Raw genomic sequence first — 57,089 nt, forward strand, 5'->3', positions numbered from 1 at the left:
TCGCGGTGCGACGCCGTCGTCGTGGGAGGTGGCCCCGCGGGGATGGTGCTCGGACTGCTCCTCGCCCGCAGCGGCGTCGACGTCGTGGTCCTCGAGAAGCACGCCGACTTCTTCCGCGACTTCCGGGGGGACACCGTCCACCCCTCCACGCTGCGGCTGCTCGACGACGTCGGGCTGGCCGGGGCGTTCCTCGCGCTCCCGCACCAGGAGGTCGAGCGGCTCGGCGTCACGACCGACGACGGCGAGTTCACCCTCGCCGACTTCCGCCGCCTCCCGGGACCGTTCCGGTTCCTCACCTTCGTGCCGCAGTGGGACTTCCTCACCTTCCTCGCCGGGCAGGCGTCCCGGTACCCGCACTTCCGGCTGCTCCTGGGCGCCGAGGCGGTGGCCCTGCTCCGGCAGGACGGCAGGGTCGTCGGCGTCCGCCACACCACCGCGGACGGCGGCACGGGCGAGCTCCGGGCCACCCTGACCGTGGCGGCCGACGGGCGGGACTCGCGCCTGCGCGCCGACGCCGGCCTGGCGGTCCGGGAGTTCGGCGCCCCGATGGACGTGCTCTGGTTCCGGTTGCCCCGGGGAGCCGGCTCGGCGAGGCCGCCCTTCGGTGGCGTCGGGCGGCTCGCGCGCGGGCGGCTGCTGGTCCTCATCGACCGGGGGGACTACTGGCAGTGCGCCTACCTGGTGCGCAAGGGCAGCGTCGAGGAGGTCCGCGCGGCCGGCCTCGACGCGTTCCGCGCCGACCTGCTGCGCCTGCTGCCCGGCACGGAGGGGTCCGTCGCCGCCCTGCGGTCCTGGGACGAGGTGAAGGTGCTGTCGGTGCGGCTGGACCGGCTGTCCCGCTGGCACCGGCCGGGACTGCTGCTGATCGGGGACGCCGCGCACGCGATGTCCCCGATCGGCGGGGTCGGCGTGAACCTCGCCGTCCAGGACGCCGCGGCCGCCGCCCGCATCCTGGCGCCGTGGTTGCGCCGGGGCAGGGCCCCCTCCCCCGTCCTGGCCCGCGTCCGGCTCCGGCGGGTGCTCCCCACCGTGGTGACGCAACGGGTGCAGCGGCTCGTCCAGCAGCGCTTCGTCGACCGCCTGCTCACCGGGGACCGGCCGGCCGGGACCCCCGTCGTCCTCCGGCTGCTGCAGCGCTGGCCCGTCCTGCAGGGCCTCCCGGCCCGCGTCGTCGGCGTCGGTCTCCTCCCCGAGCGCGTGCGGTCCGCACCGCTGTCCGCGCCCCGGGAGGCAGCACGGGCCGGGCCGGGGCCCACCTGAGCCGGGCGGTCCCCGCGCGCGCCGGCACCGGACGAGGATGGCCGCCGGCACGAGGAGAGGGAGGGGCCATGGCGATCGAGGACGGCGTCCGCGCCATCGAGGAGGGGATGGCGACCGACTTCCGCGACCGGATGGACTACGGCAGCTACCTGGACCTCGACGTGCTGCTGTCGGCGCAGCACCCGATCAGCGACCACCACGACGAGCCGCTGTTCATCATCCAGCACCAGACCACCGAGCTGTGGCTGAAGCTCGCGCTGCACGAGCTGCGAGCCGTCCGCTCCTACCTGGACGCCGACGACGTCCGCCGCGCCCGCAAGGGCCTGGCCCGGGTCAAGCACGTCTTCCACACGATCACCGACCAGTGGTCGGTGCTGGCGACCCTGACCCCCAGCGAGTACACCGAGTTCCGCGGCGTCCTGGGCAACGCGTCGGGCTTCCAGTCCCACCAGTACCGCGCCGTCGAGTTCGTCCTCGGCAACAAGAACGAGCGCGTCCTGAGGGTGTTCGAGTCCCGGCCGCACGCGCACGAGCTGCTGGCCGCCGAGCTGGCGGCGCCGACGGTCTACGACGCCTTCCTGCGCCACCTGGCGCGGGCCGGCCACCCCGTCCCACAGCACGTGCTGCACCGCGACGTCCGCCGGCCCTGGGTGGAGGAGGCGGCGCTGGTCCCGGTGTACAAGGCGATCTACGAGGACACCACGACGCACTGGGCGGAGTACGCGACCTGCGAGGACCTCGTCGACCTCGAGGACGCCGTCCAGCTGTGGCGCTTCCGCCACCTGCGGACCGTGCAGCGGACCATCGGCTTCAAGCCCGGCACCGGCGGGAGCTCGGGTGTCGGCTTCCTCCGCCGGGCGCTCGACCTCAGCTTCTTCCCGGAGCTCTACACGGTGCGGACGCACATCGGCAGCTGAGCACCGCGCGGGCTCAGTGGCCGCGGAAGGCCTCCTCCAGCCACCACGACGGCCGCCCGCGCGCCACCTTGGCGTCGACGAGCAGCGGAGCGCGGCGCGGGCCGGCGACCCAGGACGCCACGGCGGCGACGTCCGCGGCGCTGCGCACGGTGACGGCCTCGAAGCCGTAGCCGCGGCCGATGGCGGCGAAGTCCGTCTCGGGGAAGCGGACGGTGTCCAGCACGTGCCCGTCCGGGCCGAAGTGGTGCACCTCGGCGCCGTACGCCGCGTCGTCGTAGACCACGACCACCATGGGCAGGCCCAGCCGGACGACCGTCTCCAGCTCGGCGGCGCCCATCAGCGCGCCCCCGTCGCCGAGCGCGGCGACCGGCAGCCGGTCGGGCCGGGCCAGCGCCGCGCCGATCGCCGTCGCCAGGCCCAGCCCCACCGACTGGAACGCCTGGGTGAAGCAGAACCCGGACTCGTCGGGGACGTCGAGGAACACGCTCGGGTGGCCCATGAAGTTGCCGGAGTCGACGGCGACCACGCGCTCGGCCGGCAGCACGTCGTCCAGCGCGGTGGTCAGCGTCCGCGGGTCGACCCGGCCCTCCTCCTGCGCCTCCTCGTACGGCTCGTCGCGCCACCGGCCGCGCCGGGCGATCCCGTCGCGCACCTCCGGTGTGCGGTACCCGGTCGCCGGCTCGCCGAGGTGGGCGGCCACCGCCCCGGCGACCGCCCGGACGTCGCCCACGACACCGAGGGCGACGTCGCGGTGGGCACCGATCGCGTCGCCGTCCAGGTCGACCTGGACGACGACGGCGTCGTCGGCGAGCAGCCGCCCGTGCCGCGTGGTCCACATGTTGAGGGCGCAGCCCCAGCCGACGACGAGGTCGGCCCCGGAGACCAGCTCCGCGGCCAGCGGGGTGGCGAAGCCGCCGGACACGCCGAGGTCCCAGGGGCTGCCCCGGAACAGGCCCCGGGCGACCGCCGAGGTGGCCAGCAGGGCGCCGCAGCGCTCGGCCAGCTCCTCCAGCGCGGCGCGGCACCCCGGCCCCCGGGACCCGCGGCCGGCCACGAACACCGGGCGGCGCGCGGCCCGCAGCGCCCCGGCCAGCCGCTGCACCGCGGCCGGGTCGGGCGGGGGCGGCTCGGCGGCCGGGGTGGCCGGCGGCTCCCCGGCGGGGGCCGGGAGGGCCTGCACGTCCAGCGGCAGGTTGAGGACGACGACCCGCCGCTCGCCGCGGGCGGTGGCGACGGCCGCGGCGGCCTGCGCGACGGCGCCGTCGGCCGCGGTGACCCGCACCGGCACCGCCCCGACCGCCTCGGCGAGCGCTGCCTGGTCGACGGCGAAGTTCGACCGCGGCGACGTCGCCTCGGCGACGACGACGACCAGCGGCGTGCGGCTCTTGGCCGCCTCGGTGATCCCGGTCAGCGCGTTGGTGAGCCCGCAGCCCTGGTGCAGGCTCACCGCGGTCACCGTCCCGCTGGTCCGGGCGTGGGCGTCGGCCATGGTGGCGGCGCCGGCCTCGTGCCGGGCGGCGGTGTAGCGGGCGCCGGCGGCGACCATCGCGTTGGTCACCGCGAAGTTGCCCGAGCCCACGACGCCGAACACGGCCCTGATCCCGCACCGCACCAGGGCGGCGCCGACGGCCTCGGCGACGGTGCCGCCGGCCGCGCTCACCCGCGCTCGACCAGCGCCAGCACCCGCGCCGGGGACCCGGAGCCGGAGACGATCGGCAGCGGGGCGGCGAGGACCAGCGCGCCGGTGGGCGGGAGCGCGGCCAGGTTCTGCAGCTGGGTCAGCCCGTACCGCCCGCTGCCCATGAGCGCCGCGTGGCACGGGAAGGGCGGGTCGAAGGAGTGCGCCGCGCCGGCGTCGGTGCCCACCGTCTCCACGCCCAGGCCGAGGACCGGTGACTCCTCGGCGATCCACCGCGCGCACGCCGGGGAGACGCCGGGGGTGTGCGGCCCCGTGTCGTCGGCGTTGAGGAAGTCCTGCTGGGAGGCCGAGCGGGCGTCCCAGCCGGTGCGGTAGAGCAGCCACCCGCCCTCGGGCAGCGGGCCGTGCTGCTCCTCCCACTGCCGCACGTGCTCGACCTCCAGCAGGAAGTCGGGGTCGGCGGCGGCCTGCGCGGAGAAGTCGAGCACCGCGGCCGGGGCGAGCAGCCGCCGCGCCGGCACCGACGCCACGTCGTCGCCGTCCCGCCCGGTGACCCAGTGGTTGGGCGCGTCGAAGTGCGTGCCGGTGTGCTCACCGGTCCGGAAGTTGTTCCAGTACCAGGCCGGGCCGCGGTCGTCGTAGCGGCTGAGCTCCTCGAGCTCGAACCGCGCGGTCTGGGCGAACGGCGGCGGCAGCTGGATGACCGGCGTGTCCGCCGACAGCGGTGCGGTGAGGTCGACGACCTCGATGCGGCCGGTGCTCAGGGCCTCGGCCAGCGTGGACAGGATCGACATCGGCGTCCCTCGGGCGTCGGGGGCGGGAACCGGCCCAGCCAAGCAGACGACCGGCCGCCACGGCGACGGACCGGCGACGGGCGGGCGTCAGACCAGCTGCTGGGCCTCGGTCAGCGTGTGCCGCAGCACCTGCTCCATCTCGTCGAACTCCGCCTGCCCGCAGATCAGCGGCGGCGCGACCTGCACGACGACGTCCCCGCGGTCGTCGGGGCGGCAGTACAGGCCGTTGTCGAAGAGCGCGCCGGGCAGGAAGCCGCGGACCAGCCGGTCGCGCTCCGCGGCGTCGAAGGTCTCCCGGGTGGCCTTGTCCTTCACCAGCTCGATGGCCCAGAAGTACCCGTCGCCGCGGACGTCGCCGACGATCGGCAGGTCCAGCAGCCGGCGCAGCGTCGCGCCGAGCGCCTCCTCGTGGTCGAGCACCCGTTGGTTGAGCCCCTCGCGCTCCATGAGGTCGAGGTTGGCCAGGGACACCGCGGCGGAGACGGGGTGGCCGCCGAAGGTGTAGCCGTGCGGGAAGGCCACGCCGGGGCGCAGGAACGGCTCGACCACCTTCTCCGAGGCGATCATCGCGCCGATCGGGCCGTAGCCGGAGCTCATGCCCTTCGCGCAGGTGATCAGGTCGGGCGTGTAGCCGAACTTCTCGCAGGCGAACGTCGTCCCGTGCCGGCCGAAGGCGCAGATCACCTCGTCGGAGACGAGCAGGACGTCGTACTGGTCGCAGATCTCGCGGACCCGGTCGAAGTAGCCCGGCGGCGGCGTGAAGCAGCCGCCGGAGTTCTGCACGGGCTCGAGGAACACCGCCGCGACCGTGTCGGCGCCCTCGAAGAGGATGGCCTCCTCGATCCGGTCGGCGGCCCAGCGGCCGAAGGCCTTGGGGTCGTCGGCGAACTCCGGGTGCCGGTAGAGGTTGGTGTTGGGCACCCGGAACCCGCCCGGGGTCAGCGGCTCGAAGTCCTTCTTCATGGCGGGCAGGCCGGTGATGGCCAGCGCGCCGTGCGGGGTGCCGTGGTAGGCCACCGCCCGGCTGATCACCTTGTGCTTCTGCGGCTTGCCGACGAGCTTGAAGTACTGCTTGGCGGCCTTCCACGCCGACTCCACGGCCTCTCCCCCGCCGGTGGTGAAGAAGACGCGGTTCAGGTCGCCGGGTGCCAGGTCGGCGACCCGCTCGGCCAGCTCGGCCTGCACCGGGGTCGTGTAGCCCCACACCGGGAAGTACGCCAGCTCGGCGGCCTGCTTCGCGGCCGCCTCGGCCAGCTCGCGGCGCCCGTGCCCCACCTGGACGACGAAGAGCCCGGACAGGCCGTCGAGGACCCGGCGCCCCCGGTTGTCCCAGAGGTAGGCGCCCTCCCCGCGGGTGACCACCGGGACCGGCGTCTCCGGGTGGCGGCCCTGGCGGGCGAAGTGCATCCAGAGGTGGTCCGCGGCGCGGGCGGCCGTCGCGTCCGGCGCACCGGTGGGCGGCTGCTCGATCGAGGTGGTCATGACGCTCCTCGGGCTCGGGGGATGGCGGGCGCTCCCCCGAGTCTGCGACCACCCGCCCCCTGCCGTCACCCGGTGCCCGGGGGACCGTGCTCCGCCAGCCAGGCGACCATCGCCGTCCGGGTGGCGCCGGAGAGCCGGTGCCAGTCGGCCAGCGGCACGCGCGGCACGCCGGCCGCCCGGCAGGCGGCGGCCACCGCGCCGGGCGGCGCCTCGGGGTCCCACGCCGGGTCGAGCACCAGCGCGGGGCGGCCGGCCGTCGCGGCGAGCAGGTCGGCCAGCGTGTAGTCCGGCCGGGCCCGCAGCAGCGGCTCGCCGCAGGTGGGGGCGGCGAGGACCGCGCCGGCCAGCGGCACCTGCCCGAGGGCGGACACGTGCAGCGCCACCAGCGCGCCGGTGCCGTAGGCGGCCACCCAGGCCCGCTCGTGCCCGGTGGCGGCCACCGCGACGGCGGCCACCGCGGCCGCGTCGGCGGTCATCCGGCCCAGCGGTGAGGAGCCGGGACCCGGGCGCTCGCCGTGCCGGGTGCCGCTGCCGACCGCGTCGTGGCAGGCGACCGCCCAGCCGGCCGCGGCCAGCAGCGCCGGCAGCGGCTCGGCCTGCTCGTAGCCCGCCCGCCAACCGGTCGCGGCGCACGGCGGGCCGAGCCAGAGCACCAGCCCGCGGCCGTCGCCACCGCCCGGCGGCCGCAGCAGGGTGACCGCCACGCCGTCCGGCGTCCGCAGGCCCTCCCCCGCCACCGGCGGACCGCCGTCGCTGCCACCCAGCGCGGCGCGGACGGCGGCGCGCAGCTGCGCACCGCGGACCGGCGCCGGGCCCGGCCGCACGCGGTCGGCCGGCCACGGGACCGGCGCCGGCGCCCCCCGCACGGGCCCGCGGCGGCGGGGCGGGCCGCCGAGCACCGACTGCGCCCAGTCCAGCTGCGCGGCCACCGCGGACCCGTCGGCCCGGTGGCCGCCGGGCCGCAGCGCCAGCTCCAGCGCGTCGGGCCGGCCGAGCAGGGCGAAGGCGTCGCGCGCGGCGTCGACCGCGGCGCGGGCGGCCGGGACGCGCTCGACCGGGTCCTCGACGGCCACCGACACCAGCACCGGCCGGGGCGCGGCCAGCGCGAGCAGCTCGTGGGCGTCGGTGGGCAGCCGGTGCTCCCGCCCGGCGAACCAGCGCAGCCGCGGGTGGTACCAGCCGGGGTAGTGCCGGGTGAGCAGCTCCACCCCCTCGCCGAAGTGCCGGTCGGTGCACAGCCGGGCGGGGATGGCGCCGAGCACGCCGCTGGAGCTGGACACGACGCCGGCGAAGCGGTCGTCGAAGGCGGCGGCCAGCAGCGCGGTCTTGCCGTTGCGGCTGTGCCCGCCGACCAGCACCCGGCGGGCGTCCACCCCGGGCTGGCCGGCCAGGGCGTCGAGGACCCGGGACAGCGCCCAGGCCCGCCAGGCCAGCCGGCCGGCGACGACGGAGGGGTGCGCCCGCTCGGCGGCCTCGGTGTCGTCGTCGCCGTCCGCGGCCGACACGAGGCAGGCGCCCCAGCCGCGGGCCAGCGCCGCCTCCGCCCAGGCCCCGTGGCTGGACTGCAGGAGGTAGACGGGCACGTCGCGGCGCACGCCGGCCGCGGGCACCGGCAGCAGCAGCCGCGCGCGCACCGACCAGCCGTCGCCGACGACGAGGTCCCGCGCCTCGACGCCGCCGTCGGTCCGCACCTGCCGCACCTGCACGGCCGTGCGGCGCGGGGCGGGCGGCAGGTCCCCGGTCAGCCAGCGCCGCCAGCGGGCGCGCAGCACCGCACGGCGCGCCGGCCACGCGCCGGGGCCGGCGGGTCCGGCGGGGAGGCCCTCGACCGGCGACCACAGGCCGGTGCGCGCCGGCAGGCGGGCGAAGTCCGGCGCCGGCTCCCCGCCGGCGGCCAGCCACGCCGCGAAGGGCGCGCTCGGCGGCAGGGCCCCGGCCAGCTCGGCGGTGTAGCGCCGCCGCCGCGCGGCGGCCGAGCGCCCGGTCCGCTCGGGGAGGACCTGCGTCATGCGCCCGCACGGTAGGGCGATCGGCGGCGCCGTGGGTGTCACGCGTGTTGCGTCCGGGCACTGCTGCGCCGTGCGCGTGCTGCTGGTGATCACCGACGAGGACTGGTACGAGGACGCCGGCTACGCGGCCGCCTGGGTGCGGGCGCTGGAGGAGCAGGGCGCCGACGTCGAGCGGCTGGCCCGGGTGCCGGCCGACTGGCCGGTCAGCGGCCCGCCCCCGGGGCACTACGACCTGGCGATCGCGCACGTGCTGGTCGAGGAGGTGGTGGCCTACGCGCCGACCTTCGCCCTGGCCACCCTGCTCGAGGCGTCCGGCGTGCCCCTGCTCAACCCCGTCACCTCGCTGGTCGCCTCCGCCGACAAGCTGGTGACCCACGCCGTGTGGGCGGCCGCCGGCGTGCCGCAGCCGGCCGCGTGGGACCTCGCCCGGCTCGCGGAGTGGCCGCTGCCCGGCCGGCGGATGGTGCTCAAGCCCTCGCTCGGCGACGGCGCCCGCTACGTCGAGCTGGTCGGCGACCTGGACGCCGCCCGCCGGGTCGAGGAGTCCTGGCGGGCCGACGAGGCGGCCGGCGGCCACCGGCGCGGCACCTCGCTGCTGCAGGAGTGGATCGCCGAGCCGGCGTGCGCGCGCGTGTTCGCCACGCCCACCAGCACCTCCCTGGTCTACGAGAAGTCCCGGGAGGAGGGGGCGCTGGTCACCCACGGCACGGTCTACCCGCGGGTGTACGAGGCGCCGCCGGACCTGGCGCAGCTGGCCCAGCGCAGCGTCGCCGCGCTCGGTGGCGGGCTGATGGGGGTCGACGTGCTCGTCGGGCAGGACGGCCGGCTGGTGGCGCTGGAGGCCAACGCGCCCTTCGGCTTCGACGTCACCGACCCCGAGCAGGGGCGGTGGGTGGCCCGCGCCGCCCTGGCCGCCGCGGAGCGCGCGGCGGCCCGGCGCGCGGCGGCCGCCGCGTGAGCGCCGGGGAGAGCCTGGACGAGGCGCTGCTGCCCGACGGCGGCGACCGGCCGCACGCGGCCGCGGCGCTGGCCGCCGTCCGCGCGTACGGCCCGGCCCGGCTGGCCGCGGACGTGGCCCGCGACGTCGCGGACCTCGGCCTGGAGCACGGTCCCGCGGGCGAGGCGCACCCGTTCACGGTCGACCCGGTGCCCCGGGTGCTGGAGCGGGCGGAGTGGGCGGAGGTCGCCGCCGGGCTGGACCAGCGGCTGCGGGCGCTGGAGGCCTTCGTCGCCGACGCGCACGGTCGGCGCGAGGCGGTCCGCGCCGGCGTGCTCCCGGCCGAGGTGCTCGACAGCAACCGCCACCTCACCCCGGGGCTGCCCGCGCCGAGGCGCTGGATCGGCATGGCCGGGCCCGACCTCGTGCGCGGCGCCGACGGGCGGCTCGTCGTCCTGGAGGACAACGTGCGCACCCCCACGCTGCTGGCCTACGCCCTGGCCGCCCGCGACCTCGTGGCCCCGCGGCTCGGCGTGCAGCCGTCACCGGCGCCGGTGCACGAGGCCACCCGGGACGCGGCGCGGCGCATGCTCGCCGACGCCACCGACCTCCCCGACCCGGTCGTGGCGGTGCTCGGCGACGGGCCGCGCAGCGCGGTGGCCTGGGAGATCGACCGGCTCGGGGAGGTGGTCGGCGCGCCGGTCGTGCTGCCGGAGCAGCTCACCGCGCGCGGGGACGACCTGCTGCTGCCCGACGGGCGCCGGGTGGACCTGCTGTGGCGGCGCACCAGCGAGGAACGGCTGACCGGTGACGACGGCCGCCCGAACGAGCTGGGCGAGCTGCTGCTGGCGCCGCTGCGCGCCGGCACGGTCACCGTCGTCAACGCCTTCGGCACCGGCGTCGCCGACGACAAGCGCACCTTCCCCTACGTGGAGGACCTGGTCCGCTTCTTCCTCGGCGAGGAGCCGCGGTTGCGCTCCCAGCCGGCCTACGACCTCGGTGACCCCGCGCAGTGCCGCGCCGCGCTCGACCGGCTGCCGGAGCTGGTGCTCAAGCCGCGGTCCGGCTCCGGCGGCCACGGGGTCCTCATCGGGCCGCGGGCGGACACCGGGCAGCTCGAGCGCGCCCGCGCCGCCGTGCTGGCCGCCCCCGGGGAGTGGATCGCCCAGGAGCCGGTGGCGCTCTCGACGCACCCCACCGTGGTCGACGGCGCGCTCGTGCCGCGGCACGTGGACTACCGGCCCTACGCCTTCTGCGCCGACGACGGGACGACCGTGCTGCCGGGCGGGTTCACCCGGGTGTCGCTGGCCGAGGGCGACCTGGTGGTCAACGCCTCGCAGGGCGGCGGCGGGAAGGACACCTGGGTGGTCGGCTGAGCGGACGACGGCGACGGGGGGCCCGCGCCGCCGGCCTGCCGGTGCGGGACGTCGCCCCGGGCTCCGACCTCCGGCGGGTGTTCGTGCCGACGGCGCTCAGGCCGCCGGCGCGCAGGCGCGCACGACCAGCCCCTCGAGCGTCCCCCGCACCCCGCCCACCGCCCCGGCACTCGACGCGTCGAACCGCAGGCGGTAGGCCGCGACCACCTCGGCACCGGCCAGGCGCGGTTCGCCGGCCCGCACGAGCCGGCCGCAGAGCCGACCCTCCATGACCCCCGTGTCACCGCACCGCTGGCAGGCGTCGAACGCCGGCGCGCGGTGCGTGCCCTGGTTGGTCAGCCCGCTCAGCGTGCCGTGGACGACGCCGGCCCGGGAGCGCCAGGTGAACGTCGCGGTGTGCACGCCCCGGCGGTTCCCGTCGCCGTCGGTGTAGACGGTCACCAGGTCGACGCTGCCCAGCCGGCCGTCGAGGAGACGCCCCACCTCCGAGGCGCAGTCGTGGGAGCGCAGCTCCAGCTCCAGGTCCTGCTCGGTGGTGAGCGTCCGGCAGCCGTCCTCCGGACACTGGTGCTCCTGGCCCTCCGGGCGCGACAGCCGGCCCGCGACGTCCACGGACAGCTCGGACAGGCACACCTCGGCCGCGAGCAGCCCGGCGGGCCCGGCGTCGCACAGGTCGTGGCGGTCGCAGCAGGTCACGGTCCCTCCCCGGGTCGGTGCTCGGGCAGAGGAGGGCGGAGCCGCCGGCGGTGATACACGGCAGCTCACCGCCGGGCGAGGTCCGGTGCTCCGGTCAGACCGCCGCGAGGTCCCCGGGCCCGGCCGCCTCGCGCAGCGCGTCGGTGAGCAGCGCGACGAGCACCTCGACCTGCACGTCGTTCGGCGCGCCGGCCGGCTCGTCGGACCCGTCGAGCGCCCGGGCGGCGAGCCCGGCCTTGCTGTCGACCAGCTCGGCGACCCGGGCGTCGATCGTCTGCGCGGCGATGATCCGCCAGGCGGTGACCGGCTCGGTCTGCCCGATGCGGTGGCTGCGGTCGATGGCCTGGGTCTGCTCGGCGTCGGTCCAGGACAGCTCGGCCAGTACCACGTTGGAGGCGACCTGCAGGTTCAGGCCGACACCGGCCGCGGTCAGCGAGCACACCGCGACGGCGACCTCCGGGTCGGTGGTGAACGCGTCGACGCTGGCCTGCCGCGCCCGCGGCGTCTGGTCACCGCGGATTGAGGCGTACCGCACGCCCTGCCGGGCGAGGGCCTCCTCGGCGGCGTCCATCACGTCGACGTGCTTGGCGAAGAAGACGACCTTGCCGGCGCTGCGCGCGAGCTGCGCGGCGTAGTCCGCGGCCAGCCCGGCCTTCGCCCGGCCGATGCGCCGCATCGTGGCGAACACGTTCTCGCCGGTCCCGGTGGCCGCGTCCTTCAGCTCCGAGCGGGCCACCCGGCGCACCAGCTCGGCATCGACCTCCCCGGCGGCGGTGCCGGACGACCGGGCCGCCAGCGCCGTCTCGTACTGCGCCACCATCCGGCGCACGAGGTCGCGCTCGGCCGCGCGGATCGAGCGACCCACCGGCCCGTCGAGCTCGACGGGGAGGTCGGCGATGCGGCGGGCGGGGATGTCGGCGGCGACGTCGGCCTTGCGGCGGCGCACGATGCCGAGGTCGATCACGCACTGCCGGGCCGCGGCGGAGAAGCCGCGGTCGGCGGGCGTGAGGCCGGTGTCCTCGAGCGCGTCGAGCAGCTCGCCGAGGGGCGCGTCGTCGTCGATCCAGCCGAGGAACTGCCAGATCGCCCGGAAGTCGTCGACGTCGTTGATCAGCGGGGTGCCGGTCAGCGCCATGAGCAGGGGCGTGCGGCCGAGGGACCGCAGCCGCGCGGACAGCTCGAGGACGTGCCGCGAGCGCTGCGAGCCCTTGTTCTTGATGAAGTGCGCCTCGTCGACCACGATCCCGCGGAACCCGAAGTCGCCGAGCCAGCCCACGTGCCGGTCGAGCACCTCGTAGTTGACGACGACGACGTCGGCGAACCCGTCGACCGTCTCGCCGTCGCCCTGCACCACGGTGGCCCGGCGGTGCGGCGTCCAGCGGGCCGCCTCCCGCGCCCAGTTGGTCTTCACCACGTTGGGCACGACGACCAGCAGCGGGTGGGCGCCGGCCGCCTCGGCGGCGAGCAGCGCCTGCGCGGTCTTGCCCAGCCCCGGCTCGTCGGCGAGCAGGAAGGTGCGGTGCCCGCCCGCGGCCGCGGCGACCACCTGTCCCTGGTGCGGCATGAGCTCCAGCCCGGCGGGGGTGAAGCGGGACGTCGGGACGGGCAGGTCCATGCAGGCCGGGGCGCCGGCGCCGGCCCGCTCGAAGGAGGTGAACAGCGGGCCGAGCAGCTCCCAGCCGGCCAGCCGGCGGGGCCGCGCCGGCCGCTGCGGGAGGGCGGAGAAGTCGGGGGCCAGGAAGGGGTTGGCCAGCTGCCGGGAGACCACCGACTGCGGCACCACCCGCCGGTCGGGGCCGGCCGGGACGGCCTCGGCCGGCGCCGGCGCGGGCTCCTCGGGCGCGGGCTCCACGCCCAGGTCGCGCAGGATCTCCCGCCGCAGCGACCGGGCGGCGTCGGTGACGACGGCGTCCTCGCCGAGCAGCGCGAGCAGCCCGGCGTCGCGGACGGCGGTGGTCGCCAGGACCGTGGCCACGCCGTCGAGGCGCTTGAGCTGCTCGGCGCGGGAGCCGTCGCTGCCGGGCGCCGCCTGGACGCGGGCCCGCTCCTCGCGCAGCAGCAGGGCGACGGCCTGGAACCGGGTGCGCACCGACGGCGTGACGCGCCCGCGCGCGGCGGCCGCCTCGACCTCGCGCGCGGTCCGGGCGAGCACCGCGACGAGGTCGCCGTCGTGGCGCACCCGCCGGTCGCGCCGCGGGGTGGTGCGGCGGGCGCCCGTCTGGCGCCGGCCTGGTCGAGCCACGAAGTCCTCCTCTGCGGTGCCGGGCAGGACCGCCGCGGCAGCGTGCTGCACACCCGCGGGCGGGACGGGGCCGTCCCGGCGTGGGGTGCGTGGTGCTCCGGACGCGGGACCGGCCCGCGGATCCGCAGGGATCGACGCTGCCGGCCCGGTCGGCACTCCCCTGTGACAACGCGTCCGCGGGTGCACCATTCCCCGTGCGGGGCCTCCTCGAACCGAGGGGGCCCACGTGCAGGGTAGGGCGCCGGTGGGCACGGACGCGGGCAGGCCCGCCCGCCGTCGCGCCGGGAGGGGCACCCACCGCCCGGCGGGGCCCGGGCGGGATCAGCCGAGGAGGGTCACCAGGGGCTGCCCGGCCTCCACGAGGTAGGTGGAGAGCATCTCCCCGGTGCCGGGGCCCACGTCGCGCGCGTCGTGCGGCGTGCCCGGCGGGATCAGGAACCCGTCGCCGGCGTGGAGGGTCAGCGTCTCCCGGCCCCGGATCGCCATCGTCACCGTCCCGGCGAGGATGTAGCCGACCTCCTCACCGGGGTGCGTGTGCCAGCCCGACGAGACCCCGACCGGGATCCGGGTGAGCACCTGGACGATCTCCCGCCCGGGGACGGACGAGGGGGCGCGCTGGACCTCGGTCCGCTCGAGGGTCCCGGCGAACGCGTCGGCCGGGGACGGGGCACTCCTCGCGGCTCCGGACACCATGACCGGACCTCCTCCGACGGTTCGCTGCACCGGCCGTCCCATCCTCCGGTGCGGGCCGGGCGGGCGCACCGGTCGGACGACTCCCCGACGCGCCCGGGCGGTGCCGGGGAGGATGCACGCGTGTGCACCGTGGTCGTCCGCTGGTCGACAGGACAGCCCGTGCGGGTCCTCGCCCTGCGCGACGAGCTCACCACCCGCCCCTTCGACGATCCCGGCCGCTGGTGGCCCGACCAGCCCGACGTCGTCGCCGGCCGCGACCGGCTCGCCGGGGGCACGTGGTGCGCGAGCCGCGTCGCCACCGGGACGACGGCGCTGGTGCTCAACCGGGCGCGCGAGCGCGTGGCGGCCCCCGGCGCGGCCAGCCGAGGCGTGCTGCCGCTGCTCGGCGTGGCACACGGCACCGGCTGGCGCGACCACGTCGACCTCACGGGGATGGCCGGTTTCCTGCTGGTCCTGGCCGCGCCCGACCGGCTCCTCACCTGGGACTTCGACGGCGAGCGGCTGCGGGAGACCGAGCACCCGGAGGGCACCGTGATGGTGACCTCCGGGGGGCCCGAGGACCGCAAGACCGAGCGCCACCTCGACGCCTTCCGGGCGGCCGACCCTCCCGAGGGGTGGCGGGACCTGGTCCGGCAGGCGCCGCCGAGGGACGACCCCGGCGCCCTCGTCGTGCGCCACGAGGAGGACGGGCGGGTGTTCGCGACGGTGTTCGGCCAGCTGGTCGAGGCCGAGCCGGGGAGGCTGCGCCTGGACCACAGCAGGGAGCCCTGGACCGCCCGGCCCTGGCACACCCTCGCCGTGGAGCCGGGTGCGCCACGGGTCGTCTGACGCACGCCGCCCGGGCACACCCCGGACCGTCACCCGGGCCGGTCGCCCTCGCCGGCGTCCTCCCGGGTGGCGACGACGTGCACGGCGGCCTCCTCCGCGGAGGCCGCCGCCGAGTCGATCCCCGCGTCGAGGGCGTACAGCTCGGGCTCGACGTCCTCCCCCGCGTCCCCGCCGGCCGCGACGAGCCGGCCGGCCCGGACGTCGCCGACCTCGTCGTCGCGCAGCTCCCCGTCGGTGTCCGACACGTCGCCGAGGCCGTCGCCGTCGTCGGTCCAGCGGAGGTCGGGGAGCTCGCGGGCCAGCCGCCCGTCGAGGCCCTCGCCGGTGGCCTCCTCCCGCTCCGTCGTCCCCCAGTCGTCGACCGCCCAGGCCCGCTCGGCCGGGGACCAGCCCACGTCCAGGACGTCGCGGACGCCGAGCTGCTCGAGGGTGTCCTCCGGCTCGAGGACCCCGGTGGCCTCCTCGGGGTCGGTTCCGTCCGTGCCGTACCGCCCTGGGTCCACGGCGTCCGCCCTCCTCCCGTGCGGCGGGTCCCGCGCCGACAGGCTAGGGAGCGGCGCGGCCCTCGTCTCGGGTCATCCGACCCGATCCCGCGGCGGGTGGTGGTCCGAGGGCGTCGCGGAGCGCCGCCCGGGTGGAGACCCCGAGCTTCGGGAACACGCGGTACAGGTGACCGGACACCGTGCGGGGCGAGAGGTGCAGCCGGGTCCCGATCTGCTTGTTGGACAGCCCCGACGCCGCGAGCGAGGCGATCTCGCGCTCCTGCGCGGTCAGCGTCGTCCAGCTGCGGTCCCGGACCGGCCGTCCGCCGTGCCCACCGGCGTGCAGCTCCTGCGCGGCGCGGGCCGCCCACGGCCGCGCACCGAGGTGCTCGAACGTCTCCAGGGCCGCGGTCAGCTCGACCCGGGCGGCGTGCGCGGCGCGGGTCCGGCGCAGGTGCTCGCCGTGGGAGAGCTGCACCCGGGCGCGCTCGAACGGGAAGCGGGCGGCTCCCGGGAGGGCCAGGGCCTCCCGGTGGAGGGCACCGGCCTCCTCCCCGGAGGCGGTGAGCGCCGCGGCACCCGCGGCGAGCAGCGCGAGGCGGGGGCTGCGGGAGACGACCGCCGTGCGCTGCACCGCGGCCACGTGCGCCGCGGCCTCCTCGGGGTGCCCGGAGCGCGCCGCGGCCTCGACCAGGTCCCGGGCCGTCCACAGGGCGACGGGGACGTGCCGCGCGAGCCGGCCCGGAGGGCTGATGGCGGCGCCGAGGCGCAGGGCCTCGTCGTAGTCGCCCCGGCCGAGCGCGGCCAGCGCCCGCGCCCGGCCGGCGAAGTGCTCGAGCATCGTCACCCCGCGGGGCGCGGCCCAGGCCACCATCTCGCCGGTCAGCGACCGGGTGGCCTCCTCGTCCCCGCGGGCGGCCGCGAGCAGGGCCAGGCAGTACAGGCCGGGCAGGGCGACGAGCCGGTACCCGAGCCGTTCGCCCCAGGCGACGCCCTCCTCCGCCGCGCGGGCGGCCTCGTCCCACCGCCCCTCGCGGTAGGCGTCGTGGCACAGCATCATCAGCGCGCTGACGGCGGAGGTCGCCGCGCCGCCGTCGCGCCCGTCCCGCACCACCCGCCAGAGCGCCCGCCGGCAGCCGGCGAGCCGGTCGACGTAGAAGGCGGCGATCGCCACCCGCACGATCCGGACGGGGTCGACCTCCTCGTCGACCGTGGCGACGAGCGCGTCCAGCCGCTCGAGGTCGGCCGGCGTGGCACCGGCCGGGTCGCCGTAGACCCGGCCCGACACCGCGAGCAGCGGGGGGACGCCGGGGCCGAGCCGGTCCAGGGCGCCCTCGAAGGCGCGCCACGGCTCCGGCCGGCCGCTGAAGTGGCACACCGCCATCAGCGTGTGCAGGGCCTCCTCCACCGGAGCCCCGCTCCGCCCGTGCGCGAGGGCACCGTCGATCCCCCGGACCAGCACCAGGTGCGCGGTGTCCACGTCGCCCTCACCGTTGAGCAGGTGGTGGGCGGCGGCCACCGCGGCGTGCAGCGACCCCTCGGTGCCCGGGTCCGCCCGCCGCGCCTCGCCCAGCAGGTCCGGGACGCTGTGCAGCCGACCCGCCACGTCGGCACCGACGTACGCGGCCTCGGCCAGCCGGCGGGCGCGGTCGGCACCGCGCGGGCTCAGGTCCGCGGCGCGCAGCAGCGCGCGGACGGCGCGGACGGCGTCGCCCTTGTGCACCGCGAGGTGCGCGGCGACCTCCAGCAGCGCCGCGGCCGGCTCGTCGGGGCCGACGACGGCCTCGGCCAGGTGCCACGCGCGCCGTTCGGGGTCCTCGGGGAGCAGGCCGGCCAGGACGGCGTGCGCGCGCCGCCGCTCCCCGCTGGTCGCCAGCTCCACGACCGCGGCGCCGGTGAGCGGGTGCCGGAAGGCGATCCGCCCGGCGTCCGGGTCCACGCGGACCACCCCGGCCCGCTCGGCCGGGGCCAGGCCGTCGAGCCAGCCGTCGCCGGACGAGGCCGCGCGCAGCGGACCGAGGTCCCCCGTCCCGTCGAGGGCGGCGAGCAGCAGCAGCCGGCGCGTGTCCGCCGGCAGCCCGCGGACCCGCTCGGCGAACAGCTCCTGCAGCGGCGCGCTCAGCGTCAGCGACCGGGGCAGCGGCTCGGCCGCCCGCCGCTGCCCCTCGGTCATCGTCAGCGGCAGCTCCAGCAGCGCCAGCGGGTTGCCCTGGGCGGCCGACACCACCCGCCGGTGCACCGCCGGGGCCAGCCCGGGGAACCGGCTCCCCAGCAGGTCGGCGGCGGCCGCCGCGTCCAGCGGCGGCACCTCGTGCCGGGGCAGGCCGGCGCGCAGGAGGAACGACCCGGGATCGGTCCGGACCGCGCCCAGGAACCCGATGCCGCTGCCCTCGAGGCGGCGGGCGACGAACCCGAGCACCCGGGCGCTGGCGTGGTCGAGCCACTGCAGGTCGTCGACGGCGACCAGGACCGGGCCGTCCGCGGCGGCCGCCCGCAGGAGCGCGAGCGCGGCGGCCGAGACGACGAGCCGGCCGGCGTCGGGCCCGGAGCCCACGCCGAGGGCCACGGCCAGCGCGCGCCGGTGCAGGGCGGGGAGGCCGCCGAGCCGGTCGTGCAGCGGCAGCAGCAGCTGGTTGAGCCCCGCGAAGCTCACCTTCGCCTCGAACTGCACCCCGGAGGCCCGCAGCAGGCGCACCCCCGACGCGGCCGCCGTCCGGCACGCCTCCTGCAGCAGGACGCTCTTGCCCACCCCGGGGTCGCCGGTGAGCAGGAGCGCGCCGCCGGCGTCGGCCGGCCGGGTGAGGAAGGACCCGACGACGTCGAGGTCCGCCGTCCGGCCGACCAGGTCGGGCCCCGGCGCGCGGCTCCGGGGTCGGACGTCGTCCATCGGTTGTCCCCTCGGATGGGCTCGGCGGTCAGGTTCCCACCGCGGACAGCGACCCGGCCAGCCCCCTCGGCCCCGTGCCGGTCATCTGACGCGTGCGCCCGGCCCGCGGTCCGGCGATCCTGCTGCCCTGCCGCTGCGGCTGTCCCACGTCCCCGTCGGGGAGGTCTCGCTCCGCGTCCGCGTGGGCGGTTCCGGCCCCCCGCTGCTGCTCCTGCACGGGTACCCGGAGACCCACCTGGCGTGGGCGCCGGTGGCCGGGGACCTGGCCGAGGACTCCACCGTGGTGGCCCCGGACCTCCGGGGCTACGGCGACAGCACCGCGCCACCCGCGACGCCCGGTCACGGGAACGCCGGCAAGCGCGCCATGGCCCGCGACTGCGTCGCCCTGATGGGCCTGCTCGGCTTCGACCGCTTCGACGTCGCCGGGCACGACCGGGGCGGCCGGGTCGCCTACCGGATGGCGCTGGACTCCCCCGCGGCGGTGCGCCGCCTGACCGTGCTCGACGTCGTCCCGACCGGGGAGGTCTGGGCCCGCGGCGACGCCCGCTTCGCCCTCGCCTACTGGCACGGGGGGCTGCTCGCCCAGCCGCACCCCCTGCCGGAGCGGCTCATCGCGGCCGACCCCGAGTACTTCCTGTTCGACGCCGAGTTCGGCGGCGCGATCCGCGGCTTCCCGCCGGCGGCGGTGGCCGACTACGCCCGCTGCGCCCGCGACCCGGCGACCGTCGAGGCCGTGTGCGAGGACTACCGCGCCGGGGCCACCTGCGACCGCCGCGACGACGACGAGGACCGTGCCGCGGGCCGGCGGATCACCTGCCCGACGCAGGACCTGTGCGCCGGGCGGGGCGGCCCCTCCCGGGTCACTTGACCGTTGCCGCTCCCCCCGGCCCGCGACGAGCGTCTCGCGCACCCCGGGCGGCCGGCCACGACGGCGCCCCGCCCGGTCCGCACCCCACGGAGGAGACCACCATGACCGAGGCACCGTCCGCGTCCCGCCCCACCGTCGCCCTCGTCCACGGCGCCTTCGCCGACAGCTCCGGGTGGAACGACGTCGTCGCCCGGCTGCTCGCCGCCGGGGTGACCGTCGAGGCCGTCCCCAACCCCCTGCGCGGCATCACCCTCGACGCGGCGTACGTCGCCAGCGCGCTCGCGCAGATCCCCGGACCGGTGCTGGCCGTGGGCCACTCCTACGGGGGCGCCGTCATCACCAACGCCGCGCCCCGCGCCGGCAACGTCGTCGGGCTGGTGTACGTCGCCGCGTTCGCCCCGGACGAGGGCGAGGTCCTGCAGGACATCGAGGCCGACTCGAAGGACAGCGTGCTGAACTCGGTCCTCGTCCCCCGGCGCTACCCGACGGGCAACGGCGAGGACAGCGAGGTGGAGTTCTCCATCGACCCGGAGCACTTCCACGACGCCTTCGCCGCCGACGTCAGCGAGGAGACCGCCCGGGTGATGGCGGCGACGCAGCGCCCGGTCTCCGCCCTGGCCTTCAGCGAGAAGAACGGGACGCCGGGCTGGCGGAGCCTGCCGTCGTGGGCCGTGGTGGCCACCGGCGACAAGGCCGCCGGGACCGACGTCGTCCGGCGGATGGCCGAGCGGGCCGGGGCGACCGTGACCGAGGCCGAGGCGTCCCACGTGGTCATGGTGTCGCGACCGGACGTCGTGGCCGACGTCGTCCAGCAGGCGCTGGCCGCGGTCTCCGGGTGACGGTGGGCCGACCCCGGCCCGGCGCCCGGGTCAGTCCGCGGCGGGCGCCGCCGGGACGGCGCGGGCGGCGCCGCGCCGGGGCAGGGTGGCCGACGCGAGGGCGGCGGCGAGCGCCGCGCCGGCGGCGACCAGGAACGCCACCGTGAAACTGCCGGTGCGCTCGGCGATCCAGCCGCCCAGCTGCGGGCCGACCAGCTGGGCCAGCCCGAAGACGAGGGTGACCGCGCCGAAGGCCGCCGCGAACCGGCGCGGGTCGAGGCTGTCGGCGAGGTGGGCGGCGAGCACGGCCGGCGCCCCGGACAGCGCGAGGCCGAAGACCACCGCCGACAGCACCGCCCACGGCTCGGCGCCGACCGGCACCAGGAGGACGGCGCCGGTCATGCCGACGTAGGTCCAGGTCATCGCCGCCCGCCGGCCCACGCTGTCCGACCAGCGGCCCACCAGCACCCCGCCGGCGACGATGCACACGCCGACCAGCGCGAACACCGCCGAGGCGTGGCCGGCGGCGAAGCCGGCGTCGTGCTGGTAGGCGGTGACGAGGAACGTCATGTAGACGGCGATCGCCAGGCCGTACCCGCCGTAGGAGAGCATCGAGCCGACCCAGCCCGGCACCGCGCGCAGCGCCGAGATCCGGACCCGCCCGGCGACGGGGGTCGGCGGCGGCCGCAGCCACCGCAGCGCCGCGAGCGCCACCAGCGCGGCCAGCACCGCCTCGATGCCCCACACCGCGCGCCACTCGCTGGGTCCGGCGACGGCGTGCACCAGCGCGGTCAGCGCGCTGCTCGCCACCACGCCCACCCCGACGCCGCTGCCGGTGATCCCGATGGCCAGGCCGCGGCGGGAGGCGGGCACCGCGGCCCCCGCGATGCCGGGGGCCGGCACCCAGATGAGGGCCCCGCCGAAGCCGGCCAGCACCATGCCCGCCACGAGCACCGGCACCGACGGCGCCAGCGCGAGCACCGCCACCCCCGCCGTGGAGCACAGGAGGCCCGCCCGCACCGAGGTCGCCGGCGCGAGCCGCTCCGCGGTGAGGCTGACCACCAGCGTCCCGGCCAGGTACGCGGTGAGGTTCAGCGTGCCGAGCAGCCCGGCCACGGCGTAGGAGTGCACCAGGTCGGCGTTCACCGCGGGCAGCAGCAGCGCGTAGCCGAAGCGCCCGAACCCCTGCGCCACGGCGGCGGACAGCACCAGGAGCGGGATGAGGACCCGGGGCCCGGCCGGCGGGCGCCCCTCCCCCGGCCTGCGGGCACGGAGGGGACGCACCGGCGCAGCCTAGGCCGCCGGGACGGGGACCGGGCACCGGACGGGGTCGCCGGGACCGGAGGACCCTGGCGCGCCGCGGGTGCGTGCGGAGCATCGGCAGCGCCCCCGGAGGAACTCGTGGAGGGAGCCCGCCATGACGCAGACGACCGGCTCGACGGTGTCGAGGGACCGGGCGCGCGAGGCGATGCTGCGCGTCGTCGCCCTGTGGGAGCAGGGCGACCTGTCCGCCGTGGACGAGGTCTTCGCCGACGGCCTCGTCTACCACGGTCCCCCGTTCCCCGACATGGACCGGGGCGGGCTGCGGGACTTCGTCGCCGCGTTCCGCACCGCCTTCACCGGGATCCACGTCCAGGTGCACGAGGACCTCGTCGACGGGACCACCTCCGTGCACCGCTGGACGGCGGAGGCCGTGTTCTCCGGGACGACGACGCTGCTGCCGGGGGTGGAGCCGACCGGCAACCGCACGACCGCCGGCGGCGCCCACCTCCTGCACTGGTCCGGGGACCGGGTGTCGGAGGCCTGGCACGTCGGCGACTGGCTCGGCTGGCTGACGGGGGCCGGGGTGCTGCCCGCGCTGCCGGGCCCGGGCGCCTGAGGACCCCGGACCCGGCGCGGGGCCCGCGCGGCACGGCCGAGGTGCCGGGCCCGGCGGCGGTCCGCCGGTAGCCTGGGGGTCCGGTCAGGAGGTCACGGGAGGACGCACCGCATGCCCGTCGCGCCGAGGCGGCGCCGCCCGCCCGACGACCTCCCGGCAGGGCAGCGGTGGACCGACCGGGTGCCCGCCGGCCCCCCGGCCGCCGACGACCGGTTCCCGCCGCACGACGGCCCGCTCGCCGCGCCCCCGCCGCCGGACCCGTGGGCCGCACCGCCGCCGCGGTCCCGGCCGGAGCCGCCGGCGGAGCCCACCGGTCCGCGACGCGGCCGGAGCCGCCGGCTGCGCCGCCGCGCCGTCCGCGTCCTGCTGGCCGCGTTCGTGCTGCAGGCGCTCGTCCTGGTGTCGCTGCGCTGGGTCGACCCGCCGACGACGGCGTTCATGCTGGCCGACGAGCAGGGCGCGGTGCAGCAGTCGGTGCCGGTGGAGCACGTGTCCCGGTGGTTCCTGGCCGCCGTCATCGCGCACGAGGACCAGGCGCTGCCCTACCGCGACGGCGCGTTCACCTGGGACGAGCTGTCCGGCCGCGCCGAGGCGCACCTGCGCGGCGAGGAGGACCCGTCCGGGTCGACCATCCCGCAGCAGGTGGCCAAGAACCTGTTCCTCACCCCGAGCATGAGCGTGTGGCGCAAGGCGGTCGAGGCGGGCCTGGCCGCGGAGCTGTCCCTGGTGCTCGACGACCGGCGGGTGCTCGAGCTCTACGTCAACTCCGCCCAGCTCGGCCCGCACGTCTACGGCATCTGCGCGGCCAGCTGGTACTGGTTCGACACCCCGCCGTCGACGCTGTCGGCCGACGAGGCGGTGCAGCTCGTCGGGCTGCTGCCCTCCCCGGGGCACGTCCAGCGGGCGCCCGGCGGCGGCCTGGACTTCGACGTCGCCGACGGCCTCGGCTGGCTGTCGCGCTCGCACGTGCTCAACGCCCAGGCCCGGGTGCCACGGCACCTCGCGGAGCGGGGCTTCCAGCCGGTCGAGGACGCCGGGGTCGAGGGGCTGGCCCAGGACCAGCCGGACACCGACGACGACTGCTCGGAGCGGCCGGAGGAGGTCGCCGAGCTGATCGCCGCGGAGGGCACCGGGTAGCCGCTCCCCCGCTCAGCCCGCCCGGACGACCACCCGCGGCGGCGGCGGGTCGGCCGACAGCAGCGCGACGAGGTCGGCCCGGCGGTCGCGGACGGCGGCCTGGTTGACGTAGCCCTTGTCGGTGATCTCGCCGGCGTCGAGGCGCGCGGGCTCGGTGAGCACCAGCACCCGCTCGACGCACTGCGAGGAGCCCCCGCCGCGGGCGGCCAGCCGGCGCAGCGTGCCGGCCAGCTCGGCGCGCAGCGCGTCCTCGGGCACGCCGTCGGCGTCCACCCGGGCCGCGTGGTCGGGGTGCAGCCACACCATCGCGGTCACGCGGTCGCCGTCGGCGCCGCACACCACCGCGTCGGTGAGCAGGCCGTCGGACGCCGACAGCAGCTGCGGCCGCAGCGTGCCGACGCTGACGAAGGTGCCGGTGGACAGCTTGAAGTCCTCGGCGATCCGGCCGCGGAAGACCAGGCCGGCGGCGGGGTCGTCCGGGTCGGCGAGCACGACGGCGTCGCCGGTGCGGAGGAAGCCGTGCTCGTCGAAGGCGGCCGCGGTGAGGTCGGGACGGCGGTGGTAGCCCGGCGTCACGTTGGGGCCGCTGACGCGGACCTCGGTCTTCTCCCCCACCGGCACCAGCGCGAGCTGCACGCCGGGCAGCGGGACGCCGAGGACGTCGCTGCGGGTGATCGGGAAGTGCGCGCTGGTGGCCGCGGGCGCGGTCTCGGTCAGCCCCCAGGAGGTGGTCATCGTCATCGTGGCGCCGTGGTCGGCGGCCAGCTTCTCCAGCCGGTCCCACAGCTGCTGGGGCAGCGCGGCGGCGGCGAAGAACCCCAGCCGCAGCCGCTCGAGGAACGCGCGGGCGGCCGCCGGGTCGCGCTCGAGGTGCGGCAGCAGCGCGGCGTACCCGGCGGGCACGTTGAGGTAGAGGGTCGGGCGGGCGTCGGTGAGGTTCCGCACGGTGCGACCGACCAGCGCCGGCGCGGGCCGCCCGTCGTCGATCCACATCGTGCCGCCGTTGGCCAGCACCATGTTCAGGTCGTGGTTGCCGCCGAAGGTGTGGCTCCACGGCAGCCAGTCGAGCAGCACCGGCGGCTCGGCGGTGAGGAACGGCCAGGCCTGGCGCACCTGCTGCTGGTTGGCCATCAGCATGCCGTGGGTGTTGAGCACGCCCTTCGGGGTGCCGGTGGACCCCGAGGTGAACAGGATCTTGGCGACGGTGTCCCGGCGCAGCGCGGCGCACCGCCGGTCGACCTCCGCGGTCGGCTCGGCGCCGAAGGACCCCACCGCGACCGAGCCGGGCAGGTCGCCGTCCCGGGCCAGCACCGGCCGGTCCCCCGCGACGGCGGCGACGGCCGGCGCGAAGGCGGCGTCCTCGGCCACGACGAGCCCCGGCTCGACGAGGTCGGCCATCGCGCGCAGCTTCGCGTGGTCGGTGCTCTGCAGGGAGTAGGCCACGCTCGTGGGCACCACCGGCGCGCCGACGGTCATCGCCGCGAGCGCGACCACCAGGTGCAGCCGGCTGTTGCCCGACAGCACCAGCACCGGGCGGTCGGCCAGGTCCCGGTCGAGCAGGCCCTGCGCGAGCCGGTCGGCCTGCGCCCGCGCCTCGCCCCAGGTGAGCCGGGCCCACTCGCCGTCGGCGCCGCGCTCGGCGAGCAGCAGCCGGTCGGGGTGCTCCGCGGCGTGCCGCCGGAACTCGTGCACCACGCTGACCGGGTGCGCGGCCAGCGGCTCGGCCGAGCGCAGCAGCACGCGGCCGTCGGGCAGCCGCTCGGAGCGGATCCGCGGGACGGCGAAGGTCGCCGGGCTCCCGCTGTCGGCGTCGGGCACGTCGGCCTCCGGTGGTGGGGACGGGACCCGGGCGGACCCGCTACACCCGGACGACGCGCGGGCAGGTCCCTGGAGCAGGTGTGACCGGCCCCATGAACCCACGCGGCCCGCACGCGGTCAAGGGAGCCCGCCGCGACCCGTCGGCGCCTCAGGCCGACTCGGGCTCCACCAGCGGACCGGGGCTCTCGGTGACCGGCCCGCGCGCCCCGGACCACTGCCAGTCGCGGATCTCGGGCAGGTCGACGCCGTGCGTGCGCACGTACGCCCGGTGCTCGATCAGCTTGCCCACCAGCGCCTCGCGGGCGTGCGCCGAGGTCGCCCCCAAGCGCGGGACGAGGTCGATGGCGGCGATGGCCAGGTTGAACCGGTCGATGCGGTTCATCACGCAGATGTCGAACGGCGTGGTCGTCGTCCCCTCCTCCACGTAGCCGCGCACGTGGATGTTGCGGTGGTTGGTCCGCCGGTAGGTCAGCCGGTGGATCAGCCACGGGTAGCCGTGGTAGGCGAAGACCACCGGGCGGTCGCGGGTGAACAGCGAGTCGAAGGCGGCACCGGAGAGGCCGTGCGGGTGCTCGCGCTCGTCCTGCAAGCGCATCAGGTCGACCACGTTGACCACCCGCACCCTCAGGTCGGGGAACCACCCGCGGAGCACCTCGGCCGCGGCGAGGGTCTCCATCGTGGGCACGTCCCCGGCGCAGGCGAGGACGACGTCGGGCTCCTGCCCGGCGTCGTTGCTGGCCCAGTCCCAGATGCCGATGCCCTTGGTGGCGTGCACGACGGCGGCGTCCATGTCGAGGTACTGCAGCGCCGGCTGCTTGCCCGCGACGACGACGTTGACGTACTGCCTGCTGCGCAGGCAGTGGTCGGCCACCGACAGCAGGGTGTTGGCGTCCGGCGGCAGGTAGACCCGGATGACGTCGGCCTTCTTGTTCACCACGTGGTCGATGAAGCCGGGGTCCTGGTGGGAGAAGCCGTTGTGGTCCTGCCGCCACACGTGCGAGGTGAGCAGGTAGTTCAGCGAGGCGATCGGCTGCCGCCACGGGATGCCGTTGGTGGTCTTGAGCCACTTCGCGTGCTGGTTGACCATCGAGTCGACGATGTGCACGAACGCCTCGTAGCAGGAGAACAGGCCGTGCCGGCCGGTGAGCAGGTAGCCCTCCAGCCACCCCTGGCAGGTGTGCTCGGACAGGATCTCCATGACCCGACCGTCGGGGGCGAGGTGGTCGTCGGTGGGCAGGCGCTCGGCCACCCACGTGCGGTCGGTGACCTCCAGGACGTCGCCGAGGCGGTTGGAGTTGTTCTCGTCCGGCGCGAACAGCCGGAAGTCGTGCATGTTCTGGCGCATGACCTCGCGGAGGAAGCGGCCCAGCACGCGGGTGGCCTCCACCGCGCCGGTCCCGGGCTCGGTGACCTCGACGGCGTGGTCGCGGAAGTCCGGCATGCGCAGCGGCCGCAGCAGCGCGCCGCCGTTGGTGTGCGGGTTGGCGCTCATCCGCCGGTCGCCGCCGGGGTGCAGGTCGCGGACGGCGGGCACCGGCGCGCCGTCGGCGTCGAAGAGCTCCTCGGGGCGGTAGCTGCGCATCCAGGTCTCGAGCACCCGCCGGTGGCCCTCGTCGTCGCGGGCGTTGCTGAAGGGCACCTGGTGGGAGCGCCACGAGCCCTCGACCGGCAGCCCGTCGACCTCCGCCGGGCCGGTCCAGCCCTTGGGTGAGCGCAGCACGACCATCGGCCAGCGCGGGCGCTCGGACACGCCCTCGTCCCGGGCACGGCGCTGGATGGCGGCGATCTCGTCGAGGCAGCGGTCCAGCGTGGCGGCGAACGCCTGGTGCATCTGCACGGGGTCGGAGCCCTCCACCACGTGCGGCTCGTGGCCGTAGCCGCGCAGCAGGTCGGTGAGCTCGTCGCGGCCGATGCGGGCCAGGACCGTCGGGTTGGCGATCTTGTAGCCGTTGAGGTGCAGGATCGGCAGCACGGCGCCGTCGCGGGCCGGGTCGACGAACTTCGTGGAGTGCCAGCTGGTGGCCAGCGGCCCGGTCTCGGCCTCGCCGTCCCCGACGACGGCGGCGACCAGCAGGCCGGGGTTGTCGAAGGCGGCGCCGTAGGCGTGGGACAGCGCGTACCCCAGCTCGCCGCCCTCGTGGATGGACCCCGGTGTCTCCGGCGCGACGTGGCTGGGGATCCCGCCGGGGAAGGAGAACTGGGTGAACAGCCGCTGCAGCCCCGGCTCGTCCTGCGAGACCTCCGGGTAGACCTCGCTGTAGGTGCCCTCCAGCCAGGCGGCCGCGACCGGCCCGGGCCCGCCGTGCCCGGGGCCCATGACGTACATCGCGTCCAGGTCGCGCGCGGCGATGACCCGGTTGAGGTGGGCGTAGACGAAGTTCAGCCCCGGCGTGGTGCCCCAGTGGCCGAGCAGCCGCGGCTTGACGTGCTCCGGGCGCAACGGCTCCCGCAGCAGCGGGTTGCCCATCAGGTAGATCTGCCCGACCGACAGGTAGTTCGCCGCCCGCCACCACGCGTCGATCGCCCGCAGCTCCCCGTCGTCGAGCGGGCCCGCGACCGTCGGCGGCTGCTCGGTGCTCGTGGTCATGCGGCGCTCCTGGGACTCGGGGGTCGGCGTCCCGATCCCACCGGCCCGGCCCGGGTGCGGCAAACCGGGCCCCGGCACGACCGGGTCAGCGGGGGTCGCGCCACATGGGGGTCAGCGGCGGGCAGCCGCCGGCCGGCTCGACGGCGTCGTGCGCGACGAACCCGTGCCGCCGGTACAGCGGGACGTTGCGCGCGCACGTGGCCTCGAGGTAGGCGGGCAGGCGCTCGGCGTCGCAGCGGTCGAGCACCGCGCGCAGCAGCGCGCTGCCCAGCCCCTGCGACTGCCGCCCGGGCCGGGTGCCGAGGTAGAGCAGGTAGGCGTGCGGCGGCAGGTCGCGGTGGTGGGCGTACAGCGCCGCGCGCACCTGCTGGAACGCGCGCATCCGCCGCCCGCCGGCCCGCAGCCACGCGGGCAGCTCGGCGAGGTCCTGACGCGCGGTCCCCCGCCAGGCGCCCGGCGGGAACCACACCGCGGCGGCGTCCCCGTGGGCGGTCGTCCACAGGCCGCCGAGGGACAGGCTGCGTGCGGCGTCGACGGCGAGCGCCCGGCGCAGCCGCTCGTGCCGACGGCGCACCCCGGGCGGGAGGAGGTGGCAGAACAGCGGGTCGTCGGCGAAGGCCGAGGCCAGGGTGCGGGTCAGGGAGTCGGCGTCGGCCGCCCGGGCCGGGCGGACGGAGTGCTGGACGTCCTCGGTCATGCCGGTCACCGTGCTCCCCGGCGGGTCACCGTCCCAGGGCCCGGCGACCCTCCCCCGCGGCTCAGGCCACGTCGTGCGTGGCCTCACCGGGCTCGGCGACGAGCCAGCCCGTGCGCCCGTGCAGCGGCGGGGTCTTGGTGCCGTCGGTGAACCAGACGACCACGCCCCCGCGCGACCGGCAGCGCGAGCGCACCACCCGCACCCGGCCGCCCTGGCGGGTCCGCGCGGGCCGCACCAGCGGCAGGCCGAAGTCCGAGCCGACGACGTCACTGGTCAGGACGGGCTCCCCGGCGGTCAGGTGGGACGTCGGGACGGTGCTCATCGCGGACCTCCTGCGGTGTTTCGAACGTGTGTTCGATGGTGCCACGGGTGGGCGTCCCGCGCCGCTCCCGGCGCGCCGGCTCGGCCGGGCGGGGCTCAGCCGGGCGGGGCGCCGGTCCGGGTGACCCGGATGGTCCGGGGGCTGCGGGCCGTCCGGGTGGGCACCACCTCGCCGAGGTCGGCCAGCCGCTCGACCGCGGCGTCCTTGTCGACCTGGGTGCGCAGCGCGCCGCCGGACCACTCGCAGTGCAGCTCGCCCGCCGGCCCGGACCGGCCGCGCAGCCGCTCGCGCGCGTACTCCTTGTGCCGCCGGGCCTCGGTCTCGGCGGCCCGCCAGGCGTCGTAGTCGTGCACGGCCTCGGCGAAGTCGGCGTCGGTCACCGTCAGGCGGGACTGGCGGGAGGCCTCGCCCTCGGTCTCCGGGTCGACCGGCGGGCCCCAGCACAGGTCGAGGAAGGGGCACCAGTCGCACATGGCGTCCACGCCCGGGCCGAAGCCGTCGCGGGGGGCGGCGTCGACGCCGTCGTCCTCCACGGTGGCGTAGACGTCGGTGAGCCACAGCAGCGCCTCGGCGGTCAGCGCCGGGTCGGACTCCGCCTCGAAGACGACGTCCTCGCCGGAGTCGCGGGACAGGTAGCGCAGGCGCAGGCCGTCGACGTCCTGCCCGGCCCCGGCCGGCAGCCGCCGGTCGGCGGTCTGGCCGGTGCGCAGCAGCCACGCGTAGACGGCCACCTGGAACCAGTGCCGCACCGGCACGCCGCGGGTGAGGACCCGCTCGAAGCCGAACCGGGAGGTCGTCTTGAGGTCCTCCACGACCGGGGCGTGCCACCAGTCGCAGCGGCCCTTGACCTGCTCCCCCCGCAGCCCGACCTCGGTGAGCCCGCCGTACTGGCGGCGCAGCGCGCGCAGCACGCCGCGGTGCAGCTCGGTCCCGATGAAGGCCTGCAGCCCGGTGCGGGTGTTGGTCGGCCGGCGCCGGGCGACCCGGTAGGCCGCCCGGCGCCGGCACTCGCCGAGCTCGGAGGCGCCGATGACCCGCTGGCGGGAGCGGGCGCGACGGCGGTCGAGGTCGCGGACGGCCGCGGCCAGGCTGGGCGCGGCCCGCCGCTCGGCGGCGCTCGGGCGGGCGGGCAGGACGGCGGTCACCGCGCGCCTCCCCCGGCGGGGAGCGGGGCCGGGCGGACCGGCCCCGCTCCGGCGGCGGAGGTCACGCGACGATCTCCTGCTGTCCCGCCTCCGCGGCCCGCTGCGTGGCGATCACGTCGCGGACGAGGGCGGTCAGCCGCTTGGTCGCCACGTGCTCCACCGGCCGGCCGAACCGGGCACCGATGCGCTCGTCGGTCACCCCCAGCGCCTCCAGGCTGGCCAGCACGCCGCGGCGGGCGGCGGTGCTCCGGCGCTCGCGGGGGTCGTCCGGCGTCGGCGAGGCCTCCAGCAGCGGGTTGGCCGGCACCGCCGGCCGGTCGGCGTCCGGTCGCGGCGCCACCGCGGTGGCTGCCTGCGCCGCGGCGGCGGCCTGGGCGGCCTGCACCACCGCGGCGGGCGTCTGCGGGACGGAGGGGTCGCCGGCCGCGACCCGGCGCCGCCCGGCCGGGTGGGCGCTCGCCGCCGCCTCGACGAGCTCCTCGTGCCGCGCCCTGATCAGCTCGGCCACGGTGTAGGGACCCGTGGGCGTCGGGACGTCGACCTGCAGCAGGCCGGCGCGGTTGCCCAGGCTCCACACCTCGCGCAGCTCGTCGTCGTCGCGGGCGTCACCGATCCGCGCGACCAGGTCGGCGACGTCGGGCTCGCCGCGCCCACCGGCCCGGGCCGCCGGCCGCTCGGCGGTCCGCTCGGCCGTGCGCTCGGTGCGGGTCTCCTCGGTGCGCTCGTGCTCGAGCAGCCCGCCGCCGTGGAAGGAGACGAGGTCGCGCACGTGCGCGGTGCCCGGGTCGCACTTGAGCGCGTCGAAGACCAGCCACTCCAGCAGTCGGCCCTTCGCCTCGGGCACGGTGACCTCCCGGGCCGGGTCGTCGTTGGGCTTGATGCCGACGTGGACGCTGCGCGCCCCGACGATCAGCGGCCGGCGCCCGCGGCGCAGCCGCACCCACACGCTCGCGGCGTACGGGAACTCGCGGTGGGTCTGCACCGACCAGGTCTTCTGCCCCTCGATCGGGCGGCCGTTGGCGTCGACCTCGGTGACCTCCTTGCCGCGGGCGGTCACCACGACGATGCCGGGGAAGGTGAGCAGCTCGGTCTGCAGCTTGCGCCAGCGGGCGCCGGCGTCGTTCCAGAGGTTCTGGCTGATGGCCACCTCGGCGTTGGGGTCGCGCTTGAGCAGCTCGCGGTTGCGGGCGGACCGGGCGGCGCGCTCGCTGGCCCAGTCCTTCAGGCCGTCCCAGATCGCCGAGCCGGTGTCGATGGCCAGCACCACCGGCGGCTCGCCGGCGTCGGCCGCCCGGCGCGCCTCGGCCTTGACGGCCTGGACGGCGGCGAGCACCTGCGCGTAGGAGCCGTCGTGCTCGACGAGGTGGTAGTCGGCTCCGGGGATGGCGCCGTACTCGTCGCCGGCTCCCTCGTTGAGGTCGATCCAGTACAGCGCGCCGATCTTGTCCGAGGCGCTGAGCTGGGCCAGGGACCAGCTCTTGCCCGACTTCTCCTCACCCTCCAGGAGGATGCAGGGCCAGGGCACGCGGCCGGTCGGCTTGCGGGTCGTGAGGCCGGGAACGGCCATGGTGGACTCCTTGTGACACGGGGAAGATGTCGATCCGCAATCTAGGGACGGGTACCGACAGAACCGCGGTGTCAAGGCGGCTCGCCGGGTCCGCACGGCGCGTGTTCGCCCGGAGCGGAACCCCGGCGCGCCACGCCTCGGCCGGGCTCCGGGACGGCGGGCCTCGCTGACCGTGCCGGCGGCCGGGCACTAGCCTGCGGCGGTGTGAGCGGCTCCTCCCACGACGGTCCGGCCGGCGACCCGGGGGAGGCCGCCTCGCTGCGGGGGGCGACGCCCTACGACCTGTGGCTGTGGCGCCAGGAGACGGCGCAGCGCCTCGAGGACCTGTGCGCGCGGCTCCTGGACGCCGGCACCGCCGAGGGCTGCCGGGCCGCCGCGCCCGAGTTCCTGCGGCTGACCCGCCGGTTCCTCACGCTGCGGCTGACCGGAGTCGCCGCCGACCGGCGGCAGGCGTTCGAGCAGCGCGTGCCGCCGGCCGGCGGGCTCGCGGTGGCCGCGCTGTGGGCGGAGGTGTTCTGGGCGGCGCGGGCCGCCGCGCCGGAGGACGGGTCCGGCGTGCTGGAGGAGGCCGACGCCGCGATCCGCGGGCTGCTGGGCCTCTCGCCGGCCGACCTGGCCGGCCCGGAGGCCGTGCGCACCTGGTGGGCGCGGCTGCAGCAGGTGGAGGAGACCCTCGCCGGCCTGGAGGTGCAGGCGCAGGCGGCGCTGGAGGCCCGGCGGGAGGCGTACGAGGACGCGCTGGAGGTGCGCCGGTCGGGGACGTCCTGACCCCTCGCCCGGCCTCCTCAGGCCGCGGCGGTGTCGGCCACGGCGTCGCGGGCGCGCAGCCGGGCGGCCAGGGCGGTGTGCCGGCGTCCCGACCCCGCGGCGCGCACGGCCTGGCCGAGGGCCCGGGGCGAGCCGACGAGCACGACCAGCCGCTTGGCGCGGGTGACGGCGGTGTAGAGCAGGTTGCGCTGCAGCATCGTCCAGGCGCTGGTGGTCAGCGGCACGACGACGCAGGGGTACTCGCTGCCCTGGGAGCGGTGCACGGTGACGGCGTAGGCGTGCACCAGCTCGTCGAGCTCGCCGAAGTCGTAGGCGATCTCCTCGTCCTCGTCGGTGACCACGGTGACGGTCTGCTCGACGGCGTCGATCGCGGTGACCACGCCCTGGGTGCCGTTGAAGACGCCGTTGCGGCCCTTGTCGTAGTCGTTGCGGACCTGGCTGACCTTGTCGCCGACCCGGAAGACCCGGCCGCCGAAGCGCTTCTCGGGCCGGTCGGGCCGGGCCGGGGTGAGCGCGTCCTGCAGCTGCTCGTTGAGCGCGGCCGCGCCGGCCGGGCCGCGGTGCACCGGGGTGAGCACCTGGACGTCGCGGCGCGGGTCGAGGCCGAAGCGGGCCGGGATGCGGCGCGTGACGACGTCCACGGTGAGCCGCGCGGCCTCCTCGGCGTCGTCGGTGGCGAAGAGGAAGAAGTCGTCGAGGCCGCGGACCTGCGGTGGGGTGCCGGCGTTGATCCGGTGGGCGTTGGTGACCACGCCGGAGCGGCTGGCCTGCCGGAAGACCTGCGTGAGGCGCACGTGCGGCACCGGGGTGCCCTCGGCGAGCAGGTCGCGCAGCACCTCGCCGGCGCCCACGGAGGGCAGCTGGTCGACGTCGCCGACCAGGAGCAGGTGCGCGCCCGGCGGCACGGCCCGCACCAGCTTGTTGGCCAGCAGCAGGTCGAGCATCGAGGACTCGTCGACCACCACCAGGTCGGCCGACAGCGGCCGGTCGCGGTCGAAGGCGGCGTCCCCGCCGGGGCGCAGCTCCAGCAGCCGGTGCACGGTGACCGCGTCGACGCCGGTCAGCTCGGTGAGCCGCTTGGCCGCCCGGCCGGTGGGCGCGGCGAGCACCACCCGGGCGCCCTTGGCCGCCGCAAGGGTGACGATCGAGCGCACCGTGAAGCTCTTGCCGCAGCCGGGCCCGCCGGTGAGGACGGCGACCCGCTCGGTGAGCGCCAGGCGCACCGCCTCCCGCTGCCCGGGGGCCAGCTCGACGCCGGTGCGCCGGTGCAGCCAGGCGAGCGCGGCGTCCCAGTCGACCCGCGCGAAGGCCGCCAGCCGGTCGTCGTCGGCGGTGGCCAGCCGCCGCAGCCCGGCGGCGAGGGACACCTCCGCGCGGTGGAAGGGCACCAGGTAGTAGGCCACCGTGGGCGGGTCGCCGTCGCCGGCGGGCAGCTCCTCGCGGATGACGCCCTGCTCGGCCACCAGGCAGGCCAGGCAGTGGCCCACCAGGGTGGCGGGGACCTGCAGCACCTCGACGGCGCGGGCGACCAGCTCCGGCCCGGGCAGGAAGCAGTGGCCCTGCCCGGTGGCCTCGGACAGCACGAACTGCAGCCCGGCCTCGACCCGCTGGGTGCTGTCGTGCGGGACGCCCACCGCCGCGGCGATGGTGTCGGCCGTCTTGAAGCCGATGCCCCACACCTCGGCGGCGAGCCGGTAGGGCTCGGTGCGCACGACGCCGATCGAGGCACCGCCGTACTGCTTGTAGATGCGCACGGCCAGCGACGTCGAGACGCCCACGCCCTGCAGGAAGACCATCACCTCCTTGATGGCCCGCTGCTCCTCCCACGCGGCGGTGATCAGCCGGGTCCGCTTGGGGCCGAGGCTCGGCACCTCGGCCAGCCGGGCCGGCTCCTCCTCGATCACCCGCAGCGCGTCGGTGCCGAAGTGGTCGACGATCCGCTCGGCCAGCCGCGGGCCGATGCCCTTCACCAGCCCCGAGCCGAGGTAGCGGCGGATGCCCTGCACGGTCGCCGGCAGCACGGTGGTGTAGTCCTCGACCTGGAACTGCCGGCCGTACTGCGGGTGCGCGCCCCACCGGCCGCGCAGGCGGAGCGTCTCCCCCGGCTGCGCGCCCAGCAGCGAGCCGACGACGGTGACCAGGTCGCCGCCGCGGCCGGTGTCCACGCGCGCCACGGTGTAGCCGGTCTGCGCGTTGGCGTAGGTGACCCGCTCCAGGGTCGCCTCCAGCACCGACCCCGGCCGCGCCGCACCCACCTGCGCCGCGTCCACCTGCGCCCCGCCCACCTGCGTCCCTCCCACCCGCACCGCCTCCGGCCGCCGATGGTGGCACCGGCCAGTGACAGCGCCGCGGGCCCCGGGAGTTGTCGGTGGGTCCTCGTAGCCTCCGGGCGCTCACCCGAGCACTGCACCGAACGACACGGAGGACCGGATCATGGCCGGCGATACAGTCATCACCGTCATCGGCAACCTGACGAGCGACCCCGAGCTGCGCTGGACGCCCTCGGGCGCCGCGGTCGCCAACTTCACCATCGCCTCGACCCCCCGCACCCTGGACCGCTCGACCCAGGAGTGGAAGGACGGCGACCCCCTGTTCCTGCGCTGCAGCGTCTGGCGGCAGGCGGCGGAGAACGTCGCCGAGTCGCTCACCCGGGGCTCGCGGGTGATGGCGCAGGGCCGCCTCAGGCAGCGCTCCTTCGAGACGAAGGAGGGCGAGAACCGCACCGTCATCGAGCTGGAGGTCGACGAGATCGGCCCGTCGCTGCGCTACGCGACGGCCACCGTCGCGAAGGCGTCCCGCTCGGGCGACGGGCCCGGCGGCGGCTTCGGCGGGTCCGCGCAACGCGGCACCGGACAGGGCGGCACCGGACAGGGCGGCACCGGGCAGCGCGGCACCGGGCAGGGCGGGGTGGCCGACCCGTGGGCCGGCGCGCCCGCCGGCGACGCCGGCGAGGAGCCGCCCTTCTGAGTCCGCACCGGGCACGGCGGGGCCCCGCGGTCGGCGACCGCGGAGCCCCGTCCCCGGCGGTGTGGCACCGTCCCGGTGCGGGCACGCCGCGCAGGACGGAGGACACCATGTGGGCACAGACGCTCAGCGGCCCCTTCCGCTTCGAGCAGGTGGAGGTCGCCGCACCCGACCCCGCCGCGCTGGCGCCCGGGCACGTGCTGCTGGCCACCCGCGCCGGCGCCATCTGCGGCAGCGACCTGCCCAACTTCCGCGGCGGCCTGTGGCCGCACCCCGCGGCCGAGGACGGCTGGGGCGCCACCCGGGCGCCGGGCTTCCCGATGCACGAGATCGTCGGGGAGGTCGTCGCCAGCCGGCACCCCGGGCACTCCCCCGGTGACCTCGTCGTCGGCTGGGCGTCGATGTTCGACGGGATCGCCGAGCTGGTGGTCACCGACGGCGAGGGCCTCGCCCGGTACGACACCGCCCTGCCGGCGACCACCGCGGTGATGCTGCAGCCGCTGGCCTGCGTGCTGTACGCCGTCGAGCAGCTCGGCGACGTCTCCGGCCAGACGGTCGCGGTGATCGGCCAGGGCCCCATCGGCCTGCTGTTCAGCCACGTCCTCGGCAGCCGCGGCGCGGCACGGGTCACCGGCGTGGACCCGGTCGACCGCAGCGACGTCGCGGCGGTCTTCGGCGTCGGCGAGACGGTCACCGCCCGGGCCGAGCGGTGGGCCGGCGGGCTGTCCGACGGCGACCGGCCCGCGGTCGTCGTCGAGGCCGTCGGGCACCAGGTCTCGACGCTGCAGCCGGCCCTGGACGCCGTGGCGCCCGGTGGCCAGGTCTTCTACTTCGGCGTGCCCGACGACCCGGTGTACCCGTTCGACATGATGACCTTCCTGCGCAAGAACCTGACCCTGCGCTCGGGCGTCACCCTGGAGCGGCGCCGGGTGCTGGCCGAGGCCGGCGCGTACCTCGCGGCGCACCCGGGGCTGCGGGAGGCCTACGTCAGCCACGTCCACCCGGTCGCCGACGTGCAGGCCGCCTTCACCGCCGCGATCGCGCCCCGGCCCGGACAGCTGAAGATCGCCGTCGACATGGCCTGACCCGGGAGGTCACCCCCGGCCGGCACCCACCCCGCGCGGCGCACTCCCGGCCGACCGGTGCGGGACCGGGTCGCAGCCGTGCGGGCGGCCCGCGCGCTGCCTCTCCAGCGCGCGCCGGACCCGCGGCACGTGGCTGACCAGCCGGGTCATCAGCGCGCTGGGCAGCACGCCGAGCTCGTCGGCGAGCACGGTCCGGAACACCTCGTAGGCCCGCACCGCCTCGGCCACGTTCCCCTGCGCCAGGTGGATGCCGACCACCACCCGGTGGGCGCTCTCCCGCAGCGGCTCGGCGCGGACCGCGGCGTGCGCCGCCTCCAGCGCCTCGCCGTGGCGGCCGGCGGCGGCGAGCCGGACCGCCACGGCCTCCAGCGCCTGCAGGCGCAGCTGGCGCAGCCGCTCCCGCTCCAGCAGCACCCAGTCGTCGTACCACCCGGGCAGGAGGTCGCCGAGGAGCGCGCCGTCCGGGGCGGCGACGTCCCCGGCTCCCCCGGACGGCGTGATCGCCCGCCGTGCCCAGTCGTCGAGGTCCCGCACGTCCACGCGGACGTCCGCGGCCAGCCTGAGGGTGCTCGCCGAGGCCCGGACCAGGCCGGGGGCGACCTTGTTGAGCCGCCACAGCGCCGACCGCAGGCTCCCGTGCGCGTGCTCCTCGGGGACCTCGGGCCACAGGTCACCGGCCAGCGCCCCGCGGGCCGGCCGGGAGGAGAGGCAGAGGTGGGCGACCAGCCGCTGCACCGCGGGGGGCAGGTCCGCGCCGGCCGACCGCCGCGGCCGGCCGGGCAGGTCCAGCGCGAAGCCGTCGAGCAGCGTCACGCGGGCGGCGGGTGGACGGTCCACGGCGCGGTCCTCCTCGGGGTCGGGCGGGCTCTCGGGGACGGGGCGGCGGCTGCGGAGGGCCACGCTAGCCACGCCTCGGCCCCGCGAGGCCGGCGCGCACGGGTGTACGCACTTGTGCGTAGCCGGGGTCCGCGAGCGGTCCCGGACCGCGACGGGACGTTCGGCCCTCCACTCGGAGCGACCACGGCACTACCGTCAGCTCCGTGTCGCGGGCCACCACGTGTCACGCCGCGTGGCTGGAGCTCGTCGGCGACCTCCTGCAGGGCCCGCCCGGGGTGCGCGAGTTCCCCCACGCCCGGGTGGCCGACCTGCTCGTGCGGTCCTTCGACGCCGCCTGCTGCTCGCTGCACGCCGTCGACCGCGCCGGGGTCGACCACGTCGTCCGCGGCTGGCCCGAGGGCTACCTGCCCACGGTGCCGCCGTTCGGGATCGTCCCCGACGCCACCACCCAGCCGCTCATCCGCTGGTACTCCGTCACGCGCAGCCCCGCCCCGCAGGTCCTGGGCCGGGTGCCCCGCGAGGTGGCCCCGGCGGACGTGACGGCGCGGTGGGCGGCGTTCGCGCGCCCGTTCGGGATCGCCCACCAGCTCGCCCTGCCCCTGCGCGTCGGCGACGGGATCGACGCCTACGTGGTCAGCCGTCCCGCGGACGACTACGCCGACGCCGACGTCGAGCTGGCCGGCCTGGTCCTCCCGGCGCTAACCGCGGTGCTCCGGCACCACCGGGTGGTCCGCGCCGTGCCCGGCCGGCGCTCCGAGCGCGCGCGCGACGCCCGCCTGACCGAGCGCGAGCTCGCCGTCCTCACGCTCCTCGGGGCCGGCCTCACCGCCCAGGCGATCGCCCGCCGGCTGCAGACCTCCCCCCGCACGGTGCACAAGCACCTCGAGCACCTCTACCGCAAGCTCGGCGTCCGCGACCGGCTCATGGCGGTCCAGCGGGCCCGCGACGCCGGCCTGCTGCCCACCGCCCCCGCGCCGGACGGCTCCCGCGGGAGCACGGGCCGGCCGCCGCGGATCCCCTCCCCCCGCAGCGGCGACGGCTCCGGCACACACTTGGTCACTTGACCAACACTGTGCCATGCTGGGCGCCGCCGCCGTCGCGGCCGTCGTCCGTACGACCGTCCCGAGGAACCCGTGACCCCCCTCCGCCGCTGGTCGGCCCTCGCCGTCCTGGCACTCCCGGTCCTGCTCATCAGCGTCGACATGACCGTGCTGGGACTCGCCGTCCCCGCGCTCACCGCCGACCTGCGCCCGACGTCGACCGACCTGTTGTGGATCGTCGACATCTACTCCTTCCTGCTGGCCGGCCTGCTGGTGCTGATGGGCAACGTCGGCGACCGCATCGGCCGCCGCCGGCTGCTCCTGGCCGGGGCCGCGGCCTTCGGCGGCGCGTCGCTGCTGGCCGCGTTCGCCACCTCCCCCGGCATGCTCGTCGGGGCGCGGGCGCTGCTCGGGCTCGGCGGCGCCACGCTGATGCCCTCGACGCTGGCGCTGCTGCGCTCGGTCTTCCCCGACCCGCGCGAGCGGCGGCTGGCGATCGCCGTGTGGGCCGCCGCGTTCTCCGGCGGCGCCGCCCTCGGCCCGATCGTCGGCGGGCTGCTGCTCGAGCACCTGTGGTGGGGCTCGGTGTTCCTCGTCAACGTCCCGGTCATGGTGCTGCTTCTGGTCAGCGCGCCGCTGGTGCTGCCCGAGTCGCGCAACCCGCGCCCCGGGCCCTTCGACGCGCTGTCGGCCGTGCTGTCGATCGCCGGCGTGCTGCCGGTCGTGTACGCCCTGAAGACCGCGGCGCACGACGGGGTGGACGGACCCGTCGTCGTCGCCCTGGCCGCGGGGGCGGGGCTGCTGTGGACCTTCGTGCGCCGGCAGCGCCGGCTGGCCGAGCCGCTGCTGGACCTGCGGCTGTTCGCCTCCCGGCCCTTCACCGTCGCGGTGACCACGAACCTGCTCACCGTCTTCGCCCTGCTCGGCCTGATGTTCTTCCTCCCGCAGTACCTCGTGCTGGTGCTCGGGATGAGCCCGCTCGCCGCAGGGGTGTGGATGCTGCCGCTGGCGCTCGCGACGGTGGCCGGGTCGCTGGCCGCACCGTGGCTGGCCCGCGCTCTGCCGCTGCGGTGGGTGATCGGCGGCGGGATGGCGCTGGCCGCCACCGGGCTGGCGGCCGCGACGGGGCTCGGGGTCGACGGCGACCGGGTGGTGCTGGTCGTGGCCGGCCTGCTCATCGGCTCCGGCGTGGGCGCGGCGGAGGCGCTGACCAACGACGTCGTCCTGACGACCGCGCCGCCCGAGCGCGCCGGCGCGGCGGCCGCGGTGTCCGAGACCGCCTACGAGTTCGGCGGCGCGATGGGCACCGCGGTGCTGGGCACCGTGGGCCTCACCGTCTACGCCGCCGGGCTCGACGACGTCGACGGGGTGCCCACGGCCGCCACCGGCGCCGCCCGGGAGACGCTGGGCGGGGCCACCGAGGCCGCGGCCGCCCTGCCGGCCGATGCCGCCGCGGCACTGCTGGCCGAGGCCGGCCAGGCGTTCGTGGGCGGCATGCAGGTGGTGCTCGGGATCGCCGCGCTGCTGGCGGCCTACGTCGCGGCGCAGGCCGTCGTGCTGCTCCGCGGGACCCCCGCGGTCCCGGCTCCCCGCGGCGAGCCGGCACCGGAGGCGGTCGCCCGGTGACCGGCGCACGGCGGCCGCACGTGCCCGTCGGGCAGCGCCGGGCACAGCTGGTCGCGGCCGCCGTGCGGGTGATGCAGCGCGAGGGGGCGTGGGCGCTCACCACCCGCGCGGTGGCGCGGGAGGCCGGCGTCCCCCTGGGTGCGGTGCACTACGCCTTCGGCTCGAAGACCGAGCTGGTGCGCGCGGTCTTCGAGGCCGACCGGGAGCGCTCGACCGCACTGCTGCGGCACGCGGTCGAGGCCGGCGGCAGCGCCGAGGAGGTGCTCACCCGGGCCCTGGTCGGCTACGTCGACACCGTGGTCGCCGACCCCGGCGCGGAGATCGTGCTCCAGGAGCTGACCCTGCTCGGCGGCCGGGACGAGGACCTGCGGGCCGCGGCCCGCGAGTCCACCGAGCAGTACCGCGGCGACGTCCTCGACCTGCTGCAGCGGGTGGCCGCCGCGCACGGCGGCACCTGGTCCGGCGACGTCGAGGTGCTCGCCGAGTCGGTGCTGGGCCTGCTGTTCGGGCTGTCGGTCAACTGGCTGTGCACCGGCGACGACGGCCTGTTCCGCCGCTGCGCCGCCGCCGCGGCCCGCGACCTGGCCGCCCGGCTCACGCCGGGCGGCCCCGGCCCGCAGCGGACCGGCTAGCCGTCCGCCAGGGCGCCGCGGTGGACGACGGCGCCGTCGACGGTGGTCAGCACGACCGGCGCGTCGGCCAGCTCGTCGGGGCCGGCCGCGAGCGGGTCGACGGCGAAGGCGGTCAGGTCGGCGCGCGCCCCCACCGCGACGCGGCCCGCGGCCCCGGCCTCGCCGGCGGCCCAGGCGGCCGCGGACGTGTACCCCTGCAGCGCCATGAGCGGCGTGAGCCCCTGGTGCGGCTGCACCGGCGCCACGTCCGGCTCGCCCGCGGGCCGGCGCAGCTGGGCGTCGGCGAGCACCCGGCGGGGGTCGAACGGCGCCACCGGCCAGTCCGAGCCGAGCACCAGCGGCACCCCGGCGTCGCGCAGGTCGCGGCAGCGCCAGGCCCGGTCGGCCCGCTCCCGGCCGAGCCGGGCCGACCAGTTGTCGGTGTGGTCGGCGCGGGTGAAGTGCGTGCAGTGCGTCGGCTGCATGCTGGCCACGACCCCCTGGCGGACGAACCGGCCGACCAGCTCCGTCGGCAGCGTCTCGATGTGCTCCACCCGGTGCGGGCCGGCCGGTGTCCGCGGCAGGCCGTCGAGCGCGTCGAGCACGTGCCGCACCGCGGCGTCGCCGATGGCGTGGGTCGCCGTCGGGATGCCGCGCGCCGCGAGCGCCCGGACGGCGGCGGTGTAGTCGGCCGGGTCGGGCCAGAAGCTCTCGGTGGACTCCCCCAGCGCGTCGGGCTGGTCCAGCCACGCCGTCCCGTTGTCGACCGTGCCGTCGACCATGAACTTGACCCCGCCGACCGTCCAGCGCCGGCCGCCGCGGGCCTGCAGGTCCACCAGCTCGGCGAGCCCGTCGGCGTCCACCCCGGGCACGCACCAGGGCGCGAAGCGCAGCCGCAGCGGGAGCTCCCCCAGGTCCTCCGCGGCGGCGACCACGGCCCGGCTGTCGCCGAGCAGGTCCATCACGTGGCCGCCGGTGAGGCCGGTGGCCGCCATGTCGGCCAGCAGGGCGCGCAGCCGGGCGGCCCGGACCGGGACCGGGTCCAGCGGGACGTGGTCCTGCACCAGGTCCATCGCCGCCGACTCCAGCAGCAGCCCGGTGGGGCGCCCGGTCTCGTCGCAGACCACGCTGGAGCGCTGGGCGAACCGCCGCGGCCCGTCGACGCCGGCGATCGCCAGCGCCCGGCCGGTGGCCAGCGCCGAGTGCGCGTCGAAGAGCCGGACGAACGCCGGGCGGCCGCCCACGACCGCCTCGATCGGCGCGGAGGTGACCGGCCGGCCGCCGAACAGGTTGGGGTCCAGCCCCCAGGCCTGCACCCAGGCGTCGCGCGGGCGGCCCTCGCACGCCGCGGCCAGCCGGGCGTGCACCTCCTCCAGCGACCGCGCGGTGGACAGGTCGACGTCGGCGGTGAGCTGCAGGCCCATGACCGGGTGCAGGTGCCCGTCGGTCAGCCCCGGGGTCAGCGTGGCGGCGCCGAGGTCGACGACCTCGGTGCGCGGGCCGCGCCAGTCGCGCACGTCGCGGCGGGTGCCGGTGGCGACGACGGTCCCGCCGGCGACGGCGACGGCCTGCACCGGGCGGCCCTCGGTGAGCGTGTGCACCGTGTCGGCGCAGAGCACCAGGTCGGCGTTCACGCCCGCGTCCCCTCGACCGCGCGGGCACCGGCCGCGGCGGGCACGGGCCCGGGGTCGTCGTCGACCCCACCCCCGCCGATGCCCGCGTAGGTGGCCGGCCGCCGGCGGCGCAGCCAGAACGCCAGACCGGCGCCGACGAGGAGCGTCGCCGGGACGATGCCGACGAGGGCCACGTTGACCGTCGTCGACGCGGCGGTGAGCAGCTCGATGTTGGTCACCAGGACGTAGGTCGCCAGCGCGAGGAGCACGGTGGAGGCGACCGCGGCGGTCAGCGCGGTCCGCGTGCTGGCGGCCGGGTTGCGCCGGGTGAAGTAGACGACGGCGGCCACGGCGGTCAGCGTCTGCAGCACCAGCACGCCCACGACGCCGGGGGTGTTCACCCACAGCAGCAGGTGGGTGTAGGGGTCGGCGGCGGCCAGGGCGAAGGCGCCGATGACGACGACGGCCAGGACGCTCTGCACGACGCTGGCGCGGTAGGGCGACCCGAACCTCGGGTGCACCCGGCCGACCCACGCGGGCAGCACGCCCTCCCGGGACAGCGCGTGGGTGTAGCGGGTGATCGCGTTGTGGAAGGCGATCTGCGAGGCGTAGACGCTGGTGATGACGAGCAGGTGCATGAGCGTGGCGGCCCACGAGCCGACGTAGGTGTCGATGACGGTGAAGAAGGCGCCCGCGAGGTCGTCCCCGGCCGCGGCGACGGCGGCGTCGCTGCCGAACGCCTGGATGACCGCCCAGACGATGAAGCAGTAGAAGACCGCCATGAAGGCCACCGCGGCGTAGGTGGCCCGCGGGACGGTGCGCTCGGGGTCGCGGGCCTCCTTGCGGTAGAGCACCGTGGACTCGAAGCCCATGAACGCGGCGAAGCAGAAGGCCAGGACGCCGCCCATGCCCGGGCCGAAGACGGCGCCGGGGGTGAAGGACACCGCGTCCAGGCCGGAGGCGCCGCCGTCGGCGAGCACGCCGACCGCCATGAGCAGCAGGATCCCGGTCTCGAGCACGAGCAGGACGCCGAGCACGCGGGCGCCGACGTCGATGCCGAGCACGGCGAGCACCAGGACCAGCACCACGGCCCCGACGGCGACGACCGGCCAGGGCACGGTCACGCCGAAGACGTCGGCCAGGGTCTCCTGCGCCTGCGCGGCGAACAGGCCGTAGACGCCGATCTGCAGGGCGTTGTAGGAGACCAGCGCCAGCAGGGCGGCGGCCAGCCCCCAGCCGCGGCCCAGGCTCTGGGCGATGTAGGCGTAGAACGCCCCGGCGCTGCCCACGAAGCGGGTCATCCGCGTGAAGGCGACCGCGAAGACGGTGAGCACGAGGCCGGCGGCGAGGTAGCCCACCGGGGCGCCGACCCCGCCGACCAGGATCGCCAGCGGGGCGACGCCGGCCATGACGGTCAGCGGCGCCGCCGCGGCGACGACCATGAACACGAGGCTCCCGGTGCCGAGGACACCGCGCCGGAGCTCTCCGGTGTCGGCCTCGGGGGAGCCTGCGGGGGGTGGGGAGGTGGTCACGGCGGGGTCCTCTCGGGGCCTCGGGACGCTAAAGTGAATGACGTTCACTTAGCAGCATGGGTGAGGCGGGCCACAGCGGTCAAGCCCCCGGCCCGTGCCAGGCTCGGCGCGGGAGACCGGCGCGGAGAGCAAGGAGGCCCGACGTGGTCCAGCGGCGCAGGCGCCTGCTCGACGTCGACACGATCCTCGACGCGGCCCTGGCCTGCGTCGACGAGACCGGCCGGCTGACGATGGCCGAGCTCGCGGCGCGGCTGGGCACCAGCGCGTCGGCCGTCTACAAGCACCTCAGCGGCCGCGGGGCGATCGTCGAGGCGCTCCGCGAGCGGGTCGTGGTGGAGGGCCTGTGGGTCCCGCCGCTGGACGGGACCGACTGGGCCGCCCAGCTCGCCGCGTGGATGCGCTCCTACCGGGACGCCCTGGCCCGCCACCCCCGGCTCATCCCGCTGCTGACCGAGACGACGATGACCGGCGGCCCGGTGCTGCGCGGCTACGACCGGGTGGCGGCGCTCCTGCGGCAGGCCGGCGTCCCGGCCCGCGAGGTGCTGCTGTGGATCAGCGTGCTCGACAGCTACGCGCTGGGCGCGGCCCTGGACCTGGCCGCCCCGGAGGCGGTGTGGCACGACGGCGACGGCGCGCTGCCCGCCCTGGACGAGGCGCTGCGAGCGGCCCCCGGCGGGCCGCGCCGGGCCGACGAGGCCTTCGAGATCGGGCTGGCCGCGCTGCTCACCGGGCTGCGGCACCGCCTCGCCACCAGGACGGGAGCCGGCGCCGGGGAGACGATGACGGCGTGACCGGACCCGACCTCGACGCGCTGGCGGCCATCGACGTACACGTGCACGTCGAGCAGGACCTGCACGGCCACCTGTCCATGGACGACGAGCTGCTCGACGCGGCGGCGGCGTACTTCAAGGGCGACCCCCACCACCCCACCGTGCCGCAGATCGCCGAGGACTACCGCGCCCGGGACATGGCCGCGGTCGTGTTCACCGTCGACAGCGAGCTGGCCACCGGGCACCCGACGCTGTCCAACGAGGAGATCGCCGCCGCGGCCGCCGAGCACCCCGACGTGCTCATCCCGTTCGCCTCGATCGACCCGCACCGCGGCACCGCCGGCGTCCGCGCCGCCCGCCGGCTGGTGCAGGAGCACGGGGTGCGCGGGTTCAAGTTCCACCCCTCGATCCAGGCCTTCGAGCCCAACGACCGCCGGCACTACCCCTTCTACGCGGAGCTGGAGTCCCTGGGCGTCCCGGCGCTGTTCCACACCGGGCAGACCGGCATCGGCTCCGGCCTGCCCGGGGGCCGGGGCATCAAGCTGCGCTACTCCGACCCGATGCTGCTCGACGACGTCGCCGCCGACTTCCCCGACCTGACCATCGTCATGGCCCACCCCTCGGTGCCCTGGCAGGACGCCGCGATCGCCGTCGCCCAGCACAAGGCCAACGTCTACATCGACCTGTCCGGCTGGTCGCCCAAGTACTTCCCGCCCCAGCTCGTCCGGGCCACCAACACCCTGCTGAAGGAGAAGGTGCTCTTCGGCTCGGACTACCCGCTCATCCGCCCCGAGCGCTGGATCCGCGACTTCGAGGCCCTGGAGATCCGCGACGAGGTCCGCCCGCTGGTCATGAAGGAGAACGCGATCCGGGCGCTCGGCCTGCGGCGCTGAGTCACGCGCCGGGCCGGGTGCCGGGGCGCGCGAGGACGGCCAGCGCCAGCGCGCCGCCCCAGCCGGCCAGCACCACCGGCGTCTCCACCGCGTCGAACCCGCCCGGGCGGACCCGGACGCGGCTGCACCGCTCGCCGAGGTAGCCCACCGTCAGCCCGGTGCCCAGCCACCGGAGCACCCACCGGGCGCGGTCGTCGTCCCCGCGCACCAGCCGGGCGGCCGCCCACAGCTGCGGCCCGAGCAGGTACGGGGGCGCGCTGTAGGCCGTGCCGAACCACAGCCAGTCGCGGACCAGGTGCTCCGGGCTCCCGGTCAGGAACGGCACGTCGAAGGGCCGGCGCCGCCGCAGCGCGACGACGTGGCCGGCCGCCTGGGCGGCCAGCTGGACGGCGGCGACCGCGGCGAGCGTCCACCGGCCCGGACCGCCGCCGGGGCGCAGGGGCCGCACCCCGCTCACGACGCGTGCCGGCCCAGCACGGCGGCCACGAAGGCGTCGGCGGGGTGGGCGAGCGCCGCGTGTGCGGCGACGACCAGCTCGTGCGCGCGGCGGCCGGGCCAGTCCCCGGGCAGCAGCTCGGCGGGCAGGTCGGGGTCGCGGAAGGGGAACTGCCGGTAGTCCGAGACCAGCCCGGTGCGCAGCCGCAGGGCCTCGGGGCCGGGCAGCGCGGCGAGCTCCGCCGCCGGGGGCAGCGCCTCCAGCCGGGCGACCAGGTCCCGGTAGTCGCGGCCGAGCGCGTCCAGGTCCCAGCAGCGGCCCACCATGTCGAGGTCGGTCGCCCGGTCGCGCGCGCGGCAGGTCAGCAGGTCCAGCCGGGCCGAGGTGTCCGGCAGCGCCCGCTCCACCTCGGCGAGGCGCTCGTGCGGGCTGATCCAGGTCGCCGTCGCCAACGGCCCGAAGCCCAGCCAGGACAGCGCCCGGCGCAGCCGCTCCCGCTCCGCGCGGTCCTGCTCGGGGACGGCGTAGATCACCATCCGCCACTGGCCGTCCCAGGGCTCCCGGGCCCGCTCGAAGATGCGGGTGCGCCCCTCGTCCAGCACCCGCCAGGCCGTCGCGGACAGCGCGTAGACGACCTGCCGGCCCTCGCGGCGGGTGTCGAACCAGCCCTCCTTGCGCATCCGGGCCAGCACGATGCGCGCGGTGGGCTCCCCGACGCCGAACACCTCGAGCAGGTCGACCAGGGCCTGGGTGCGGGCCTCCCCGCCGTGGTGGCGCAGGGCGTCGCCGCACAGGTCGACGACGATCGATCGCGGCCGCACGCCCTGCCCTCCCGTCCGGGCACCCTGGCGCGCCCGGCACCCATTGTGTCATCCTCGGCGGCGTCCGACGCCGGGGTGACACACCAGAGCACCGGGGAGCCCGCATGCGCATCGCGGTCCTGGGCGGCGGTCCCGGCGGGCTGTTCGCCGCCACCCTGGCGCGGGCCGGCGACCCCGCACGCGAGGTGACCGTCTTCGAGCGCAACCGCGCCGAGGACACCTTCGGCTTCGGCGTCGTCTTCTCCGACGCCACCCTCGAGCAGATCCACGCCGCCGACCCGGTGCTGCGCACGGCGCTCACCGAGCACGGCGTGCACTGGGACACCATCGAGGTGCGGCTGCACGGCGAGCGGTTCCGCTGCGGCGGCAACGGGATGGCCGCCGTCGAGCGCCGGACGCTGCTGCGGCTGGTGCAGGAGCACGCCGCCGAGGCCGGGGTCGACGTCCGCTTCGCCACCGAGGTCGACCCCGGGGCGCTGCTGTCGGCCGGCTACGACCTCGTCGTCGCCGCCGACGGCGCCCACTCCCGGGTGCGCGGGCTGTTCCCCGACGTCTTCGGGCCCGCCGAGGAGACGGCGACGGCGAAGTTCGTCTGGCTGGGCACCACGTACCCGTTCGAGGGGCTCACCTTCGTCCACGAGCGCGGCGAGCACGGGGTCTTCGCCGTGCACGGCTACCCCATCGGCTCCGGCGTCTCCACCTTCATCGTCGAGACCGACGAGGCGTCCTGGCGGGCGGCCGGGCTCGACGAGTTCGACGTCACCCGGCCGCCGGGCCCGAGCGACGAGAAGACCAGGGAGTACCTGCAGCGGCTGTTCGCCGAGCAGATCGACGGGCACCCGCTGCTGGTCAACAACTCGCGGTGGGGCAACTTCCGCACCCGCCGCGCGCGGCGCTGGCACCACCGGGTCGGCGGCACGGCGGTCGCGCTGCTCGGCGACGCGGCGCACACCGCCCACTTCTCCGTCGGGTCCGGCACCAAGATGGCCATGGAGGACGCCGTCGCCCTCGTGGCGGCGCTCGACGAGCACGGCGACGACGTCGACGCGGCGCTGGCGGCCTACCAGGCGGTCCGGCAGCCGCAGGTCGCGCGGATCCAGGGGTCGGCCCGGCCGAGCCTGTCGTGGTGGGAGACCTTCGGCCGCTCGCACGACACGCTGCCGCCCTGGCAGTTCGCCTACCACTTCCTCACCCGCAGCCTGACCGACGCCCGGCTGCGCCGCCGCGACGAGGCGTTCGTGGCCTCCGTCCACCGGCGCTGGCGGGAGGCCCACGGCGCCGCGCCGCTCGACAGCGCGCTCGAGGTGGCCGGCCGGCGGCTGGCCGGGCGGCGGGTGGCGCTCGGCGAGGGCGTGGTGCACCTGCCCGGCGGCGACCTGCCGCTGCGCGCCGGCCCGCCCGCCGACGGCGGACCGTGGGGCCTGGCGGTGACCGCGCCCGACACCGAGGCCGGGCTCCCGCCGGTGCTCGGCGCGCTCGCCCGGGCCGCCGCGGACGGGACCGCGCTGGTCGCCGTCTCCGGCGGCACCGCGCTGACCCGCCGCCTGGTGTGCGAGGCGGCCCGCCTCGAGCACGGCACGCCCGCCCTGCTGGTCGAGGACGCCGACCCGGACGCCGCCGCCGACGTCGCGGTCACCGCGGTGCTCTCCGGCCGCGCCGACCTGGTGGCCGCCCCGGCCGGGGAGGCGACCGCGTGAGCGACCTCCGGCCGCTGTTCGCGCCCCGCGGGATCGCCGTCGTCGGCGCCTCCCGCGACCCGGCCAAGCTGGGCGCGGTCATGGCCCGGTCGCTGGCCCGATTCCCCGGCACGGTGGTCGGCGTCAACGCCCGCGACGCCGACCCCGCGGCCGGGCGGTTCGCCACCGTCGCCGCGGCCGCCGCGGCCTCGCCCGACCCGGTCGACCTCGCCGTGCTGTGCGTGCCCGCGGCGGCGTCGGCCCGCGCGCTGGCCGACGCGGCCGCGGCCGGCGTGCGGGCGGCCCTGGTGTGCTCCGGCGGCTACGCCGAGGCCGGTGTCGCGGGCGCCGCGCAGCAGGCCGCGCTGGTGTCCGCCGCCCGCGACGCCGGTGTGGCGCTGCTCGGGCCCAACACCTCGGGCTTCCTCGTCCCCGCCCGGGGGCTGACCGCGTCCTTCGTCCCCGGGGTGGCCACCGTGCCGGCCGGCCCGGTGGCGGTGGTGGCCGCCAGCGGCGGGGTCAACCACGCGCTGGCCTTCCTGCTGGCCTCCGCCGGGGTCGGGATCTCCCTCGCCGTGGGCCTCGGCAACGCCGCCGGCGTCACCGCCGCCGACGTGCTGGCCCACCTGGCCGCCGACGACGGCACCCGCGCGGTGGCGCTGCACGTGGAGTCGGTGCCCGACGGCCCGGCCCTGGTGGCCGCCGTGCGCGCCGCGACCGCGCGCGTGCCCGTGGTCGCCTGGGTCGTCGGCCGCTCCGACGTCGCGGAGTTCGCCCGCTCGCACACCGGCGCGCTGGCCACCTCCTGGCGCACCACCCGCGCCGCGCTGCGGGCCGCCGGTGCCGTCCTGGTCGACGACGAGCGGCAGCTCGTCGACGCGGTCACCGCCCTGTCGGCGCTGCGGCTGCCGGCGTCGGCGGACCCGGGCGTCGGCGTGGTCACCGCCCAGGCCGGGCCCGGGCTCGTCCACGTCGACGGGCTGCGCGGCGCAGGGGTGGCGGTCCCCCCGCTGGGCGGCGGGACGCGGGACGCGCTGTCGGGCCTGCTGCCGCCGCTGACCTTCCAGGCCAACCCCGTGGACACCGGCCGGCCCGACCCCGCCTTCGGCCGGGTGCTGGCCACCGTCGCGGCGGACCCCGCGGTCGACCTGCTCAGCGTCTACGCGCTCACCGAGCCCGACGTGCTCGACCTGCCGGCGGCCGTCGCGCAGCTCGCGGGGACGCCGGCCGTGGTGGGCCTGGGCGGCCCGGCCGGGCAGGTCGGCCCGCAGCGGCAGGCGCTGCGCGCGCTGGGGGTGCCCGCCCTCGACGGACCCACCGCGCTCACCGCCGCCGTCACCGCGCTGGTCGACGACGCCCGGGCCCGGGCATCCCGCCGCGACCCGTCCCCGCGCCGCCCGGTGCCGGTCGCCGCCCCGCAGCGCGACCTCGACGAGGACGAGGCCAAGACCCTGCTCGGGCGGCTGGGGATCGCCACCCCGCCCCGCCGGGCCTGCGCCGGCCGGGCCGAGGCGCACCGGGCGCTGGCCGAGCTGCCCGGGCCGCTGGCGGTGAAGCTGCTCGACGCCGCCGTGACCCACAAGTCCGACGTCGGCGGGGTGCACCTCGGCGTCCGGGACGCCGCCGGCCTCGACGCCGCGCTCGACGCGCTGACCGCGGCCGGCGCGACCCGCTTCCTCGTCGAGTCGATGGCGCCGCCCGGCGTCGACCTGGTCGTGGGCGCCTCCCGCGACCCGGTGTTCGGGCCGGTCGTGCTGGTCGGCCTCGGCGGCGTCGTGGCCGAGGCGCTGGCCGACGTCGCCGTCCGCACGGCCCCGGTGGACGCCGGGGAGGCCGGGGCGCTGGCCGACGAGCTGGCCGGCCGCGCCCTGCTCGACGGCGCCCGCGGCGGGCCGGTCGCCGACCGCGCCGCCCTCGGCGCGGTGCTGGCCGCCCTCGGCGACCTGCTCCTCGCCCACCCCGCGATCGCGGAGGTCGAGGTCAACCCGCTGCGCGTCACCGCCGGCGGCCTGCTGGCGCTCGACGCCGTCCTCACGCTCGGGAAGGAGCCCTCCCCGTGACCCGCGCCGCCTCCCCCGTCGCCGGGGGCACCGTCCCCTGGCCCGACGACCTCGCCCGTGCCTGGACCGAGCGGGGCTGGTGGCGGGGGACCGCGCTCGGCGCGGAGCTGCTCGCCGCCGCCGACGCCGCACCCGACGCCGCCGCCCTGGTCGACGGCGACGTCCGGCTGACCCACCGCTCGCTGGCGGCGCGGGCCGACGCGCTGGCCGGCCGGCTCGTCGACGACCTGGGCCTGGCCCGCGGGGACCGGGTCGTCGTCCAGCTGCCCAACTGCTGGGAGTTCGTCGTCCTCACCGTGGCGTGCCTGCGGGCCGGGGTCGTGCCGGTGATGGCGCTGCCCGGGCACCGGCAGCACGAGCTCTCCCACCTGGTCGGGCACAGCGAGGCCGCGGCCATCGCCGTGCCGGCCACCCTGCGCGGGTTCGACCACGCCGCGCTGGCCGACGAGCTGCGCGCGGGGTCGGACACGCTGCGGCACGTGCTGGTCGCCGGCGGCCCGGTGCGCGAGGGCCACACCGACCTGACCGCCCTGTGCGCCGAGCCCGGGGACCCGGCCGCGGTCCGCGCGCGGTGGGACGCCGACCAGCCGGCCAGCCGGTCGGTGGCGGTCTTCCTGCTCTCCGGCGGGACCACCGGCCTGCCCAAGCTGATCGCCCGGACCCACGACGACTACGCCTACAACGCCCGCGCCAGCGCGGAGCTCTGCGGCCTGGGGCCGGACACCGTCTACCTGGTGAGCCTGCCCGCGTCGCACAACTTCCCGCTGGCCTGCCCGGGGATCCTCGGCACCCTGCTCGCCGGCGGGCGGGTGGTCCTGCTCCGCTCGCCGGAGCCCGAGCGGGCCTTCGCCACGGTCGCCGCCGAGGGCGTCACCGTCACCGCGGTGGTGCCGGCGGTGGCGCAGCGCTGGCTGGCGCACGCGGCCGGGCACGGCGCCGGGCAGCTCTCCTCCCTGCGGCTGCTGCAGGTGGGCGGCGCCCGGCTGGCCGACGAGGTGGCCCGCACCGTGCGCCCGGTGCTCGGCTGCACCCTGCAGCAGGTGTTCGGGATGGCCGAGGGGCTGCTCAACTACACCCGCCCCGACGACCCCGACGACGTCGTCTGCACCACCCAGGGCCGGCCGCTGAGCCCGGGCGACGAGGTGCGCGTCGTCGACGAGCTCGACCGCGACGTCCCCGACGGCACGCCGGGCGCCCTGCTGACCCGGGGCCCCTACACGCCGCGCGGCTACTACCGGGCGGCCGAGCAGAACGCCCGCGCGTTCACCGCCGACGGCTGGTACCGCAGCGGCGACGTCGTCCGCCGGCGTCCCGACGGCAACCTGGTCGTCGAGGGACGCGACAAGGACATGATCAACCGCGGCGGGGAGAAGATCAGCGCCGAGGAGGTCGAGAACCTCGCCTACCGGCTGCTGCCGCAGGTGGCCGCCGTCGCCGCCGTCGCCATGCCCGACCCGGTGCTCGGCGAGCGGGTCTGCCTCTACGCGGTGCTGCGGCCGGGCACCACCCTGGTCCTCGACGACGTCCGGTCGGCCCTGGCCGCCGCCGGGGTGGCGACGTACACCTGGCCCGAGCGCCTCGAGGTCGTCGAGGAGCTGCGCACCACCACGGTCGGGAAGATCGACAAGAAGGCGCTCCGGGACGACGTCGCCCGGCGCCTCGCCGCAGGACCCGCCGCACGACCTGCCGCACGAGAGGACGCCCCGTCATGACCCAGCAGCTGAGCTCCCCGGTCTCGCTGACCGCCGTCGACGCACCCGGCCAGCCCACGCCGACGCCCGAGCTCGAGCAGCTCTACCGCGGGTTCGAGCGCGAGCTGCTGGTCCCGCTGTGGACCGAGATCGGCGACCTCATGCCGGTGCACCCGCGCTCGCGGGCGGTGCCGCACGTGTGGCGCTGGCAGCACCTGCTCGAGCTCGCCGACCGGGCCGGCCACCTCGTCCCCGTCGGCCGGGGCGGGGAGCGGCGCGCCATCGCGCTGGCCAACCCGGCGCTGGGCGGCAAGCCGTACGCCACCCCGACGCTGTGGGCGGCGATCCAGTACCTGATGCCCGGCGAGGACGCCCCGGAGCACCGGCACACCCAGCACGCGTTCCGGTTCGTCGTCGAGGGCTCCGGCGTGTGGACCGTCGTCGGCCGCGACCCGGTGCCGATGGAGCGCGGCGACTTCCTCCCGCAGGCGGGCTGGAACTGGCACGCCCACCACAACGCCGCCGACCGCCCGATGGCCTGGATCGACGGCCTGGACATCCCGTTCCAGTACACCGCCGAGTCGCAGTTCTTCGAGTTCGGCCGGGAGACGATCAGCGACGCGGAGCGGACGACGCCGCAGCGCTCGCGCTCGCAGCGGCTGTGGGGCCACCCGGGACTGCGCCCGGTGTCCGCGCCCGGCGCCACCCCGGGGACCCCGCTGCTCAACTACCGCTGGGCCGACACCGACGCGGCGCTGGGCGACCAGCTCGAGCTGGAGTCGGAGGGGCACCCCGGCGTGCTGGAACCCGGCCACGCCGCCGTCCGCTACACCAACCCCACCACCGGCGGCGACGTGCTGCCCACCATCCGGGCCGAGGTGCACCGCGTCCGCCCGGGCACGCAGACCGCGCCGCGCCGCGAGGCCGGCTCCTCGGTGTACCAGGTGTTCGACGGCACCGGCACGGTCACCGTGGGCGAGGCATCCTGGCGGGTCGGCCGCGGCGACCTGTTCGTCGTCCCCTCCTGGCAGCCGCTGTCGGTGCGCTCGGAGGCCGGCCCGTCGGACTCCGACTCGGGCGCGCTCGACCTCTTCCGGTTCAGCGACACCCCCGTCCTGGAGGCCCTGCACCTGGACCGGGCCGAGGTGTCCGGGTGAGGCTGGCGACCGTGCGCACGCTCGACGGCGCGACCCGCGCCGTGCGGGTGGAGGACGACCGGCTCGTCGACGTCGGCGCCGCCGACCTCGGCGCGCTCCTCGCCGACCCCGGCTGGGCGGAGCGCGCCGCGGCGGCGAGCGAGTCCGCGTCCCACCTCCGGGGCGCGGCGTACGCGCCGGTCGTCCCCCGCCCCGGGAAGGTCGTCTGCGTCGGGCTCAACTACCGCACCCACATCCGGGAGATGGGCCGCGACCTGCCCGGGCACCCCACCCTGTTCGCCAAGTACGCCGACGCGCTCGTCGGCGCCACCGACGACGTCGTGCGGCCGCCGGAGACCGACGCCCTCGACTGGGAGGGCGAGCTCGCCGTCGTCGGCGCCCCGGTCCGCCGCGCCCGCGGCGCCGACGCCGAGCGGGCGATCGCCGGGTTCTGCGTGCTCAACGACGTCACCTGCCGCGACTGGCAGTTCCGCACCGGCGAGTGGCTGCAGGGCAAGACCTGGGAGGCCACCACCCCGCTGGGCCCCTACCTGGTCACCCCCGACGAGCTGCCCGGCGGCGTGCGGCCGGTGCTGCCGGTCAGCACGCGGGTCGACGGCGAGACGGTGCAGGAGGACAGCACCGGCGACCTGCTGTTCGACCCGGTGGCGCTCGTCGAGTACGTCTCCACCGTGGTGACGCTGCGCCCGGGCGACGTGATCAGCACCGGCACGCCCGGCGGCGTCGGGCACGGCCGCACCCCCGCGCGCTACCTGGAGGTGGGGCAGACCCTGACCACCGAGATCGGCGGCCTGGGGCGCTGCGAGAACCGCGTCGTCGCCGACCCGGGCGCATGACGGCCGGCCGCGACCCCGCCGGCGCGCGCCGCTGGGTGGCCGGGGGCACCGACCACCTCCTCGGCGTCCTCGACCGCACCGGGGACGACGACCTCGCCGGGCCCACCGCGCTGCCCGGCTGGACCGGCCGGCACCTGGTGGCCCACGTGGCCGCCAACGCCGAGGCGCTGCTCAACCTGGCGCGCTGGGCGGCCACCGGCGAGGAGACGCCGATGTACGCCTCGCCGGAGCAGCGCGACCGGGACATCCGGGAGGGCGCGCGGCGGCCGCCGGAGGAGCTGCGCCGGTGGGTGCGCGACTCCGCCGCCGGGCTCGCCGCGGCGCTGGACGCGCTGACCGCCGAGCAGTGGGCGCGGCCGGTGCGCACCGCCCAGGGCCGGACCGTCCCGGCGACGGAGATCCCGTGGCTGCGCGCCCGGGAGGTCTGGGTGCACGCGGCCGACCTCGACCCGGCGACCGGCTTCGCCGCCCTGCCGCCCGACCTCCTCCGCGCGCTGGTCGCCGACGCCGTCGCCCGGCGCTCCGGCGGCGACCAGCCCGCCCTGCACCTCACCACCGACGACGGGGACACCTGGGCGGTGTCCGGGCGGGGCGCCCCCGCCGAGGTGCGCGGGTCGCTCGCCGCCGTCGCGGCGTACCTGACCGGCCGCCCCGGCGCCGCCGTGCGCTCGCCGTCCGGCGCCGTCCCGGAGCTGCCGCCCTGGCTGTGACCCGGCGCGCGGGTCAGGCCGGGTCGAGCCCGCGGTACACCCGCAGGGCGTTGCCGCCGAGCACGAGCGGGACGACGTCGTCGGGCAGGCCGAGCGAGGCGACGGCGCGGGCGTTGGCCGCCTGCCCCGGCACCCCGGGCCAGTCGGTGCCGTAGATCCACTTGCGGGCCAGCCGGCCGAGGTCGAAGCGGGCGTAGTACTCCGGCAGCCGCTTGGGCGGCAGCCCGGACAGCTCGATCCACACGGTCGGCCGCGACACCGCGAGGAACGCCGCCGCGTCGTACCACCAGCCGCGGCCGCCGTGGGCGAGCACCACGTGCAGGTCGGGGAAGTCGCGCAGCACGGCGTCGAGCAGCTGCGGGTCGGCGTAGGCGTTGGTCGAGCCGGGGAAGCTGCTCGTGCCGCAGTGCACGACCAGCGGGACACCGCGCTCCACGAGCACCGCGTACGCCGGGTACATCGCCGCGTCGTCGGCGCGGAAGCCGCCGTGCACCGGGTGGATCTTCAGCGCCGCCGCGCCCAGGTCGAGCTGGCGCTCCAGCTCCCGCGCGATCGGGAAGTGCAGGTGCGGGTTGACGTTGGCCACCGGCCGGAACCGCCGCGGGTTGGCCTCGACCAGCGGCAGCAGGTCGTCGAAGAGCTGGTAGCCGGTCGCCTTGGGGCTGTACTCGCAGAACAGCAGCGCGACGTCGACGCCCTCCTCGGCGAACAGCCGGTCGAGCGCCTCCGGGTCCGGCGTCCCGTCGGGGCGCCAGACCTCCTCGAGGACGCCGGGCCGGCCGAACTGCCGCGCCCAGTCGACCCAGGCCGGCGCCAGCGAGGTCAGCGTGGGCACGTGCACGTGCGCGTCCACCAGGACGTGTCCGTCGAGCACGCTCCGATGTTCTACAGCGGTGCGCCGGAGGTCAAGCAGCGGTGTAGTCCGTCAGCGGAACCGGCGGAAGTCCGGCGGCCGCTTCTCGGCGAAAGCCCGGGCGCCCTCCATGCCCTCCTCGCTGACCGCGAACTGGGTCAGCCCGTCGAAGGCCAGGTGCGAGATGCCCGAGAGGTGGTCGGAGTCGGCGTTGAACGAGTGCTTGAGGAAGCGCAGCGCCGTCGGCGAGTAGGTGCCGATCTTGCGCGCCCACTCGCGGGCGGTGTCGAGCAGCTGCTCCCGCGGGACCACCGCGTTGACCAGCCCCCAGCGCTCGGCGGTCGCGGCGTCGTAGCGGTCGAGCAGGAACCAGATCTGGCGGGCCCGCTTCTCCCCCACCACCCGGGCCAGGTAGGCCGAGCCGAAGCCCGCGTCGAAGGAGCCGACCCGCGGGCCGGCCTGGGCGAAGGTGGCCTCCTCGCAGGCGACGGTGAGGTCGCAGAGCACGTGCAGGACGTGCCCGCCGCCGATCGCGATGCCGTTGACCGCGGCGATGACCGGCTTGGGGATGTCGCGGATGATCCGGTGCAGCCGCTCGATCTCGAACGTGCCCCACTCCGTCTCGCCGTAGCCGCCGGTCTCCGCGCGCTCCTTGACGTCGCCGCCGGTGCAGAAGGCGCGCTCACCGGCCGCGGTCAGGATCACCGCGCCCACCCGGTGGTCGGCCCACGCGTGCTTGAACGCCGAGATCAGCTCGTCCACCGTGCGCCCGCGGAAGCTGTTCATCCGCTCCTGCCGGTCGATCGTGATGACGGCGTGGTCGTCTTCCTCCACCTCGTAGCGGATGTCGGTGAACTCCTCGGGCTTCATCTGCTCGGGTCCTCCGTCGCGGCCGGTCGGGTGGGTATGTCGTCATGTTGACGGTCGTCACGCGGCGGTGGCAAGCTCCGGCCGTGCCCGCCCGCCGCTGCCTGGTCACCGGCGCGGGGCGCGGGATCGGCGCCGCCGTCGCCCGCCGGCTCTCGGCCGACGGGCACGCCGTGGCGCTCACCGCGCGCAGCGGCGCCGAGCTCGAGGCGGTCGCCGCCGCGCTGCCCGGCCCCTCGCTCGTCGTCCCGGCCGACCTCACCGCACCGGGCGCCGCCGACGACGTCGCCGGCCGGGTGGAGCGGGAGTGGGGCGGCCCGGTGGAGGTGCTGGTGCTCAACGCCGGCGCCGGGGTGTCCGCGCCGCTGGCCCGCACCACCGACGAGGACTGGGCCCGGATGCTGGAGCTCAACCTGACCGCCCCCTTCCGGCTGCTGCGCCGGGCGGTGCCCGGCATGGTCGCCGCCGGGTGGGGCCGGGTGGTGGCCGTGGCGTCCGTGGCCGCCAAGCGCGGCGACCCCTACGTCGCGGCCTACACCGCGAGCAAGCACGGCCTGCTCGGCCTGGTCCGGTCCGCGGCCGCCGAGCTGGCCGGCAGCGGGGTCACGGTCAACGCGGTGTGCCCGGGCTACGTCGACACCCCGATGACCGACCGCACGGTCGCGGCGATCAGCGCGACCACCGGGCGCACCGCGGAGCAGGCGCGGGAGGCGCTGGCCCGGCGCCAGCCGATCGGCCGGCTGGTCGACCCGGAGGAGGTCGCCGACGCGGTGCTGCTCTGCGTGGCCAGCGCCGCGGTGACCGGGCAGGGGATCAACGTGGACGGGGGGTCGGTGCAGTCGTGAGCGGCTCCGTCGTCGTGCCGGCTCCGCCGGGCGGTAGCGAACCGGAGGCATCGTGAGCGAGTTCCGCAGGGTGGACCCGCCGGAGCTGGCGCGGCCGTCGGGCTTCGCGCACGCCGTGGTGGCCGGCCCGGGCCGGGTGGTGTTCCTCGCCGGGCAGACCGCGATGGACGCCGCGGGCCGGATCGTCGGCGAGGGCGTCGTGGCCCAGTTCGAGCAGGCCCTGGGCAACCTGCTGACGGCGCTCCGGGCGGCCGGCGGGCAGCCGGGCGACCTCGCCTCGCTCACCGTCTACGCCGTCGACCTGGCCGACTACCGGGC

At 77.2% G+C, this 57,089-nt stretch carries 49 protein-coding genes (2 of these 49 cut by a window edge); 25 read left to right on the forward strand and 24 right to left on the reverse strand.

What is annotated here, in order from left to right; genetic code table 11:
- Both BLQ97_RS19400 and BLQ97_RS19405 read left to right on the forward strand, forming a co-directional pair.
- Positions 1–1,260: the 3' portion of an FAD-dependent oxidoreductase gene (locus BLQ97_RS19400; protein WP_245692473.1), read on the forward strand. It extends 54 nt beyond the left edge of the window; the window shows 1,260 of its 1,314 coding nt (coding positions 55–1,314); its start codon lies off the left edge, out of view; the stop codon is at positions 1,258–1,260.
- A 68-nt stretch (positions 1,261–1,328) separates the two neighbouring features.
- Entirely contained in the window at positions 1,329–2,177 is an 849-nt protein-coding gene (locus BLQ97_RS19405) for a tryptophan 2,3-dioxygenase (RefSeq protein ID WP_091367791.1), read from the forward strand.
- A gap of 13 nt (positions 2,178–2,190) precedes the next feature.
- Here BLQ97_RS19405 and BLQ97_RS19410 read toward each other — a convergent pair whose 3' ends face one another.
- The 4 genes from BLQ97_RS19410 to BLQ97_RS19425 form a co-directional block, all read right to left on the reverse strand.
- A complete protein-coding gene (locus BLQ97_RS19410; RefSeq protein ID WP_091367792.1) occupies positions 2,191–3,837 on the reverse strand; it encodes a thiamine pyrophosphate-binding protein in 1,647 nt (548 codons plus the stop codon).
- A complete protein-coding gene (locus BLQ97_RS19415; protein ID WP_091367794.1) occupies positions 3,834–4,610 on the reverse strand; it encodes a cyclase family protein in 777 nt (258 codons plus the stop codon). Before BLQ97_RS19415 ends, BLQ97_RS19410 begins: the two co-directional genes overlap by 4 nt.
- Before the next feature lie 87 nt (positions 4,611–4,697).
- Positions 4,698–6,092 (reverse strand): aspartate aminotransferase family protein, encoded by a 1,395-nt coding sequence (locus tag BLQ97_RS19420; RefSeq protein WP_091367795.1) that lies wholly within the window; start codon positions 6,090–6,092, stop codon positions 4,698–4,700.
- A gap of 65 nt (positions 6,093–6,157) precedes the next feature.
- Complete coding sequence (locus BLQ97_RS19425) at positions 6,158–8,101, reverse strand: glucuronyl esterase domain-containing protein (protein WP_091367797.1); 1,944 nt, start codon at positions 8,099–8,101, stop codon at positions 6,158–6,160.
- A gap of 70 nt (positions 8,102–8,171) precedes the next feature.
- On the opposite strand from BLQ97_RS19425, the gene BLQ97_RS19430 reads away from it, so the two are divergent.
- The gene (locus tag BLQ97_RS19430; protein ID WP_139173759.1) at positions 8,172–9,059 is read left to right on the forward strand and encodes an ATP-grasp domain-containing protein; all 888 of its coding nucleotides are present in this window, start codon (positions 8,172–8,174) and stop codon (positions 9,057–9,059) included.
- Positions 9,056–10,414: a circularly permuted type 2 ATP-grasp protein gene (locus BLQ97_RS19435; protein WP_139173760.1), complete on the forward strand. Its 1,359-nt coding sequence runs from the start codon at positions 9,056–9,058 to the stop codon at positions 10,412–10,414. Before BLQ97_RS19430 ends, BLQ97_RS19435 begins: the two co-directional genes overlap by 4 nt.
- 96 nt (positions 10,415–10,510) lie before the next feature.
- Here BLQ97_RS19435 and BLQ97_RS19440 read toward each other — a convergent pair whose 3' ends face one another.
- From BLQ97_RS19440 to BLQ97_RS19450, 3 genes are all read right to left on the reverse strand, one after another.
- A complete protein-coding gene (locus tag BLQ97_RS19440) occupies positions 10,511–11,110 on the reverse strand; it encodes a hypothetical protein (RefSeq protein WP_091367804.1) in 600 nt (199 codons plus the stop codon).
- Positions 11,111–11,204: 94 nt separating this feature from the next.
- Positions 11,205–13,352, reverse strand: coding sequence for a DEAD/DEAH box helicase (locus BLQ97_RS19445; protein WP_091367997.1), 2,148 nt, complete (start codon positions 13,350–13,352; stop codon positions 11,205–11,207).
- A gap of 321 nt (positions 13,353–13,673) precedes the next feature.
- A complete protein-coding gene (locus BLQ97_RS19450) occupies positions 13,674–14,045 on the reverse strand; it encodes a cupin domain-containing protein (RefSeq protein ID WP_091367806.1) in 372 nt (123 codons plus the stop codon).
- Between the two features lie 120 nt (positions 14,046–14,165).
- On the opposite strand from BLQ97_RS19450, the gene BLQ97_RS19455 reads away from it, so the two are divergent.
- Positions 14,166–14,873, forward strand: a complete 708-nt coding sequence (locus BLQ97_RS19455) for an NRDE family protein (RefSeq protein ID WP_245692474.1) — start codon at positions 14,166–14,168, stop codon at positions 14,871–14,873.
- Between the two features lie 29 nt (positions 14,874–14,902).
- On the opposite strand, the gene BLQ97_RS19460 is transcribed toward BLQ97_RS19455, so the two are convergent.
- Together BLQ97_RS19460 and BLQ97_RS19465 are read right to left on the reverse strand one after the other, a co-directional pair.
- Positions 14,903–15,376: a DUF5709 domain-containing protein gene (locus BLQ97_RS19460; protein ID WP_091367810.1), complete on the reverse strand. Its 474-nt coding sequence runs from the start codon at positions 15,374–15,376 to the stop codon at positions 14,903–14,905.
- Between the two features lie 43 nt (positions 15,377–15,419).
- Complete coding sequence (locus BLQ97_RS19465; protein ID WP_091367811.1) at positions 15,420–18,242, reverse strand: helix-turn-helix transcriptional regulator; 2,823 nt, start codon at positions 18,240–18,242, stop codon at positions 15,420–15,422.
- A 181-nt stretch (positions 18,243–18,423) separates the two neighbouring features.
- Between BLQ97_RS19465 and BLQ97_RS19470 the strand changes: the two genes are divergently transcribed.
- A complete protein-coding gene (locus tag BLQ97_RS19470; RefSeq protein WP_245692476.1) occupies positions 18,424–19,110 on the forward strand; it encodes an alpha/beta fold hydrolase in 687 nt (228 codons plus the stop codon).
- Positions 19,111–19,211: 101 nt separating this feature from the next.
- Positions 19,212–19,949, forward strand: a complete 738-nt coding sequence (locus BLQ97_RS19475) for an alpha/beta fold hydrolase (RefSeq protein WP_091367813.1) — start codon at positions 19,212–19,214, stop codon at positions 19,947–19,949.
- 30 nt (positions 19,950–19,979) lie between these two features.
- Here the strand turns inward: BLQ97_RS19475 and BLQ97_RS19480 are convergent, their stop codons facing one another.
- Positions 19,980–21,137, reverse strand: a complete 1,158-nt coding sequence (locus BLQ97_RS19480) for an MFS transporter (RefSeq protein WP_175471825.1) — start codon at positions 21,135–21,137, stop codon at positions 19,980–19,982.
- A 208-nt stretch (positions 21,138–21,345) separates the two neighbouring features.
- On the opposite strand from BLQ97_RS19480, the gene BLQ97_RS19485 reads away from it, so the two are divergent.
- Together BLQ97_RS19485 and BLQ97_RS19490 are read left to right on the forward strand one after the other, a co-directional pair.
- On the forward strand, positions 21,346–21,807 hold the full coding sequence (locus BLQ97_RS19485) for an ester cyclase (RefSeq protein ID WP_091367818.1): 462 nt from the start codon (positions 21,346–21,348) through the stop codon (positions 21,805–21,807).
- 111 nt (positions 21,808–21,918) lie between these two features.
- Positions 21,919–22,944 (forward strand): transglycosylase domain-containing protein, encoded by a 1,026-nt coding sequence (locus tag BLQ97_RS19490; protein ID WP_245692478.1) that lies wholly within the window; start codon positions 21,919–21,921, stop codon positions 22,942–22,944.
- A gap of 12 nt (positions 22,945–22,956) precedes the next feature.
- On the opposite strand, the gene BLQ97_RS19495 is transcribed toward BLQ97_RS19490, so the two are convergent.
- The 6 genes from BLQ97_RS19495 to BLQ97_RS19520 form a co-directional block, all read right to left on the reverse strand.
- On the reverse strand, positions 22,957–24,762 hold the full coding sequence (locus BLQ97_RS19495; protein WP_091367820.1) for a feruloyl-CoA synthase: 1,806 nt from the start codon (positions 24,760–24,762) through the stop codon (positions 22,957–22,959).
- Between the two features lie 148 nt (positions 24,763–24,910).
- On the reverse strand, positions 24,911–27,349 hold the full coding sequence (locus BLQ97_RS19500) for a phosphoketolase family protein (RefSeq protein WP_091367822.1): 2,439 nt from the start codon (positions 27,347–27,349) through the stop codon (positions 24,911–24,913).
- An 85-nt stretch (positions 27,350–27,434) separates the two neighbouring features.
- Positions 27,435–28,046 (reverse strand): GNAT family N-acetyltransferase, encoded by a 612-nt coding sequence (locus tag BLQ97_RS19505; RefSeq protein WP_139173761.1) that lies wholly within the window; start codon positions 28,044–28,046, stop codon positions 27,435–27,437.
- Positions 28,047–28,107: 61 nt separating this feature from the next.
- Positions 28,108–28,368, reverse strand: a complete 261-nt coding sequence (locus BLQ97_RS19510) for a hypothetical protein (RefSeq protein WP_091367824.1) — start codon at positions 28,366–28,368, stop codon at positions 28,108–28,110.
- A gap of 95 nt (positions 28,369–28,463) precedes the next feature.
- Positions 28,464–29,513 carry a PD-(D/E)XK nuclease family protein gene (locus BLQ97_RS19515; protein WP_091367826.1) on the reverse strand — a complete coding sequence of 350 codons (1,050 nt, stop codon included), beginning with the start codon at positions 29,511–29,513 and terminating at the stop codon, positions 28,464–28,466.
- 61 nt (positions 29,514–29,574) lie between these two features.
- Positions 29,575–31,080 (reverse strand): DEAD/DEAH box helicase family protein, encoded by a 1,506-nt coding sequence (locus BLQ97_RS19520; RefSeq protein WP_091367827.1) that lies wholly within the window; start codon positions 31,078–31,080, stop codon positions 29,575–29,577.
- A 204-nt stretch (positions 31,081–31,284) separates the two neighbouring features.
- On the opposite strand from BLQ97_RS19520, the gene BLQ97_RS23695 reads away from it, so the two are divergent.
- Positions 31,285–31,848 carry a hypothetical protein gene (locus BLQ97_RS23695; RefSeq protein ID WP_091367829.1) on the forward strand — a complete coding sequence of 188 codons (564 nt, stop codon included), beginning with the start codon at positions 31,285–31,287 and terminating at the stop codon, positions 31,846–31,848.
- Between the two features lie 17 nt (positions 31,849–31,865).
- Here BLQ97_RS23695 and recD2 read toward each other — a convergent pair whose 3' ends face one another.
- On the reverse strand, positions 31,866–34,148 hold the full coding sequence (gene recD2, locus BLQ97_RS19530) for an SF1B family DNA helicase RecD2 (RefSeq protein ID WP_245692480.1): 2,283 nt from the start codon (positions 34,146–34,148) through the stop codon (positions 31,866–31,868).
- Between the two features lie 133 nt (positions 34,149–34,281).
- Between recD2 and BLQ97_RS19535 the strand changes: the two genes are divergently transcribed.
- Complete coding sequence (locus tag BLQ97_RS19535; protein WP_091367830.1) at positions 34,282–34,815, forward strand: single-stranded DNA-binding protein; 534 nt, start codon at positions 34,282–34,284, stop codon at positions 34,813–34,815.
- 107 nt (positions 34,816–34,922) lie between these two features.
- The gene (locus BLQ97_RS19540) at positions 34,923–35,897 is read left to right on the forward strand and encodes a zinc-binding dehydrogenase (protein WP_091367832.1); all 975 of its coding nucleotides are present in this window, start codon (positions 34,923–34,925) and stop codon (positions 35,895–35,897) included.
- Positions 35,898–35,906: 9 nt separating this feature from the next.
- Here the strand turns inward: BLQ97_RS19540 and BLQ97_RS19545 are convergent, their stop codons facing one another.
- Complete coding sequence (locus tag BLQ97_RS19545) at positions 35,907–36,734, reverse strand: AfsR/SARP family transcriptional regulator (protein WP_091368006.1); 828 nt, start codon at positions 36,732–36,734, stop codon at positions 35,907–35,909.
- A gap of 203 nt (positions 36,735–36,937) precedes the next feature.
- On the opposite strand from BLQ97_RS19545, the gene BLQ97_RS19550 reads away from it, so the two are divergent.
- The 3 genes from BLQ97_RS19550 to BLQ97_RS19560 all read left to right on the forward strand — a co-directional run bounded on the left by BLQ97_RS19550 (position 36,938) and on the right by BLQ97_RS19560 (position 40,032).
- Positions 36,938–37,798: a helix-turn-helix transcriptional regulator gene (locus tag BLQ97_RS19550; RefSeq protein WP_091367834.1), complete on the forward strand. Its 861-nt coding sequence runs from the start codon at positions 36,938–36,940 to the stop codon at positions 37,796–37,798.
- A 69-nt stretch (positions 37,799–37,867) separates the two neighbouring features.
- Positions 37,868–39,400, forward strand: coding sequence for an MFS transporter (locus tag BLQ97_RS19555; RefSeq protein ID WP_091367835.1), 1,533 nt, complete (start codon positions 37,868–37,870; stop codon positions 39,398–39,400).
- Positions 39,397–40,032 (forward strand): TetR/AcrR family transcriptional regulator, encoded by a 636-nt coding sequence (locus BLQ97_RS19560; protein WP_091367836.1) that lies wholly within the window; start codon positions 39,397–39,399, stop codon positions 40,030–40,032. The genes BLQ97_RS19555 and BLQ97_RS19560 overlap by 4 nt, the downstream gene beginning before the upstream one ends.
- Here BLQ97_RS19560 and BLQ97_RS19565 read toward each other — a convergent pair.
- Entirely contained in the window at positions 40,029–41,645 is a 1,617-nt protein-coding gene (locus tag BLQ97_RS19565; protein ID WP_091367838.1) for an amidohydrolase, read from the reverse strand. The two genes, BLQ97_RS19560 and BLQ97_RS19565, sit on opposite strands and share 4 nt — an antisense overlap.
- Positions 41,642–43,156: an APC family permease gene (locus tag BLQ97_RS19570; protein ID WP_217637281.1), complete on the reverse strand. Its 1,515-nt coding sequence runs from the start codon at positions 43,154–43,156 to the stop codon at positions 41,642–41,644. Before BLQ97_RS19570 ends, BLQ97_RS19565 begins: the two co-directional genes overlap by 4 nt.
- Before the next feature lie 143 nt (positions 43,157–43,299).
- Between BLQ97_RS19570 and BLQ97_RS19575 the strand changes: the two genes are divergently transcribed.
- Together BLQ97_RS19575 and BLQ97_RS19580 are read left to right on the forward strand one after the other, a co-directional pair.
- Positions 43,300–43,947 carry a TetR/AcrR family transcriptional regulator gene (locus BLQ97_RS19575; protein ID WP_175471826.1) on the forward strand — a complete coding sequence of 216 codons (648 nt, stop codon included), beginning with the start codon at positions 43,300–43,302 and terminating at the stop codon, positions 43,945–43,947.
- Positions 43,944–44,819, forward strand: coding sequence for an amidohydrolase family protein (locus tag BLQ97_RS19580; protein WP_091367841.1), 876 nt, complete (start codon positions 43,944–43,946; stop codon positions 44,817–44,819). Before BLQ97_RS19575 ends, BLQ97_RS19580 begins: the two co-directional genes overlap by 4 nt.
- A gap of 1 nt (position 44,820) precedes the next feature.
- Here BLQ97_RS19580 and BLQ97_RS19585 read toward each other — a convergent pair whose 3' ends face one another.
- Positions 44,821–45,276 carry a hypothetical protein gene (locus tag BLQ97_RS19585; RefSeq protein WP_245692482.1) on the reverse strand — a complete coding sequence of 152 codons (456 nt, stop codon included), beginning with the start codon at positions 45,274–45,276 and terminating at the stop codon, positions 44,821–44,823.
- Complete coding sequence (locus BLQ97_RS19590) at positions 45,273–46,076, reverse strand: PaaX family transcriptional regulator (RefSeq protein WP_091367842.1); 804 nt, start codon at positions 46,074–46,076, stop codon at positions 45,273–45,275. Before BLQ97_RS19590 ends, BLQ97_RS19585 begins: the two co-directional genes overlap by 4 nt.
- Positions 46,077–46,180: 104 nt before the next feature.
- Here BLQ97_RS19590 and BLQ97_RS19595 point away from each other — a divergent pair, with 104 nt between their 5' ends.
- The 6 genes from BLQ97_RS19595 to BLQ97_RS19620 are packed head-to-tail and all read left to right on the forward strand — an operon-like array spanning position 46,181 to position 54,206.
- Positions 46,181–47,773 (forward strand): FAD-dependent monooxygenase, encoded by a 1,593-nt coding sequence (locus tag BLQ97_RS19595; RefSeq protein WP_091367844.1) that lies wholly within the window; start codon positions 46,181–46,183, stop codon positions 47,771–47,773.
- Positions 47,770–49,812, forward strand: coding sequence for an acetate--CoA ligase family protein (locus tag BLQ97_RS19600; RefSeq protein ID WP_091367846.1), 2,043 nt, complete (start codon positions 47,770–47,772; stop codon positions 49,810–49,812). The genes BLQ97_RS19595 and BLQ97_RS19600 overlap by 4 nt, the downstream gene beginning before the upstream one ends.
- Positions 49,809–51,524, forward strand: a complete 1,716-nt coding sequence (locus tag BLQ97_RS19605; RefSeq protein ID WP_091367848.1) for a (2,3-dihydroxybenzoyl)adenylate synthase — start codon at positions 49,809–49,811, stop codon at positions 51,522–51,524. Before BLQ97_RS19600 ends, BLQ97_RS19605 begins: the two co-directional genes overlap by 4 nt.
- Positions 51,521–52,660: a cupin domain-containing protein gene (locus tag BLQ97_RS19610; protein WP_091367850.1), complete on the forward strand. Its 1,140-nt coding sequence runs from the start codon at positions 51,521–51,523 to the stop codon at positions 52,658–52,660. The genes BLQ97_RS19605 and BLQ97_RS19610 overlap by 4 nt, the downstream gene beginning before the upstream one ends.
- Positions 52,657–53,496: a fumarylacetoacetate hydrolase family protein gene (locus BLQ97_RS19615; RefSeq protein WP_091367852.1), complete on the forward strand. Its 840-nt coding sequence runs from the start codon at positions 52,657–52,659 to the stop codon at positions 53,494–53,496. Before BLQ97_RS19610 ends, BLQ97_RS19615 begins: the two co-directional genes overlap by 4 nt.
- A complete protein-coding gene (locus BLQ97_RS19620) occupies positions 53,493–54,206 on the forward strand; it encodes a maleylpyruvate isomerase family mycothiol-dependent enzyme (RefSeq protein WP_091367853.1) in 714 nt (237 codons plus the stop codon). The genes BLQ97_RS19615 and BLQ97_RS19620 overlap by 4 nt, the downstream gene beginning before the upstream one ends.
- Positions 54,207–54,219: 13 nt before the next feature.
- On the opposite strand, the gene BLQ97_RS19625 is transcribed toward BLQ97_RS19620, so the two are convergent.
- Positions 54,220–55,080 (reverse strand): amidohydrolase family protein, encoded by an 861-nt coding sequence (locus tag BLQ97_RS19625; RefSeq protein WP_091367855.1) that lies wholly within the window; start codon positions 55,078–55,080, stop codon positions 54,220–54,222.
- 51 nt (positions 55,081–55,131) lie between these two features.
- On the reverse strand, positions 55,132–55,929 hold the full coding sequence (locus tag BLQ97_RS19630) for an enoyl-CoA hydratase-related protein (protein ID WP_091367857.1): 798 nt from the start codon (positions 55,927–55,929) through the stop codon (positions 55,132–55,134).
- An 83-nt stretch (positions 55,930–56,012) separates the two neighbouring features.
- Here BLQ97_RS19630 and BLQ97_RS19635 point away from each other — a divergent pair, with 83 nt between their 5' ends.
- A complete protein-coding gene (locus BLQ97_RS19635) occupies positions 56,013–56,771 on the forward strand; it encodes an SDR family NAD(P)-dependent oxidoreductase (protein ID WP_091367859.1) in 759 nt (252 codons plus the stop codon).
- 52 nt (positions 56,772–56,823) lie between these two features.
- Positions 56,824–57,089: the 5' portion of a RidA family protein gene (locus BLQ97_RS19640; RefSeq protein WP_245692485.1), read on the forward strand. Its footprint extends 139 nt past the window's final position; the window shows 266 of its 405 coding nt (coding positions 1–266); it begins with the start codon at positions 56,824–56,826; the stop codon falls past the right edge of the window.

This window comes from Geodermatophilus telluris (assembly GCF_900102745.1).
In the GTDB taxonomy this organism is placed as follows: Bacteria; Actinomycetota; Actinomycetes; order Mycobacteriales; family Geodermatophilaceae; genus Geodermatophilus; species Geodermatophilus telluris.

What these genes read in the sequence shown, in the direction of transcription:
- BLQ97_RS19535 (WP_091367830.1), top strand. Translation starts at nt 34,282, where the DNA reads ATGGCCGGCGATACAGTCATCACCGTCATCGGCAACCTGACGAGCGAC.
- BLQ97_RS19595 (WP_091367844.1), top strand. Translation starts at nt 46,181, where the DNA reads ATGCGCATCGCGGTCCTGGGCGGCGGTCCCGGCGGGCTGTTCGCCGCC.
- BLQ97_RS19485 (WP_091367818.1), top strand. Translation starts at nt 21,346, where the DNA reads ATGACGCAGACGACCGGCTCGACGGTGTCGAGGGACCGGGCGCGCGAG.
- BLQ97_RS19425 (WP_091367797.1), bottom strand. Translation starts at nt 8,101, where the DNA reads ATGACGCAGGTCCTCCCCGAGCGGACCGGGCGCTCGGCCGCCGCGCGG.
- BLQ97_RS19510 (WP_091367824.1), bottom strand. Translation starts at nt 28,368, where the DNA reads ATGAGCACCGTCCCGACGTCCCACCTGACCGCCGGGGAGCCCGTCCTG.
- BLQ97_RS19405 (WP_091367791.1), top strand. Translation starts at nt 1,329, where the DNA reads ATGGCGATCGAGGACGGCGTCCGCGCCATCGAGGAGGGGATGGCGACC.
- BLQ97_RS19540 (WP_091367832.1), top strand. Translation starts at nt 34,923, where the DNA reads ATGTGGGCACAGACGCTCAGCGGCCCCTTCCGCTTCGAGCAGGTGGAG.
- BLQ97_RS19450 (WP_091367806.1), bottom strand. Translation starts at nt 14,045, where the DNA reads ATGGTGTCCGGAGCCGCGAGGAGTGCCCCGTCCCCGGCCGACGCGTTC.
- BLQ97_RS19475 (WP_091367813.1), top strand. Translation starts at nt 19,212, where the DNA reads ATGACCGAGGCACCGTCCGCGTCCCGCCCCACCGTCGCCCTCGTCCAC.
- BLQ97_RS19620 (WP_091367853.1), top strand. Translation starts at nt 53,493, where the DNA reads ATGACGGCCGGCCGCGACCCCGCCGGCGCGCGCCGCTGGGTGGCCGGG.
- BLQ97_RS19505 (WP_139173761.1), bottom strand. Translation starts at nt 28,046, where the DNA reads ATGACCGAGGACGTCCAGCACTCCGTCCGCCCGGCCCGGGCGGCCGAC.
- BLQ97_RS19500 (WP_091367822.1), bottom strand. Translation starts at nt 27,349, where the DNA reads ATGACCACGAGCACCGAGCAGCCGCCGACGGTCGCGGGCCCGCTCGAC.
- BLQ97_RS19520 (WP_091367827.1), bottom strand. Translation starts at nt 31,080, where the DNA reads ATGGCCGTTCCCGGCCTCACGACCCGCAAGCCGACCGGCCGCGTGCCC.
- BLQ97_RS19630 (WP_091367857.1), bottom strand. Translation starts at nt 55,929, where the DNA reads ATGAAGCCCGAGGAGTTCACCGACATCCGCTACGAGGTGGAGGAAGAC.
- BLQ97_RS19610 (WP_091367850.1), top strand. Translation starts at nt 51,521, where the DNA reads ATGACCCAGCAGCTGAGCTCCCCGGTCTCGCTGACCGCCGTCGACGCA.
- BLQ97_RS19420 (WP_091367795.1), bottom strand. Translation starts at nt 6,092, where the DNA reads ATGACCACCTCGATCGAGCAGCCGCCCACCGGTGCGCCGGACGCGACG.
- BLQ97_RS19465 (WP_091367811.1), bottom strand. Translation starts at nt 18,242, where the DNA reads ATGGACGACGTCCGACCCCGGAGCCGCGCGCCGGGGCCCGACCTGGTC.
- BLQ97_RS19415 (WP_091367794.1), bottom strand. Translation starts at nt 4,610, where the DNA reads ATGTCGATCCTGTCCACGCTGGCCGAGGCCCTGAGCACCGGCCGCATC.
- BLQ97_RS19490 (WP_245692478.1), top strand. Translation starts at nt 21,919, where the DNA reads ATGCCCGTCGCGCCGAGGCGGCGCCGCCCGCCCGACGACCTCCCGGCA.